We start from the raw sequence: 40,791 nt of genomic DNA on the forward strand, positions 1-40,791 counted from the left end.
GCAGCGCGGCTGGAGTTTCCTGCGCGGCGAGATGGGCGAGTTCATCGATCTGTGGCCGGCGCAACAGCGCGTGGAAGGCGCGCACTGGTATCGCGGCACCGCCGACGCGGTGTTCCAGAACCTCGACATCATCCGCTCGATCCGGCCGAAATATGTGGTGGTGCTGGCGGGCGACCATGTCTACAAGATGGACTACACGCGCATGATCGCCGATCACGCGGATAGCGGCGCGGATTGCACGGTCGGCTGCATCGAGGTGCCGCGCATGGACGCGGTCGCGTTCGGCGTGATGGCCGTGGATGAGAACCGCCGCGTGACCGGCTTCGTCGAAAAGCCCGCCGACCCGCCCGCGATGCCCGGGCGCCCGGATACGGCGCTCGCCAGCATGGGCATCTATGTGTTCAATGCCGACTATCTGTATTCGCTGCTCGAAGAGAACATCGCCGCCCTCGAAACCGATCACGACTTCGGCAAGGACATCCTGCCACGCGTGGTCACGCAAGGCTCGGCGATCGCGCACCCGTTCAGCATGTCGTGCGTGTCGTCGGACCCGAGCGTGGAGCCGTACTGGCGCGACGTCGGCACGATCGACGCCTACTGGGCCGCCAACCTCGACCTCGCGTCCACCATCCCGACCCTCGACCTGTACGACCGCAGCTGGCCGATCTGGACGTATCAGGAACAGTTGCCGCCCGCCAAGTTCGTGCGCGACCTGAAGGGCCTGCAGGGCACGGGCAACAACCTGATCGTGTGCGGCGGCTGCGTGATCTCGGGCTCGCAGATTTCGCGCTCGGTGCTTTCGTCGAACGTCAAGGTGAGTTCGTTCTGTAACATCAATGAGGCAGTCTTGTTGCCGCAGGTGACGGTCGGCGCGAGCTGCCGGCTGCAGAAGGTGGTGATCGACCGGGGCTGCGCGATACCGGACGGCACCGTGATCGGCGAAGACCCAGTGAAGGACGCCGAGCGCTTCTACCGGACCGAGGACGGCGTCGTGCTGGTCACGGCCGAAGCGTTGCGGCAGAAACAGACCATCGAGTGATCGAGTGATCAAGTGACGCAGGCACAGGCGGCCGGCTGGCGTCGGCTGCCCGCACATTGCCCGCGCCTTGCCCGCACATTGCACGCACCTGGCCCGGCTCAGGCCGGACAACCCACAGCAACGAGATCTGGCCTATGACGATTCGCGCGCTGCACGTCGCAAGCGAGCTGTATCCCCTCCTCAAAACGGGCGGTCTCGCCGACGTCGCGGGCGCGTTGCCACCTGCGCTGATCGAGCGCGGCGCCGATGTGCGGGTGCTGCTGCCCGGTTTCCCGGCGGTGCTCGCCGGCGTGAGCGAGCTGCGCACGGTCGCGCAGCTGGGGCGCCGTTTCGACACGCCCGGGGTCACGCTCGAACGGGGCACGCTGGAGTCGAATGGTCTGATCGTCTATGTGATCCGCGCCGCGTCGCTCTACGACCGGCCCGGCAATCCGTATCTGGACGACCAGCACGTGCCGTACGGCGATAACGCGCAGCGCTTTGCGCTGCTCGGCTGGGTCGCCGCGCAACTGGCGCAGCAGCTGGACCCGGCGTGGTTGCCGCAGATCGTCCACGCGCATGACTGGCATGCGGGGCTCGCGCCCGCCTACCTGAAGGCGGCCGAACGCCAGCATGGCCGGGCGCTGGCACGCAGCGTATTCACGGTGCACAACCTCGCGTATCAAGGCATCTTTCCGGCGCATCAGTTTGGCCAGCTCGCGCTGCCGGACGATTTTTTCAGCGTGCACGGCGTCGAGTTCTACGGTCAGCTGTCGTTTCTGAAGGCGGGCCTCTACTACAGCGACCGCATCACGACCGTCAGCCCGACCTACGCCCGCGAAATCCAGACGCTCGCCCAGGGCGGCGGGCTCGACGGGCTGTTGCGGCAGCGCGCGCACGATCTGAGCGGCATCCTGAACGGCGTCGACTATGCAATCTGGAATCCGGCCGCCGACCCGTTGCTCGCCACTCACTACACCGCCACCCGCCTCGCCGGCAAAGTCGCGTGCAAGGAGGCGCTGCAAAAGCGCTTCGGCCTCGCGCAGAAAAGCGACACCTTGCTGTTCGGCGTGGTGAGCCGCCTGACTGAACAGAAAGGCCTCGATCTGCTGCTCGGGGCGGTGCCGGAGATCGTCAAACGCGGCGGGCAACTGGTGGTGTTCGGCACCGGCGATCCGGCGCTGGAGAACGGCTTGAAACGCGTCGCGCACGCGCACCCGGAGTCGCTCGCGGTGGAGCTCGGCTTCGACGAAGCGCTTGCGCATACCATCGTCGCGGGCAGCGATGTGATCGCGGTGCCGTCGCGCTTCGAGCCATGCGGGCTCACCCAGCTGTATGCGTTGGCGTATGGATCGCTGCCGCTGGTGCACGGCGTGGGCGGCCTCGCGGACACGGTGCTGGACGCGTCGCTGGAGAATCTCGCCGACGATCTGGCCACCGGCTTCGTCTTTGAACGATTCGAACCCGCGGGCCTCGTTGCCGCGATTCGCCGCGCGTTCGCGCTGTACGGCCGCCGCACCGAATGGAAGGCGACGCAGCGGCGGGCAATGCGCCAGGACTTCGGCTGGGGAGCGTCGGCGGAGCGTTATCTGGCGTTGTATCGGGAGCTGGTCTGAGTGGCCCCGGGCGGTTGGATCTGCAACGGCTGAGCCTGGACGGCTGCAACGATCGAGCCGCCGGAGCTGCGCGAGTTGCCTGAACCGCCTGCCCCGACCCGCCTGCCCTTACCTGCCCGCCCTTTCCCGCCCGCCCTTACCGCGTCGATCTGCGCCAACCGCTCGCTCGCCGTTCCCTACGTCTGATGGTTCGACGCAACAACGCGGGGACGGATCGACTCGCACGCGGCAAACTCATGTATTGTTTGCTAAACATGCAAAGCGCGCATTTTTCTTGCACCATCTGAAGAACTCCTGCCGCACGCGTCGACTGGCCGACCTCTGATCGACAGCGCGGCGCACCATTCCGGCTCTCCTTGATCGCGCATCACCGGTTGCGCGGGCTACACCATGACGAAAAACGTTCTGAGCATCCAGTCACATGTCGTCTTCGGGCACGCCGGCAACAGTGCGGCCGTGTTTCCGATGCGCCGGCTCGGCGTCAATGTCTGGCCGCTCAATACCGTGCAGTTCTCGAACCACACGCAATACGGCCATTGGACCGGCAGCGCGATCAATGCGTCGCAACTGGAAGAACTCGTCGACGGCATCGGCGCGATCGGCATGCTGCCGCGCTGCGACGCCGTGCTCTCCGGTTACCTGGGCACGCCCGAGCAGGCGCAGGCGGTGCTGGAGATCGTCAAGGCGGTGAAGGCCGCCAATCCACGCGCCTGGTACTTCTGCGATCCCGTGATGGGCGCGGCGAGCGGCTGCAAGGTCGAACCGGGGATCCAGGAGTTCCTCGTGCGCACCATGCCGGAAGCGGCCGACGCAATGGCGCCGAACCATACCGAACTGCAGCGGCTGGTGGGCCGCGAGATCGAGACGCTCGAAGAAGCCGTGACGGCATGCCGCGAAGTCATCGCGCGTGGGCCGAAGCTCGTGCTGGTCAAGCATCTGCTCGATCGCGACAGTCCCGCCGACCGCTTCAACATGCTGGTCGTCACCGAACACGAGGCATGGATGGGGCAACGTCCGTTCTATCCATTCGCACGGCAGCCGGTGGGCGTCGGCGATCTGACGAGCGCGGTGTTCGTCGCGCGCACGCTGCTCGGCGATTCGATTCGCGCGGCATTCGAGCACACGCTGGCCGCCGTGAATGGCGTGGTCAGAACCACCTGGCAAGCCGGACGTTACGAACTCGAACTGGTGGCCGCGCAGAACGAAATCGCCCAGCCGCGCGAGTGGTTCGACGCGTGGGTGGCGGAGACCGCCTAAGGTCTGTTGACGTATGCAACGTGCATGCGTTGCCCCGGGAGCCTGTGCGCCGTTCGCCGCGACGCCCGCCGCGCCTGTCAGCGAGGCGTCCTATAATGCCTGCCGCGTGGACGAGGCCCGGCCCGTCCACAGTGCGTTTTTCAGGCATCCGGCATTCAGCAGACGAGGCATCGATGGACGGTTACATCCGCAGCGAGCAGGAAGAATATTTTGAGCAGTTGTGCATCAGCGTCGACGCCGACGAAGTGCACGAACAGGAAGCGATCGAGTACTTCGAGAACCAGTTCGACCAGGCCGACTTCGATCCTGCACAATGGCTCGACATCGCGCTTTACTACTCGCCGGCCGTGGCGCGCGGCATCATCGACATGGTGACGGCCGACGACAAGGCGCGCAGCAACATCGCCGAAGTGATCGCCGACAACCTCGACATCTCGTACGGCGAGGACGAATGCGAGCAGTTCGCGCAGACCATCGAATTCGCGCTGAACAACGGCGTGCCGGTGGACCTCGACCTGGTGCTCGACGGCTGCCAGCGCGCGATCGACGATCTCGACACCTGGGCCGACGAGGACACCAAGGCGCCGCTGCTGCGCCTGCGTGAGGAGTTGTCGCGCCAGCAGGGCGAGCGTTAAGGGCGCCGGGTCGACGCGTTGACTCGGCGCGCGTTGGTTCGGCGCGCCGCTTGCGATAGTTTTGCCACCCACTCGCATGGACTCGTGGCGCGACCGCGCCAACGGACCGTGCCACCAGACTGCCACCACAATCAGTTCACTCCCGTAGCCGGCGCGCTCGCGCCGGTTTCTTAAGCATGTGCCGCAATCGGCACCCCACCCGCCGCCACCAACGGCCCGCCCGTCCACGCGCCGCGCGAGCTGTGCCGAAATGCTCATCCAAAGCGCCTCGAATTACCAAGACGGCGGCAAATTGGCTTTCTATATTCGCGCCAGATTGACTCGCTTCTGAATCGCACGCGAACTCGACTGCGCGTATTCCAGCATTGTTAGTAGCGACCGATCATTCGTAATCTCTCATGCGCGCGCAGCGAAGCCGCGGCTCGCGAGTCGATCCAGCGTTAGTGCCTTGCCGTTTTCACACTTGAACTGTCGATGGAAGGAGAAACCATGAGTCTTCGCAACACGCTGAAACCGCTTGCCATCTTCATCGGCGCCGTCTGTGCAATCGCGCCGCTGACCAGTCGCGCCGACGATCTGCCAGTGAAGATCGGCTTTGCCGCGCCGCTCACGGGCGCCAACGCCGGTTACGGCAAGGATCTGGAAAACGGCGTCCGGCTCGCGATCGAAGAAGCCAATGCGCAGAAGATCAGGATCGGCGACAAGGTGGCGCAGTTCGAAATCGTCTCGCAGGACGACCAGGCAGACCCGCGCATCGGCGTGCAGGCCGCGCAGAAGCTGGTCGACTCGGGTGTGTCGGTGGTGGTGGGCCACTTCAATTCCGGCACGACGATTCCCGCGTCGCAGGTGTATGAGCACGCCGGCATTCCGGTGCTCGACCCGGCCGCCACCAATCCGGTCATCACCGGCCGCGGTTTTGCCAACACCTTCATGGTGATTTCCACCGATGCGCAGAACGCCGGCAACGCGGGCGCGTACGCGGTGGACGTGACCAAGGCCAAGCGCATTGCGATCATCGACGACCGCACCGCGTTCGGCCAGGGCGAGGCCGACGAGTTCGAGAAGGCGGTGAAGGCGCGCGGCGGCAACATCGTGGCGCGCGAGTACACCGACAATCACGCGGTGGACTTCAGCACGCAGATCACCAGGATCAAAGGCGCGAATGCGGATCTGATCTTCTTCGGCGGCCTGGACAACCAGGCGGCGGGCTTCGCGAGACGCATGAAGCAACTCGGGTTGAACGCGCAACTGGTGGGCGGCGGCGGCGTGATGGACCCGGATTTCATCAAGCTCGCGGGCGACGCGGCCGACGGCGTGATGGCATGGGAATACGGCCGTCCGCTCGCGCAGCTGCCAGGCGGCAAGGATTTCTCCGCGAAGTTCAAGAAGCGTTTCGGCGTCGACATCCTGTCGTATGCGCCGTTCGGCTATGACGGCGCATGGGTTGCGATCAAGGCGATGCAGCAGGCCAAGTCCACCTCGCCGGCGACGTATCGTCCCGTGTTGAAGGCGGTCGATTACGATGGCGTGACCGGCAAGATCTCGTTCGATAACACCGGCGCGTTGAAGAGCGGCGCATCCACGCTCTACCAGGTCAAGAACGGCGCCTGGGTGCCGATCGTAACGAAGAGCGGCACTTGAGCCGCGGGCAGCCCGGACCAGACGACGGGCCGGGCTGCAACGATCAGGCGGAGCGAACCGGTCGGATGATCTTCCGGCAGAACCCTCGCTACTTCGCGCTCGCCGCCTTGACCACCAGCTCGGCATCGAGATCGCGCTCGATGCGCACGAGGTCATCCTTCATGTCGGTGAACTCACTGGCAGAACACATCTGATGTGCGAAGGCGGCGCGCAGGTGCCGCCTGACCTGCAGCGTTCGCGTCGCGGGATCGAATACGTAGCGCGAATAAAACGCCAGCGAGCGGTCCTGCAGCGCCGTGTCGGACGGCAAGTCCGTCACGCGGACAAAGCGCGGCAGGGTCATCTCCAGCGTCTCGTCGAACTCGCCGCCGATGCAGGCCCACGGCTGGGTGCGGACCGGCTCGGCGAGCCATGTCCGCACCTGCGAACCCATCCCGCCGGACAGACTCGTCAGCGCCGGCACCGCCGTAGTGCCGTCCTGCCACACGAAGTGCGCGACGCTGCCTTGCATCGACGTAGCGAAGGGTCCATCGGTCGCGGCGACGTCGTCCGTGCGCATCTGCGCCGTGCCGTGCAAGCCCGTCAGCAGCAGACGGTTCGCCGCGATCTGCTGAGTGCGCTGCCGCGTCGCCCGGCGCAGCACATTGCGCTCCACCTCCGCGGTATAACCCGCATCCTCCACGCGGTACGCATAGTTCGCCGCGCCGTTTTCGGCGACGTCGATCTGCAGGCGCGCCGTGCGCTCGCGTGGCTGGATGGCCGGCGTGCGCGAGAACACGCCCTCGTCGACCAGCAGCACGGGCCGGTCCATCACGCCCAGCGGCAGATAGCCGAAGGCCGTGCCGCCCGCCGTGGTATCCGCGAACAATGACAATTCAGGAATCCATATAATTGCGTGATTGATCGTGCTCGCGCCGTAACCCGCCACGTCCGGCAAGCTATAGTACGGACCGGTATTGAGCAGCACCGCCTCGCTGCGAATGCCGACTGCGGCCAGCAGCGCGCTGAACAATGCGACGTGATCCTTGCAGTCGCCATAACGGTTGCGCAGGATGTCGATCGCCTTGTGCGGGATCGTCGCCGTCTCGCCGAGAAACAGCGCGACGTAGCGAATGTTGAAACGCATCCAGTCGTACAGTATCCGGGCCTTCGCACGCGGCTCGGCGACGCCGGCCGTCAGGCCTTGCGCGAGCGCCACGATGGCGGGGTCGCGCATCGTCGCGTCGACGGCGGCCTCGCGATAACGCGCGGCCAGGCTCGCGAAGTCCGGCAGCGTGGAGACCATCAGGCGGTCGCCCCAATTCGCGTAGCCGACCGCGCCCGCTTCGAGCGGCGCATAGGGACCGTGCCGGTAGTCGAATTCATAGCGGGTCCGGCCGTTCAGCGTGACCGGCGGCACGGCGACATAGCCACGCGCGTCGGTATGCAGCGGCACGTCGGCGGGCAAATCGAAGATCAGCCGTTGCAGTTCGACGGGCTCGCGCGTCGGCTCGACCAGGTACGCGAAGCTGCCCGTCCGCAACGGCTTCGTGCGGGTCTTGCGAAACGCCAGATGCACACGCGCGCCGGGCTCCACGCCCGGGAAGATCACCGTGCGCAGCACGCCGTCCTCGAAACTCGGCGCGCCGGCCGAACGCGGCTCCTGCACGTCGCGGATCGCCTCGGGACCGACCGGATGCGCGACGCCGTTCCGGTCGATCGTCTCCGCCGCCAGCAACTGCACCTGTTCGATGTCCTTGTTGAACCACACGTAGCGTTGCGCGATGTCGTCGACGCCGCTCGTCGTGTTGGCCCGCAACACGGTGTCGTCATGCTCCTCGAGCGAGCCGTCTTGCTGGATCGTGAAGAGGTGGACGTCGAGCTCGATCGTCGAAGGCGTGCGATCGTCGCTCGCGGTGGCGGACGCGTTGTCGTCGGCAGCGCAGGCGAAGGCGGCGTACGCGGCGAGCACTGCAGCAGCGGCCAGCCTCGCGAACATGCGACGCCGCGTCATGGGCGACGCGCGCTGCCCTGCGCGGGCCACGCACGCGGGCTCACGGCAAACTCGGCACGAAACGCGTGATTGAAATTCGACAGGTCGTTGAAGCCGCAATCGAACGCTATATCGACGATCTTCGCGCCACCGTCCTGAAGGCGCAGCGCCGCCGCCCGCAGACGCGTGCGCAACAGGTATTGATGCGGCGTCACGCCGGTCACGCGCTGGAAGGTACGCAGAAAGTAGAACTCGCTGAGGTTCGCGGCGGCGGCGAGGCTCGTCAACGTGTGCGGCTCGCCAGGGGTGTCGTCGATCAGCCGCACGATCTGCGCGACGCGCGCGTTGGCCGTGGCGCTGACAGGCGCTGCGGCGCGCGTCGCGACGCCGGCCGCGCGCAGCGTCGCGGCGGCCAGCTCGACGGCCAGTTCGTCCCACACCGCGTCGCACGCTGCGTCAGCATCGGTGCCTGGATTGACGCGTGCATCGGTGCCTGTGTTGACGCGCGCATCGATGCCTGCAATGACGCTAGCGTCTGCGCAAGCCCGCGCGATCAACGGCGAAAACGCACGCTGCGACGCTACGCGCGCCCGCGGGAAGTTCAACCGGCCGCTGCCGACGCCCGCATCCGCGGCAAGCCGCTCGAAGTAGCCCGGCGCATAGTGAAACGCAATGCAGCGATCGCCCACCCCATGCCGATGGCCGCACTCGAAACACTCGCCCGGATTGCCGAGCAGCAACGCGCCCGGCGTCAGCAACTCGCGGCCCGGCGCGGCGCGATAGTCGAACGAGCCGGCCACCACCATCGCGATGCACACGCCGGTGTGCTGTTCCTCGAATGGCTGGTCGCACGGACCGAGCGTGCAAAGCCGGTCCGAGACCTGCCAGCCCGCGCCCTGCGCCAGCACGCGCGAGGTCGTGCCGCGACGCGCGCCGTCCCGGTCGCGCCGCGCGAGCGCCTGCTGCAACGTGACGGCAATTTTCCCCAAGATGCACCTCGGCCAGGTCCGTATCGTGGTTTTAGCACATCGGCGGGCCACGCGGTTCATTGGGTTCCGGCGATGTCGATCCGACGACGAATCCACGGAGAACGTAGCATGAGCAGACTGGAAAACGGCCTCGAAGAAAGCTTTCACGCCGCGTTGAGCGCATCCGCACGCGCCGCCGATATCGACGCGGCAGACGATCTGTACGGCTGGCTGATCGGCAGTTGGGACATGAACGTGGTGCACTACCGCGTCGACTTGCGCGACGCGCCCCGGCGTGGTGAGATTCATTTTGGCTGGGTGCTGGAAGGACGCGCGGTGCAGGATGTGTGGATCATGCCGCCGCGAAGCGAGCGTGGCGAGCGTGACGACGGGCATGCCACCGGCAACGCCGGCCAACCGGGGGAAACCCGCAACGCCGCCGAGCCTGTCCTCGCCATGTATGGCACCACGCTGCGCATCTGGGACCCGGCGCGGCGCGTGTGGCGCGTGACTTACGTCAACCCGCAGACCGGCCAGCGCGACGAGTTGATCGGCCGGCGCATCGGCAACGATCTCGTGCAGATCGGCACGCACGCCGACGGCACGCCGATTCGCTGGAATTTCACCGACATCACCCGCGATTCGTTCCGTTGGACCGGCGTGGCGCTCGCACCGGACGGCGTGACGTGGACGCTCGAGGCCCAGTTTCACGCGCGGCGCCGGGGCGCGTGATCCGCGCCGATCGTGTCGATCGTGTCGATCGTGTCGATCGTGTCAGTCGTGTCAGTCGTGTCAGTCGGGTCAGTCGGGTCAGTCGGGTCAGTCGGGTCAGTCGGGTCAGTCGCGTCAATCGCATCAATCGCCGTCGCCGAGTTGTCCCAGTAAGGCCTGCAAGCGCTCCACATGCCGGAGCAGCAATTCGCGATGCTTCTCGATCTGCTCGAGCCGGCCAGCGAGGTCGGCCTGGATCGGGTCGTAGAGATCGGCGGCGGCGATCACCTCCTCCACCTTCGCGCGCATCGACGACAACTCCACCGGCGCGTGACTCAGATGCCGCTCGAAACGCCGCACGTCCTGAAGCGCCAGATCGCGGACCTTGCGAAAGTACGCGTGACGTCGATGCGCTTCGGCGTCGAGCGTTTCGTCCTCGACGCGTCTGGCCGGCGCCGGCTGACCGAAAATCGGCTCGGGCCGCAGCACTGTCTTCTTTCGCACCGGATGCGCGGTGCCGCGAAACCGCGCGAGCGGCTGTTCGTTGTCAATTGCCTCGCGGGCGTTGGGCGGTATGTCGTGTTCGGTGTGCGGCACGTTCATCCAGCGATTCGGCAAACCCGTGACCGCTTCGACGCCGCGCACGAATTCCTCGCTGAATTCGCGCTGACCGGACAACATCAATTTCAGGTAGCTCGCGGAGAAGGTCATCATGCGCGCGAGGCGGGTCGCCGCGCCGACCTCGCGGGTCAGCAGCACCAGGTTCGCTCGCCAGACCGGGAGCAGCAATTCGTCGGAATCTTCCATCGCTGGGTCTTCCATCTTTTGCCCGATGTCGTGACGACGCGCTCGCGCACGTCACCGTTTTGAAAGGGTAGCCGTTTCATCGCACGACGCGCAATCCCGTTGTGTCCGCTTGCGATCCTTTTGCAATCAGTTTGCGCGCTCGCGAGCGGTTGCAACGTGCCACGTGTTGCATTGACACACGCATTCGTGCCGCGTTCCTACGCTCGACGTGCGCAATGTGGCATGCTTGCAACCCGGCGCGGCACGTCCCGCGCTGCGCCGGCCGCTCCACCATATTGACCCAAAGGTTTTGTAATGAAGAAAATCGTTCTCGCCATGGCCGCGGCCGTCGTCGCCTTGAGCGCAATCGCCCCCGCGCAAGCGTATGAGCATCATCACGAGTGCCACAAGGTGCACATCCACCATCACTGGGAAAAGCGCTGCCATTAATGGTAGTGATGCCGCGGCCTGACGGACGCGGCACGCATCGCCAAGCCCCGCCTAGGCGGGGTTTTTTTGCACCGCGGTTTTCGCTCGACGGTTCAGGCGCGTCGGCGCCGACGCTTCATACGTACCGCGTGAACACGTCGGCACGCAATTACGGACACATGCTGTTACATCTTCGCTTGAGGCGGCTGATGGTTGGCCGACGCGGACAGGGTCGTGCGCGATCGCGCAGCACCGTGAACCGCGTGGTGAAGGGGTGAGTGGCTTGCGGCGATAATCGTGGCTTGGTGCCTTTGTGGCTTGCTGCCTTTGCTGCCTTCGGTGCTTTGCTGCTTTTTTGCTGCCCTTGCATACCTTCCCGCGACGTCCTCACGCCACCTCGACACGCTCCAACGCCGCCGTCACCAGCGCTTCCAGCAGAGGCTGAACCTGCGCGGCCAGCGTTTCATCATACGCATACGGCATCTGCTCCTGCATATACGTGACCTGCGATAGTTCGAGTTGCACCGCATGCACGCCCTGCGCGGGCTGTCCGTATTGCCGCGTGATATAGCCGCCCTTGAAGCGTCCATTGGCGACCGCCGTATATCCGCCGTGCCGCTCGACCATGGCGGTCAATTCATCGGCTATGCCCGCCACCGCGCTCGCGCCGTTCGACGTACCGAAGTTGAAATCCGGCAGACGTCCTGCGAAGAAACGCGGCACATGCGAGCGGATCGAATGCGCTTCCCACAGCAGCACATTGCCGTGCTTCGCCTTGAGCGCCGCCAGTTCGCCAGCCAGCGCCGCGTGATAGGGCTTCCAGTACGCTTCGCGGCGACGCGCGACTTCGGCCTCGCCGGGCAGATGCCCATCGAGATACAACGGCTCCTTGTCGAACGTATCGACCGGCAGCAGACCGGTCGTGTCCTGCCCGGGATAGAGGTTCGCACCGTCGGGCGGGCGGTTCAGATCGATCACGTAGCGTGCGTAGGTCGGCGCGAGAATCGACGCGCCGAGCCGTTTCGCGAAGCCATAGAGACGATCCAGATGCCAGTCGCAATCGTCGGTGCGTTGCGCGACCGGTGTCATCGTTGCGGCGATGTCAGCGGGGATTTGCGTGCCCAGATGAGGGATCGAGATCAGCAGCGGCAAGCTTCCCTGATGCAGCGAGAAAACCGGCGAAGTATTCAATGCGGTCATGTCAGTCCGGAATCGATGTAATCGAAGGATCGGTTCAGCAAGCAACGCGAGCAGCCCGATGTGCGGCACTCATTCGCGCAACGCATTTGCGCTACCCGCTCGATCAGCTCATCTGAAGCAAACTCATCTGAAGCAACTCATTTGACCAATTCAGCCAGCGCCGCGCGATAGCGCACATAAGCGCCCTCTTCGTCGCGATGCCGGCGGTTCTCGACGACCTTGTCGCCGCCCGCGTAGACGTCGCGAATCGGCGTCTCGCCGTGCTCGCAGAATACAACGCCCGACAACCACGCGTGCGGCGCGTGCTCGGCGATGCTCGCATGATCGGCGTCGAGCACGAGCCAGTCCGCGCGGTGGCCGGGCTGCAATGCGCCAACCGCGCGGCCCGTCGCGTGCGCGCCGCCGTCGAGCGCGGCGCTGAACAAACGGTCCGCGACATGCGTGGCCTGCGCCGACGCCAGCACATTGCGCTGCCGGCGCATCAGGCGCTGGCCATATTCGAGCAGACGCAATTCGGCGCGCCAGTCGACCGCGATATGGCTATCCGAGCCCACACCGATGCGCCCTTGCGCGTCGAGGTACGGCTGCGCCGGAAAGATGCCGTCACCGAGATTGGCTTCGGTGGTCAGGCACAGGCCGGCCACCGCCCCGCTTTTCGCGAGTGCAAGCGTTTCGTTCGCGTCGACATGGGTGGCATGCACGAGGCACCAGCGACTATCCACGTCAAAACGATCGAGCAGCCATTGCACCGGACGCGCGCCCTCCATTTCGACACACGCGTCGACCTCGGCGGTCTGTTCGGCGATATGGATATGGACAGGCGTATCGGCATCGATGCCGCCAAGCAGCGTACGCAACGATTCCTGCGAGACCGCGCGCAGCGAATGCGGCGCCACGCCATAACGCAGCGTGGCGTTTTCCGGACGCGCCGCGCGCAACGTGCCGAGCAGGTCGAGCAGGCCTTCCGGCGTGTTGATGAAACGCCGCTGATCGTCGCGCGGCGCACGCGCACCGAAGCCGCTGTACTGATACAGCACCGGCAGCATCGTCATGCCAATTCCGCTCGTCGACGCGGCCTCCACGACACGTTGCGCAAGCTCCGCCTGATTCGCGTACCGGCTGCCATCCGCTGTGTGATGCACGTAATGGAACTCGCACACCGACGTATAACCCGCCTTCAGCATTTCGATGTACAGCCAGTGCGCGATGCTCGCGAGACCTTCCGGCGTGATGCGCGCGGCGAACCGATACATCAGATCGCGCCAGCTCCAGAAGTTGTCGGTGGCGCCTGTGCCAGACGCGGCGCGATACTCGGTGAGACCGGCCATCGCGCGCTGGAACGCGTGCGAATGAAGGTTAGGCATGCCAGGTATAAGCGGGCCCGCCGCCTTCGGCACACCGGCAGGCGCGCCGGAATGATCCGCCGTAACGGCACTCAGCGTGCCGTTTGCGTCCCATTCCAGCAGCACGTTACGGCGCCAGCCATCCGGCAGGTACGCGTCAGCGGCGAACAGCGATTGATTGGATTGCGTCATCTCTCAGGTTCTAGTTCAGTTCACGCCGCATATAAACGGTTTCGCCCGCGCGCACCACTCGCGCGCACAGCGGACGCCCGATCCAGTAAGCCAGCTCGGCGAGCGAATCAACCGACCACACCGCGAAATCGGCCGCACGCCCCACCTGCAACGCGCCGTGCGTATCCGCCTTGCCGAGCGCGTGCGCCGCGTGCAGCGTCACGCCTTGCAGCACCTCGGGCACGGTCATGCGGAACAACGTACACGCCATGTTCATCATCAGCAGCAGCGACGTGGCGGGCGACGTGCCCGGGTTGCTGTCGGTCGAAATCGCGATCGGCACCTCGTAACGCCGCAACAGGTCCAGCGGCGGCAACTGCGTCTCGCGGATGAAGTAGTACGCGCCCGGCAGCAGCACCGCCACGGTGCCCGCCTCTTTCATCGCGGCGACGCCTGCTTCATCGAGGAATTCGAGGTGATCCGCGGACAGCGCGCGATGGCGCGCCGCAAGCGCTGCACCGCCGCCATTCGACAACTGCTCGGCATGCATCTTGACCGGCAGGCCGTGGCGCGCGGCCGCGTTGAACACGCGCTCGCTTTGCTCCAGCGAAAAACCGATGCGTTCGCAGAACACGTCGACCGCATCGACCAGGCCTTCGTCGGCCAGCGCGGGCAGCATCGTGTTGCAGACTTCGTCGATATACGCGTCAGCGCGGCCGGCAAATTCGGGCGGCAATGCGTGCGCGCCGAGAAAGGTCGTGTAGACCGTAACCGGATAGCGCTCGCCCAGTTGCCGCGCGACGCGCAGCATCTTGCGCTCGCTCGCGAGATCGAGCCCGTAGCCGGATTTGATTTCGACCGCCGTCACGCCTTCGGCCAGCAACGGTTCGAGTCGCGCGGCCGCTTGCCGCAACAGCATGGCTTCGTCCGCGGCACGCGTCGCGCGCACCGTCGACACGATACCGCCGCCCTGCCGTGCGATCTCCTCATAGCTGACGCCGGCAAGGCGCTGCGCGAATTCGTCCGCGCGCTGCCCGCCGTACACGAGGTGCGTATGACAGTCGATCAGGCCCGGCGTCACCCATGCGCCGCGCAGATCTTCGCGCGGCCACGCAGCGTATTGCGCGGGCAATTCGCAAGCCGCGCCGAGCCACGCGATACGCCCGTCTTCGACGGCGATCGCGGCATCGGCGAGCGTGTGGCGAGGATCGCCTTGCGAACACAGTTTCAGTTGATGCCAGACGGTTTGCTTCATCGCGTGCTCTTTGCAGCTCGTTGCAGTCTGTTGCGTGTCTGTGATGATCCGGATGCGTGCGCCGCCAAGCCGTTAGGCGTGCATGCAAGGCGGGGGTGGCGCAAGATCATCGTCGCGTGTAGCAGATGCTGATCGCAAGCAGCGCGCCCTCGCCTTCGAGCGCGCAACGCAGCGCGTTCGGCCCGTCGATGCGCAGCGTGTCGCCGGTGTCGAGCTGCAGTGCTTGCGCAGCGCCTGGCGTGAGCGTGACCGGACCGCTGGCGCAAAACAGCAGCACCACGTCGCCCGAAACGGTGCGCGGCGCGTCCGGTTGCGTGCCGGCGCGCCACACTTCCAGTTCGCCGCACGCCAGCTCGCGGCGCACCATCAGGTTGAAGTCGCGCGTCGCACCATCGACGAGCCGCGCGTCGATACGCGTCTCGCCGTTAAAGCGTGCGATGTCGAGCGTCTGCGTCAACGCATGCGACTTCACCACGGTCGCGCCATCCATCTCATCGAGCAGCATGCCCGCGCCGGACAACAGCACCAACGTGCGATCGACGCCGTCGAAACGCGAGAACGGGCCGGCCTGCGCGACATCGGCGACGCTCACGCGCCACACGAAGTCGCCGGGCGCCGCGCCTTGCTCGCGCTCGGGAAACGCAGCCACTTCGCGCGTCACGCCGCCGCCGTTTTTCCACGGCGTCGCCACTAGATCGACGCCGCGAATCAGCGTGAGGGCTGCCGTGTTGTCGGCTACCGCCACGATCAACGGCCCAGCATCGGCAGATTGAGGTCCGCTTCGCGTGCGGTCTGCTGCGCCAGTTCATAGCCCGCATCCGCATGACGCATCACGCCGGTGGCCGGATCGTTGAACAGCACGCGGCCGATGCGCTCGCGCGCCGCGTCCGTGCCGTCCGCGACGATCACGACGCCCGAATGCTGGCTGAAGCCCATGCCGACTCCGCCGCCGTGATGCAAGGACACCCACGACGCACCGCCCGCCGTATTCAGCAGCGCGTTGAGCAGCGGCCAGTCGCTGACCGCGTCCGAGCCATCCTTCATCGATTCGGTTTCGCGATTCGGGCTCGCCACCGAACCGGTGTCGAGGTGATCGCGGCCGATCACGATCGGCGCCTTCAGCTCGCCGTTCCTGACCATTTCGTTGAACGCCTGGCCGAGGCGATAGCGATCCTTCACGCCGACCCAGCAGATCCGCGCGGGCAGCCCCTGAAAAGCGATACGTTCGCGCGCCATGTCGAGCCAGTTGTGCAGATGTGGATCGTCGGGAATCAGTTCCTTGACCTTCGCATCGGTCTTGTAGATATCCTCAGGATCGCCCGACAGCGCGACCCAGCGGAACGGGCCCTTGCCTTCGCAGAACAGCGGACGGATATACGCGGGCACGAAGCCCGGGAAATCGAACGCGTTTTCCACGCCCATTTCCAGCGCCATCTGACGGATGTTGTTGCCGTAGTCGAGCGTGGCCGCGCCGCGCTCCTGCAGCGTCAGCATCGCCTGCACCTGCCGCGCCATCGACTGCTTGGCCGGCATAACGATGCTCTCCGGCGCGGTGTTCTGACGCTCACGCCAGTCCTCCACGGTCCAGCCTTGCGGCAGGTAGCCGTGAATCGGATCGTGCGCGCTGGTCTGGTCGGTCACGCAATCCGGCGTGATGCCGCGCGCCACGCAGTCGGCGAATACATCGGCGGCATTGCCCAGCAAGCCGATCGACACCGGTTTGCCGGACTGCTTCGCTGCGTCGAGCATCGCGAGCGCTTCGTCGAGCGTCTTCGCTTTCCTGTCGACGTAGCGCGTCTTCAGACGGAAGTCGATGCGCGTCTCGTCGCATTCCACCGCGATCATCGAGAAGCCGGCCATCGTCGCCGCGAGCGGTTGCGCGCCGCCCATGCCGCCGAGACCGCCGGTCAGAATCCAACGGCCCTTCGGGTCGCCGTTGAAATGCTGGTTCGCCACCGCGAAGAAGGTCTCGTAGGTGCCCTGCACGATGCCCTGGCTGCCGATGTAGATCCAGCTGCCTGCGGTCATCTGCCCGTACATCATCAGCCCCTTGCGATCGAGTTCGTGGAAGTGTTCCCACGTCGCCCAATGCGGCACCAGGTTCGAATTGGCGAGCAGCACGCGCGGTGCGTCCGCATGCGTGCGAAACACGCCGACCGGCTTGCCCGACTGGATCAGCAGCGTTTCGTCTTCGTTCAGGTTGCGCAGCGACGCGAGGATCTGATCGAAGCAATCCCAGTTGCGTGCGGCGCGGCCAATGCCGCCATATACGACGAGCGCATGCGGATGCTCAGCCACTTCGGGGTCCAGATTATTCTGGATCATCCGGTACGCGGCTTCCGCAATCCACGTCTTGCAGGTCTTTTCCGAGCCGCGCGGTGCGCGGATCGTGCGGGTGGGATCGAGTCGCGGATCGATGTGTTTCGGGTTGTTCATTGGGGCCCTCGGAATATCGGAAGATGCTCGGAAATCAGGCGAAAAAAATGCAATCAGAAATGACCGGTGAAGCGGTAGCGGTTACCGGGATGCCATAGATTCGCGATCGACGCGACCTGGCTTTGCGACCAGGTGCGCCGATGCAGCACGAGGCAAGGCTCGAGTTCGTCCATCGTCAGCAATTCGCGCGTATCGGCGTCCGCCGCCAGCGCTTCGATCCGGTACTCGACCCGCTGTAGCGGCGCCACGCGCACGAGATACTGGTTCGGCGTGGTGTTCGTGAAGTCCTGCAGCGCGTACTCCGGCGCGACCGCCGGATTGACCCAGCGCTCTTCGAGCTGCACCGGCTCGTCGTTTTCGAAATGCAGCACGCGCGAATGAAACACCGGACTGCCCTCGCTCACCTGCATCTCTTCGGCGAGCGCCTCGTCGGCGATGCTCGCGCCGATGTGCAGCACCTTCGCCTGATAGCGATGACCGCGTGCGACGATTTCGTCGGAGATGCTGCGGATCGCCACCAGCGTCGATTCGTACTTCGGACGCGCCACGAACGTGCCCGAGCCCTGCACCCGCGTGAGCACCTGCTCCGAGGTCAGTTCGCGCAGCGCGCGATTGACCGTCATGCGCGCCACGTTGAACTCGCGTGCGAGTTCGTTTTCGGATGGCACCTGGTCGCCTTCAGCCCAATCGCCCGCATGAATGCGCGCGAGGATGAAGTCCTTGATGCCCTGGTAGGCCGGAGCGTTCATTGGCGTGGTCCGCGTGATCGACGATTTACTGTTCGGAAGCGAACGAGAACGGGCTCAGCTTCGCGATCGCGCCGTTCTGCACGAGGCGCGTGACCGCCGCGATGTCCGGTGCGAAATAGTGATCGAGCTCGTAATGCGCGACGTCCTTGCGCACCACGTCCATCACCTTCTGCAGACTCGGGCTGGTCTTGTGCGGCGCGCGCAGATCGACGCCTTGCGCGGCGGCGAGCAGTTCGATCGACAGGATGTTCGCGGTGTTGTCCGCGATGTCGCCGAGCTTGCGCGCGGCGAACGTCGCCATCGACACGTGGTCTTCCTGGTTCGCGGACGTCGGCAGCGAATCGACCGACGCGGGATGTGCGAGCGTCTTGTTCTCCGACGCGAGCGCCGCGGCCGTCACGTGAGCGATCATGAAACCGGAATTCACCCCACCGTCCTTCACGAGGAACGGCGGCAGACCCGACAGCGTCGCGTCGATCAGCAGTGCGATGCGACGCTCGGCCAGCGCGCCGATTTCGGCGGCGGCCAGCGCGAGGTTGTCGGCGGCGAACGCGACCGGTTCGGCGTGGAAGTTACCGCCCGACAGCACTTCGCCGGTGTCCGGGAAAATCAGCGGATTGTCGGAGACCGCGTTCGCTTCCAGCAGCAGCAGGTCCGCGGCGTGCCGCATCTGGTCCAGACACGCGCCCATCACTTGCGGTTGGCAGCGCAGGCTGTACGGGTCCTGCACCTTGTCGCAATCGGCGTGCGAGACGTTGATGCCCGAGCCTTGCAACAGCGACCGGTAAGACGCCGCGGCATCCATCTGACCTTGATGGCCGCGCAGTTCGTGAATGCGCGCATCGAACGGCTTGACCGAACCCGCCGCCGCGTCCACCGACAACGCGCCCGCCACCAGCGCCGTACGGTACAGGTCTTCGATTGCGAACATGTTGTACAGCGCGAGCGCGGTCGATGCCTGGGTGCCGTTGAGCAGCGCGAGACCTTCCTTGGCTTGCAGCGTGAGCGGCTTGAGGCCGACCAGCGCGAGGCCTTCGGTGGCCGGCATGCGCTCGCCTTTGGCGAACACTTCGCCGACACCGAGCAGCACCGCCGACATATGCGCGAGCGGCGCGAGGTCGCCGGATGCGCCGACCGACCCTTTGACCGGGATCACCGGCAGCACGTCGGCGTTGTACAGCGTGATCAGCGCTTCCATCACTTCGCGGCGGATGCCGGAGTGGCCACGGCCGAGGCTCGACAGCTTCAGCGCGATCAACAGACGCACGACCGGCGGCGACATCGGCTCGCCCACGCCGACCGCATGCGAGAGCACCAGATTGCGTTGCAACAGTTCGAGCTGGTCGTGCGGGATATGCGTGCTGGCGAGCCGCCCGAAACCCGTATTGATGCCATAGGCGGGCTTGCCCTTCGCGGCGATGTCGGCGACGGTCCTGGCACACGCGTCGATGGCGGCGTGGCTGGCGGGATCGAGTTGCAACGTGACGTGTTCACGGGCGATCTGGCGCAGTTGCGGGAGGCTCAGGTAGCCGGGCTTCAGAATCATGGTGTCATCCTGTCTATACAAGTTGAGAGAAGTCTAGCTGCGCAGTCTTGTATATACAACTTGTTTTTCGCACTTCTGACCTAGGGATTTCCATTAGGTGAAAGCGAGACAGGCTTATTTTCCGTATTCAGCGAGGCGGCACGAGGCCACTTGGCCGGCGCGCCGTGCGATGCTTTACGCTCCCGATTTGTCTATACACATTGGCTCCGCGCGGCGCCGCGAGGACGAGAGCATTCCGCCCGCCGAGCTGGTCCGGGTCTCGTCGAGAACGGCGAAGCGTCGCCTTCAGGGCGCCCCCCAAGAGGACTTCCTCAGGTGTGCCCCCAAGGGGGGCTTCCTCCGGGGCGCCCCCCAAGAGGACTTCCTCCGGTGCGCCCCCCAAGAGGACTTCCTCCGGCGCGCCCCCAAGGGGGCTTCCTTCGGGGCGTAATCTGTGTAAGCGCTGGCGTTGCAAATCCGTAAGCTCATATCGATAAAATCGCCCGACCTGATCTTGCGATGCGACCCACCAGGTCGCACATGAGCCCGGATTTGAACAATGAACTTGGCGCTGAACTTCTACTGGCTGACCAACCTGCTGGCGATTCTGTTCGTCGTGGCGTGCCTGTACGACGCACGCTACGACGAATACGGCGTGTTGACGCTGAGCGCGGCCGCCATGGGCCTCATCGTGATGGCGATCGAGCTTTTCCTCAAGCCCGCTTTCGATATGGCGCTTTGAGGCGCGGCGCGCGTGACGCCGCGCGCCCCGCCACCGGCAGCGACGTCGCCGCGAACATAAGCGCCAACCTATGCGCCGTCATATGCCGACATATGCGCGTGAGACCACCCCGCGCGGCTCATGAACCACGAGCTGCTCAACCGCCCCGCGCCCCATCTTCATAGCGATCGTGATGCCTGACCCAATCGGTCAGATTGCTCGCCTCGTTGCGTCCTTTCGGCGTGACGTCCAGATGCGCGTACGTGTTGATGAAGCGTTCGTCGCCGCGTCCGTAGCAGGAATATGTGTGATACACATCGCCGTGCTCATCCTTATAGAACACGCTGTGGCCGTGCTGCTCGTCGATGCCGACGTCCTGCTCGGTGAAGTTGTAGAAAGCTTTTTTGCTGGCTAGCTGCTCGGGCGTGAACGACACGTGATAGTCGAAATTGAAATCGCTTCCGCTCGACGACACCCACGGAAAGGTCCATCCCATGCGCTTTTTGAAGGCCTCGATCTTCGCGAGCGGCGCGTGCGACACCGTCACGTACGATACATCGTGATGCTCCAGATGCGTGACGATGCCGGTCATGTGATCCGACAGGAACGAACAGCCGACACAGCCCTCGTTCCAGTCTGAGCCCAGCATGAAGTGATAAATGATCAGCTGGCTGCGGCCGTCGAACAGGTCGGCGAGCGTCTTGCGGCCTTGCGGCGTCTCGAACACATAGCTCTTGTCGACCTTGACCCACGGCAGCTCGCGGCGTTTGCGGGCGAGTTCGTCACCGGCGCGCATGTGTGCTTTCTCCTCGGCCAGCAGCGCCCTGCTCGCGGCCAGCCATTGCTCTCTAGTGCCAATGCGGTGTTGCGGTTCCATCTGCGTCTCCTTCCCTGCGTCATGCAGGCCAGTCAGGCACACTCAAACGAATCCCAGGCAGTTCGAACTATTTTCGGCCGCGCCGCGACTGGCATTGGCCGGTAACGCGTGCGCACGCGTGTGGGCGCTGTGCGCGGGCCAGGCCGACGCCGCCCGGGGGCATCCACGTCATGATTTGCGCCGCTTGCGTCCGCGTACAGCGGCTTTCGGCGAGCCAGGCGCCGAGACACCGACGGCCGATGACGTTCGGCCCGCCTCGCGCGAAGCAGGCTCCTCTTCGACGAACGCGGCAAGACGGTCGAGCGATTCGGACCAGAAGCGCTGATAACGGCTGAGCCATTCGATGGCTTCCTCCATCGGTCCGGCGCACAGACGGCACGCGACCGTACGGCCGGTCTTGCTGCGCGTGATCAGACCGGCGCCGGACAGCACGTCGAGGTGTTTCATCACGGCGGGCAAGGACATCGCAAACGGCTCGGCGAGTTCGCTGACCGACAGATCATGCTGCGACAGACGCGCGAGCAACGCGCGTCGCGTCGGGTCCGACAACGCGGCGAAGGTGCGATCGAGCACCGCTTCATTAAACTTAACCATGAGGTTAAGTTTAGGAGCGGGCATGCGAATGTCAAGGACAGATAGGCACGTTTTCGACAGTGCCGGAAAGAGCGCGCACGCGACGACGCATCGCATCGGCTAGAAAAGTTACGCGGCGCGCGGTGAACAAATCACTGTCACGCGCCACGTCGAGGTGGAAAACAACCGGCTGGCTATTCAGGCAAAACAAGGCGGCGGACTTCGTCCTGCCAGTGCATGATCGGCACCCGCCCGACACGCCCCATCAGATCGCCCAGCCGCCGAGATAGAACCCGACCAGCACCGCGGCGATCACGACCGTGCCCACGTTCAGCTTGCGATATTCGCCGCTCACCACGCGGCCGATCACGAGCGTCGCGAAACCGAGCATGATGCCCGTCACGATGTTGGCCGTCAGCACGATGAACACCGCGCACATCAACCCCGACATCGCGTCGACCATATCGTCCATATGCAGCTTGCTGACGTTCGACAGCATCAGCAGCCCCACGTACATCAGCGCCGGCGCCGTCGCGTACGACGGCACGAGACCGGCCAGCGGCGAGAAGAACATCACCACGAGGAACAGCAGACCGACCACCGCCGCCGCCATCCCGGTCTTCGCGCCGGCCGCCACGCCGACCGTCGATTCGATATACGCCGCCGCCGGCGCGCCACCGAAGAGGCCCGAGAAAACCGAGCTCAGCGAATCGGCCGTCAACGCACGGCCGCCGTTGATGATGCGGCCGTTTTCATCGAGCTGCCCCGCCTGCCCCGCGACCGCGCGGATCGTGCCGGTGGCGTCGAACACCGCGGTCATCACGAGCGCCAGCACGCTCGGCAGCACCGCCATCGACAGCGCGCCCTTGATGTCCATCGCGCCGATCAGCGACGCATGGCCCGGCGCGCTCAGCGACGGCACCGCGAACGCGCCGTGGAACGACACGGCCGGATCGATTGCGAGCGCGAGCGTCGAAATCGCCACGATCACGATCAGGATCGAGCCCGGCACGCGACGGCGCACCAGACCGAAGATCGCCGCCAATCCCGCCACCGACATCAGCGCCGGCAACGCGGTGATATGACCGAGCGACACCGGCAGGCCGGCGCCCGGATTCTTCACGACGAGCCCGACGTCGTTGGCGGCGATCAGCAGCAGGAACAGACCGATGCCGATGCCCGTGCCGTGCGCGATGCCGGTCGGCAGATTGCGCAGGATCCACGAGCGCACGCCCGTCACCGAGATCGCGGTGAACGCCACGCCCATCAGGAACACCGCGCCGAGCGCGACGCTCGGATGCAGGCCCTTGCCGAGCACGAGACCGAACGCGGTGAACGCGGTCAGCGAAATCGCGCAGCCGATGGCGATCGGCAGACGCGCCCACACGCCCATCAGCAGCGAACCGAACGCGGTGGTCAGGCACACGGCGACGAATACCGCGCTGGTGTCGAAGCCCGCCTTGCCGAACATGCCCGGCACGACGAAAACGGAGTAGACCATCGCAAGGAAGGTCGTGACGCCCGCGACGATTTCCTGGCGTTGCGAACTGCCGCGTGCGGAGATTTCGAAGTAGCGATCGAGCAGGCCGCGACCGTCGAATGATTCGGTCACGACTTCGGAAATCGCCTGGGCCTGGGGTTCCATCATGATGAGTGCCTCCTTTATCAGCGTGCTGAAACGGCCGTCGATGCGGCCGCCGTCAGGGTTGTCTCGTGGTTGGTTTAATGTGGGATGTCGGCGTTTTGCTGTCACGAAATGTAGGCCAACACGAATATGTCTCCAATCACATGCATGGCATGCCCGACATGTCGCGGCTCTTATATCGTTCTGGCGACGGCAAATCACGCCGACGCGCCGCGCGTATACACCTACGGCCTGCGATGAACCGGTGAAAGGGTTTTGACGGTTGCGTGGCATCGAAACAGACCGGGAGTCGTCACCCGCGCAACTCGCGGCGGGCTCATAGCCAGGCTCGCGGACCACGCGCGGCATGAAGCGTGCTTGGCGCCCTCCTTCCGGATTGCCGGCAAAACGGGAACCGCCCGGGCTCGCGGGTTACACTCTGGCCCGTACCCGTGTTAACCGCGACGGCCCACCGCGCCCGTCCGCATCGGCCCATGGAGTTTTTCCTGATGACTGGCGGTTTTTCGCGTCCTGCCTGGCGCGTGCTGATTCTCGCTGTGTTCGCGCTATGCGCGCTGTCCGGCTGCAGCAGTCTGCTGTGGGGTCCGCAGCAGGCGCCGATCGTCGAGGCGACGGTCATGCCGGTCGAACCCGCCAGCGCGCCGGTGGTGGCCTCCGCGCCCGAAGCGGTCGAAACCGGGGCGAACGAACCCGAGCAGCCGAAGGTGCCGAAGAAGCCCGTCGTCAAGCCGCACAAGGTCGAGCCGCCACCGCCGGTGGCCGCGCCCGCGCCACCGCCACCACCACCGCCACCGCCTCCGCTGATCGTGCTGCGCACCATCGAGCGCAGCGAGGCGCGTGCGCTGCTCGATAGCGAAGTGCAGAAGGCCGACGGCAAAGTGGTCGGACGCGCTATCGATATGACCGCCGATGCGGCCGGCAAGCCGCACGAGATGGTCGTCAATCTGCAGGGCTTCCTTGGGGTCGGCGACCGCAAGGTGAACTTCCCGTGGAGCGCGTTCCACTTCACGCCGAGCGCGAAGACCGCGCCGATCACGCTGAACGTCGCGGCCACGCCGGCGAGCGCGGCCAAATCCAGCGTCGTGCAGTTGCCATTGATCGACGCCACCGTCGAACGCTCGAACGGCGTCAAGGTGGGCCGCGTGATCGACGTGCTGATCGACGCCAATGCGCAGCCGCAGGCCGTGGTGCTCGACGTCAACGGCATGGTCAGCACCGAGCGGCGCACCATCGCCGCAAGCTGGTCGGCGCTGCGCTTCGTCACCAAAGACAAGGAGCTGCGCCCGCAACTCGATCTGAGCGACGCGCAGATCAACGCGACGCCGCCCTACGCGAGCGACAAACCGATCCGCGCGGTGTCGCCGGCGCCGCCACCCGCGCCAGCGCCGGCAGCTGCACCGGCCGCCTCGGCGCCTGCCGTGGCGTCGACTGCCGTCGCGGTTTCCAACGCACGGGCGGCCCGATGATCGGCCGCACTCTGGTTACGGCGCGCAGCCTGCGCGCGCTCGATTGGCTCAATTTTTTCGTCGCCAACGTGCAGACGGGCTTCGGGCCGTTCATCGCGTCGTACCTCGCGTCGCATAAGTGGACCCAGGGCGAGATCGGCATGGTGCTGTCGGTGGGGACCATCAGCGCGATGGTCAGCCAGGTGCCCGGCGGCGCCGCGGTCGACGCGTTGCGCAACAAGAAAGCCGCCGCGGCGTGGGCGATCTTCGCGATCATTTTCAGTGCGGTGCTACTGGCCGTCAGCCCGACCGTGCTGCCGGTGATCGCTGCCGAAGTGTTCCACGGCTTCGCCAGTTGCATGCTGACGCCCGCGCTTGCGGCGATCTCGTTCGCGCTGGTGGGACGCGCGAATCTCGGCGACCGGCTTGGGCGCAATGCGCGCTGGGCGTCGATCGGCAGCGCGGTGGCGGCTGGATTGATGGGCCTGTTCGGCGAGTACTATTCGCCGCGCGCCGTGTTCTGGCTAACCGCCGCGCTCGCCGTGCCCGCGCTGATCGCGCTGTCGATGATCCAGCGCACCGACACCATCGAACATGTGAGGGCCGTGCCAACACCGCAGCAGATCGAGCGGCGCGAGTCGCTGCGCGAATTGTTGCGCGACCGGCGGATGCTGCTGTTCGCCGCGTGCATCGTGCTGTTCCATCTGTCGAACGCGGCGATGCTGAATCTGGCCGCGGGTGAAGTGACGGCTGGCATGGGCGACAACGTTCAACTCGTGATCGCGGCGTGCATCATCGTGCCGCAAGCGATCGTCGCGATGATGTCGCCGTGGGTCGGACGCTCGGCCGAGCGCTGGGGACGCAGGCCGATTCTGCTGCTCGGGTTTTCGGCGTTGCCGGTCCGCGCGTTGCTGTTTGCCGGAATCAGCAGTCCTTATCTGCTGGTGCCGGTGCAGATGCTCGACGGCTTGAGCGCCGCCGTGTTCGGTGTGATGCTGCCGCTGATCGCCGCCGACGTAGCCGGCGACAAGGGTCGCTACAACCTGTGTATCGGGCTGTTCGGCTTGGCGGCCGGGATCGGGGCCACGTTGAGCACGACGGCCGCGGGCTTCGTCGCCGATCATTTCGGCAATGCGGTGAGCTTCTTCGGCCTGGCTGCGGCGGGTGCGCTGGCCGTGCTGCTGGTGTGGGCGGCAATGCCTGAGACGCGCGACACGGCGCCGGCCGACGATGGCGCGCCGGTGGCCGATGGCGGGAAGTCGGCGGTGCGGTGACGGGTGGTTCATCCGATGGCGGGCGAACGATGCGCCGCGCCCACCCGCCCCGGCTTCAATCAATCGCCCCGCCCGCTGTCTCGCGCATGAACCGCAACGGCAGCAACGACACCAAGGCACGTCAATCGAGAAACTCCGCCGCGCGTTTGCGCAACACCGCGCCGAAGTCGTCGAGCCAGCCGATCGACAGACGCCAGCTCTGCCAGTACAGATCGACGTCGATGGGCTTGCCGGGCGCCATCTCCACCAGTTCGCCGCTCGCCAGCTGCGCGGCGATCATCCGTTCGGGACACATGCCCCAGCCGAGGCCCATCACGCAGGCCCGCAAAAAACCGGCGACGTGTGGAATCCAGTGCAACGGCGGGTCGAGTTCCGCTCGCGTGATGCGGCGCATGAAGCGCTTTTGCAACTGATCCTTCGGATTGAAATCGATGCACGGCGTGTGCCGCAAACTCTCGCGCGTGACGCCGTCGGCAAAGTAGTGCGCGCGGAACGCCGGCGAGCAGACTGCCAGATAGCGCATGCGCCCGAGGCGGGTCGAGCGGCAGCCCTGCACCGGTTCGGCCTGCGTGGTCACTGCGCCTTGCACGCTGCCGTCGCGAATCCGTTCTGCGGTGTGGTCCTGATCGTCGATCACCAGATCGAGCAGCATTTCCCGCTCGACGCAGAACGGCGCCACCGCGTCGATGAACCACGTGCCGACGCTATCGTCGTTGACGGCCACGCGCAGTGCCGGCCACGGCTCGACCAACGCGCCGGGCTGCGCCGGCAGGCGGCCATTCAGCTCCGCTTCGAGCAATTGCACGCGTTCGGTGTGGCGGCACAGCAGCGCGCCCGAGGTGGTCGCGACGCACGGCTGGCCGCGCTTCACCAGCACGCTGCCCACCCGCTCCTCCAGCAGCTTGACCCGCTGCGATACCGCCGACGGCGTGACATTCAGTTCGCTCGCCGCACGGTCGAACGAGCCATGGCGCACCACGGCGGCCAGTGCGTCGAGCAGTGCATAGTCGAGCATTAGCGCTCCTTAATCGGCATTAAGTAAATTAGCTTCTCTTATGAGACACAAAACCGCAGACTAGCCCCGTTCGCTTCTCCCGTCTACTGGATCGTTTATGAACTGGCTGTCTTTTTCTCATGGCGCCGCGCTGTGCGCATCGCTGATCGTGACGATCGGCGCGCAAAACGCGTTCGTGCTGCGTCAAGGCATCATGCGCTCGCATGTCGGCAAGATCGTCGCGCTGTGCGCGCTGTCGGACTTCATTCTGATCGCGGCGGGTGTCGGCGGCGCGGCGGTGCTGGTGGAACGCTACCCGGTGTTCGTCCACGCGATGCTGTATGTCGGGCTCGCCTATCTCGCGTGGTTTGGGATCAATGCGCTGCGGCGCGCGGTGCGGCCGGGGCATGCGGTGCTGGACGCCGCTGCGAGCGGTACGCTACCCGTGCAACGCGCGATGCCGATCGTGCTGATGACGCTCGCCTTCACGTGGCTCAATCCGCACGTGTATCTCGACACGTTTCTGCTGATCGGCACGGCCGGTGCCCGCGAGCCCCAGGGCGCACGAGTCGCGTTCGCGCTCGGCGCGATGGCGGTCAGCGGAATCTGGTTCGTGGGTCTCGGTTACGGCGCGCGTGCATTGGCGCCGCTGTTTCGCCGGGCGAGCGCCTGGCGTGTGCTGGATGGCGCGATCGGCAGCATGGTGTTGCTGCTTGCGCTCACGCAGTTGCGCTGAACGCGGCGCCGCCTTCGTTACACAGCCGTCATTCGGCTTTCAGCGCCGGCGCCGGCTGAGGCGCGGCGGGCGCGTCGACTGGATTGCGCGGCACCAGGTTCATGAGCCGCGCGAGCAGCGGCCATCTGGTCAGCGACTGCTGATACGATTCCTTCGACTGTGCGTCGAAATAGCTGGCCGGGTCGAGTTCGGGCAGACGCCGCACGAGACCCGTGATGTCGTCCACCGGCCAGCCGCCAGCATTCGCGCCGAATTGCGCCGCGGACTTCATCGCCGGCTTCATAGCAGGCTTCACTGCGGACTTCACAGCAGTTTTCGCATCGCCCTTCACGCCCGCCTCCATCATTTGCCATCCACCCATACGCCGTCCGGCGTCTTGACCACGTAGCCGGACGCCGTCGTCATCGTCACCGTCCCTTCATTCTCGCCGATCATTTGCGTTTGCGGCAGATTCGCCGCGTACTGCGACAAGGTCACGCCCGGCTTGAACGGGCTGTTCGACACGAGGTTCGACAACAGCTGCGCAAGCGCGAGGAAGCTGCTCGGATTGTCGATCACCGTGGTCGGTCCATGATTGCCCTGGAAGCCGACGAGCCGCACACCCACCGGACCATGCACGACGCGCGGCGTCGGAATCTCGCGCAAGCCGGCCACCTGGTTCGCGTCGCCGCGCAGCGCCGCGCCATGTTCGGGCACGAACACGATCACCGCGCGGCGGCCCGACGCCGCAATCAGATCCGCGAAGCGGTCGAAGTCGCTCATCATCCTGTTTGCCCGCAGCGGGTATGAGTCGATGCTCGACAGGTTGCTGCCCGGCAGCTTGTTGCCGTCGTGCAGACTGATCGTGTTGTAGTACAGCGCGACCGGCCCCGGCGTGCTGGCGCGCTGCGCATACCAGTTGGCGAGCGTCGCGTAGTCGTCGCGAATCGGCGAGCCGTCGAAGGCATGCATCGCGACCGGCGCGCTGGTATTCGACATCAGCGGCACGTTCGGCACGCCCGCATTGTCGTGCACCAGTTGCAGGAAGTTATCGAAGTGGCCGTCGTGATTCAGCATCGTCTGCGGCGTGTAGCCCGCTTGCGCGAGATCGGCCAACAGGTGGCATTGCTGCGGCGCGTCCTTGTAGAGGTCGGCATGCGCCTGCTGACCGCAGCTCGCGCGCAGCACACGAATCGCGGCCGGTCCGCTATAGCTCGCCGCCGTGCTGAAGTTCGTGAACAGATAGTCGAAGTGGCTCAGCATCGGATGATTGCGCGCCTTCACCGCATCGAGGTCATCCCACGACAGCGAACAGATATGCAGCACGATCACATCGAACTGCGTGTTCGGATCGGTGCCGAGGTGGCCGAATGTCACCTGCCGCTGCGACTCCTGCGTGCGGAACGCGGTTAGCGCCGCGTTATGGTCGAGCGGCTGGGCCGCCAGCGCATTGCCGGATGCAGCCTCGGCCGGTCCGCTGCGCAGGTGCGCGAGCACCATACTGCCCCCCTGCCACAACGGAATCCCGATCAGCGCGAGCAGCACGAAAGTGGCGACGCGCACCCAGCGGTTCACGATCAGATAGCCGATCAACACACCGACGGCGGCCAGCAGCAGCGTCGGCGGCACAAAGCGCTGCCCGAGCTCGAGCCAGTAGCCGAAGCTGAATGTCGTGAGGTTGGCGAACTCCTCGGTCAGCCGCGAGAACGGCGGCACGTTCGCTTCGTGATACATCAGCGGCACGCCGAGCGCGAACCCGAGCAGATTGCGCAACACGCGCAGGCCGCGATGGCGCAACGTCGAACTGGCGACGAGCGCCAGCGCGAAGCCCAGGTTGGCGAGCCACAGCGGTTGCAGATGGCCGCCCGCGAACAGATACAGCTTGATGATGAAGTACAGGTTCCACAGAGTCATGAACAAGGCTCTCTCATTGGCTGGGCGCGCACGCCAGCGGCATTAGTAACGTGTACGGTCGAGCGCGAGCAGCGACTGGAACGCGCGCAGCGCGCCGGCCAGCAAGCGCGAATAGCCTTCGATGCCCATCGTCAGCACTTCCTTCAGGCCGCGCAGCGGCGCGTCCTCGACGGTCTGCTCGTGCCAGTCGAGCCACGCGTCGGCGCGGCCGAACGTGCATTGCACCAGCTGCCGTTCCTGTTCGAGCGTGAGATCGTCGAAGCGCACGCCGAGGTGGCGGCCGATAAAGCGGCTCACGTGCACCGGAAAATGAAATTGCCGGTCGCCGCGGCTCAGGCATACGCCCAGGCTGTCGCCGGGCGCGAGCTGCAGACCCGGTTCGACTTCGAGGCCGAGACCGCCGGTCGAATAATCGCTGGTGGTGCATGCGAGCGTCGTGCCGTCTGCGAGCAGCAACGTGGCGGCCGCGCGCATCGCGATGCGATGGGTGACGCGCACCTGCTTCGCCTCGCGCGCCACGCTCGCCGCCGCGCCGAGCATCACGAGGTTGTAGAGCGTCCAGAACACGTTCATCAGGATCGTCGCGGTCTCGTCGCCCTGCCCGGACATCAGCCGGTATGCGCCGGCAAAGAGCGCGCAGGCGTTCAATCCGAGCAGCACCAGATACGGCTTCGACACCGCCCAGTCGAAGTAGCCTTCGTCGACCCGTCCGCCCTTGTCGGTCACGTCGAACTTGCCGTGCTTCGGACTGAAAAAGGCGATGGTGGTCGGCAACGCGATATACCACGCGAGCACCGATTCATACACTTCGGCCCAGAACGAGTGGCGGAATTTGCCCTGCATCCGCGAGTTAGCGAGGTTCGCGAGCACGATGTACGGCAGCACGAACCCCGCGATGGTGGTCGCCGACGCGTTGATGAAGTACATCTGGAAGAACAGGTACGCCATCGGCATGGTCAGGAAAATGAGCCGCGGCACGCCATAGAAGAAATGCAGCATCGCGTTGCCGTAGCACAGCCGCTGGAAAAAGCTGAGGCCGCGGCCGAGAAACGGATTGTCGATGCGAAAGATCTGCGCCATCCCGCGCGCCCAGCGCGTGCGCTGCCTGATGTGGCTCGCGAGACTCTCGGTGGCGAGACCGGCGGCCTGCACGGTCGGCAGATAAGCGGTCGTATAGCCGCGCCGGTGCAGCTTGAGCGCGGTGTGCGCGTCTTCCGTGACCGTCTCCACCGCCACGCCGCCCACTTCGGCGAGCGCCGAGCGCTTGATCACCGCGCACGATCCACAGAAGAACGACGCGTTCCACAGATCGTTGCCGGACTGTACGAGTCCATAGAACAGGTTGCCTTCGTTCGGCACGCGGCGGAATGTGCCGAGATTGCGCTCGAACGGATCGGGCGAGAAGAAGTGATGCGGAGTCTGCACCATCGCGCAGCGCGCATCGTTCAGGAAGGTGCCCATCGTGGTTTGCAGGAACGAACGGGTCGGCACGTGATCGCAATCGAAGATCGCGATGTACTCGCCGTGCGTCTTCTCGAGCGCCCGGTTGATGTTGCCCGCCTTCGCGTGACGATTGTCGTCGCGGGTGATATAGCCGATGCCGCTCGCCTGCGCGAACGCTCTGAATTCTTCGCGATGGCCGTCGTCGAGCAGATATACGCGCAGCCGATCGGCCGGCCAGTCGACACCTTGCGCGGCGAACACGGTCGGCCGCACCACTGAAAGCGGCTCGTTATAGGTCGGAATGTAGATGTCGACGCTCGGCCAACGCGCGGTATCGGCGGGCAATCCGGCGACCGCGCGGTTCAGCGGCCACGCGGTCTGCACGAAGCCGAGCAGCAGGATGACCCATGTGTAGGCTTCCGCGCCGAACAGCAGATAGCCGAGCAGCGCCTCTCCCGGGCTCTGGAACGACAGCGTCTGCGTGACGCGCCACCAGACGTAGCGGGCCATCGCGAGCAGCGCGAGCGTCGTGAGGATCAGCACCGGCATGCGGCCGGGGAAGCGGCGCAGGATGAGCGCGACGATCACGAGTACTGCGAAGAATTCGAACTGGCCGTCCGCCGACAGCGGCGACGTGCCGATCACGGTCCACAAGCCCGCGCCCGCCAGCACGATGAGCGGCAGCAGCCAGCGAATGTGGCCGATGCGCTGCGTGCTGGCTTCGAGTCGCGCGCCCCAGCGTTGCCACGGCAGACTCGGCAGCAGCGCGTCGATGCGTCGGCTCAGGCGGCGCCAGTGCAACAACAGCGGCACCAGCCAGCGGTCGATCCAGTCGAGCACGGCGCGCGCTTGCGCCGCGCCGCTGCGCTCCGGCAATTGCGGTGCGCGGATGAACGCACGCCACAGCCACGCGCGCAGCCGATGCGGTTCGAGCACGCCCCATTGCAGCGCGAGATGCAGCAGCGCCGCGCGAATCCAGCGACGCGCGTAGTCGGCCTTGCCGGGCGCCGGCGCATGGAAGAACAGCCGCACGAACCAGTCGAGCGGCGTGGGCTCGGCGGGCATGCCGAGGCCGCTCGCGAGCCAGTCGAGCATGCGTCGGCGCAGCGTACGCTGAATGCGCGGGGTGTGCGGGGTGTGCGGGGTGTGCGGGATGCGCGGGATGCGCGGGATGCGCGGGATGCGCGGGATGCGCTGAATGCGCGGGATGCGCTGAATGCGCGGGATGCGCTGAATGCGCGGGGTATGCTCACCCGCCGCGCGCTTGCTCACGGGCTCGTCAGGCTGCCTGCTCATGTCGGCTCACCCTGTCGACGTGCGGCCGTCGCCGCTGCGTCGACCAGCCATGCGTCGAGCCAGTTGGCGAGACCCTGCAGATCGTGCGACGCCTGCGAATGCGGCGCGTCGTCGAACAGCCACGTCCCGCGTGCGAAGGACTCGGGCAACGCCACGTCGAGATGCACGCGCTGCGCGAGCGGCAGGCCGTCTCCGAGCGCCGCCGCGAGCATGGCCAGCACGTCGCGCTGCATGTCGCGCGCCGGATTCAGCCGGTTCACGATGATCCGCAGATTCGCGCAGCCGCGCCGCAACGCGCCAAGTTGCGCGACCAGTGTCGCGCACGCGGCCGGTTCGGGCGGGGTCACGCACAGCACCAGATCGGCGCAGCGCACCGCTTGATCGGCTTGCTGCGACGGATAACGGGCCGTGTCGATCAGCACGACGCCATCGCGCGGCAGATCGAGTTGCGCGAGCGCATGCGCGAGCCAGCGGGGCTCGGCGGCAAGCCGCGCATCGCAGTGCGCGCCTTGCGCGAGCGACACCGCGCCGTACGGCACGAACAGCACGCCCTCCGCATTGCGCCACGTATGTGCGTGCCACGCGCGGGCCTCGTCGAGCAGCGCTTGCGCGATGCCGGCCGCCGCGAGACCGTCGATGCCCAGATGCGCGCCGAGCATGTTCTGCGGATCGAGGTCGAGCGCGACCACCTGGCGGCCGCGCCGCGCAAGCAACACCGCGAGCGCGGCGCAGAGCGTCGTGCGGCCCGTGCCGCCCGCGGTGGAAACGACAGCAATCGTTTTCATCGCGCACCCTCGTCGTCGCGCTGCTGCGGATCGGGCAACAGCCGCGCACGCAATGCGACCGGTTCGATCCCGCACGGCACTGCGTCGCGCGGATCGAAGCCCCGCATCGCGGCGAGTCCGCGGCGTGCATCGGCGCGCTGCCAGACGATCCAGACCGGGACCGCGAGGATCAGACCGGCGGCGAAACACGTCAGCAGAAATTCCATCACTCGCTCTCCTTGTTGCGCACCGGCATCGCGTAGGGTTCGGCGCGGCGACGCGGCGCTGGCGTGGACGGGCCGGCCGGGTCGGGGTGTGGTGCCGGGGCTTTGGGCGCTGAATTGGGCGCTGAATTGGGCGCTGAATTGGGCGCTGCGCTGGGCGTTGCGTTGGGTGCTGCGTTGGGTGCTGCGTTGGGCGTTGCGTTGGGCGTTGCGTTGGGTGCTGCGTTGGGCACTGCCTTGGCCTTTGCGCTACGCCTGGTCGATTCGGTGAACTGAGCAATCTCGCCTGCTTCGGCGCGTGCGTGAGCCAGCGCCTCTTCGATCATCGCGAGCTGCTCGGCCGCCAGCAGCGCCGCCTGCTGTGCGGTCCCCGCTTCGACGCCTGCTGCCGATGCCTGCGCCACGGGCCGCCCGTCATGCACCGGCATCGCAAACAGATCACTGTAGTCGGCGATACGCGCACGCCGGTTCGCGGCATCCAGCGCATTCAGTTCGTCGCCGATGCTCTGTTCGGCCAGATGCACCAGCTCATCCGCAAGCCGTTCGACCGGCACGTCGAAGATGCGCGCGAGCGCGGCGTCCGCATCGGCCAGCCGGCACGCGAACAGGAACACATAGAGATGCGACGCGTCGGCGGTAAACACGTCGCCCGCGCGGCGCGGCACGCAGTGCCGCAGCGCGTCGACATGCGCGCATTGCGGCAGCAGCGTCAATTTCACCAGCACATGCGGCAGTTGCAGCACCGCGCTGCGCGCCAGCACGGTCCGCACCCGTTCGCAGAACGCGCTCGCCGGCAGATAGCCGAGCACAGCGTCGCTCAGCGCGGCGCTGAGCGCGCCCCGATAGTCCGCGGCGACCGGCCGCGCGTAAAGCTGTCCTTGCAGCGATTGCAGCAGCGACTGCATTCGCGAGAACGGCAGCTCGCGACCCAGCACGAGGTTCGCGCCGAGCGACAACACCAGCAGCTCGTATTGATGACGCAGCACTTCCCCACGTTCGACGATCACGATCTTCAGCGCGCGTCCCGCCTGACGACGCAGTGCGTGGACCGCCGCGCACAGCGCGTCGAGTTGCGCGCCGCCCGCATAGTCGAGCACGACGGTCGCCGCCTGTGCAGCGGCGCAGGCCGCCAGTACCGCCGTCTGATCGGCAAGCACTTCCCAATGGGACGGCACCCACGCTTCATGGCCGCGCACTACCGCGCGGCTGACCACGACCCGCTGTTCGTCGCGTGCGAGCAATCCTTCGCCGCGTGCAAGTGCGCCACCGGGTGCATCGGGCGCAACGCTCAGGCGGCCGTTTTCGGTGAAACGCAGCGAGCGGGCTTCACCGGTGACGAGCGTGCGGTCCGAGCGCCAGAAATCGACATGCCACAACAACTCGCCGTGCGTGCGCTCCATGCGCGCGACGCCCGCGCAGGCGGCGTGGAATTCATTGCGCCCCTGCTGCGCCGCTGCACTTGCCGATGCCGACGACCCGCCGGTGAGCCAGTCGGCGTCATCCGCTGCGAGCTCGTCCGATGCCGGGCCGAGCAGCAGCACCAGCGTGATCTTGCGCGCCGCGCACCAGTTCGCCAGCATGCGGCCTTCGCGGGCGAGCGCCGCAGCGTTGTCCCAACCGAACCAGCGCTCGGCCCCTTCGACGAAATACAGCGACCGCGAGCGCAAGCCGAAGCGCTTGAGCGCGCGCAGACCGCCGAACACTTTGCCGAGCACCACCGGCGCGGGCGCGGCTGCAGCATCAGCGACATCGGCCGCATCGCTCGCGGCGGGCGGCATCGCCAGCACATTCAGGTTGCGCGGCCAGCCCGAGGCCGGCGCCTGCATGCCGAAGCCGAGTTCGCGCAGACGTTGCGCGACGCTGGCGCGCTCACGCGCGAGCACGACCGTGACATCGCGCGTGCGTGCCTGGCGCGCGCTCTCCCAGATCAGCGCGTCGGTGCCCGGCGTGCGCGACGCCGTATAGATCGCGTAGAGCTTGCCGGTTTCGAGCGCGGCCCATTCGTCCGGCAACGCGTCGACGGCGAGACGGCCAAGCCGTCGTGCATCGTGACGCGGGCGCGTCGCAGCGAAGGCCTGCCACCAGCGGCGCACGAAGCTGCCGGCCGCCGCCGGCTCGAGTGGATTCGAAACGCTGCTCACGCGTGGATTTCCTGATCGGTCTCGTTGCATCGCCGTTCAATAGCTGGAGTAAAGGCGCACGGGGCGCGGCGACAGACTGCTGTCCTGCTTGCGCGCGTCGAACGTGTAGCGCATGTAGACCAGCGCCGAACTCGGTGCGTAGTCGTGCGAACGATCGATGCTCACTTGCGCGCCTGCTAGCAGGTACGGATTGAAACGGTATTGCACGATGCCCGCGAGCCCATACGAAAACGCGACGCCGCGCGTCGAGCTGCCCGTATTCACGAGCGCATCGAGCCCTGGCGCCCCGGCGAGCGCGGCGGGCAAGCCGTTCGGGTAGTACGGCGCACTCCTCTCGTACGAATTGGATACGCCGAGCGTCGCGGTCACATCCCAGTTCAGCGCATCGCGCCGGCCGGCCCACTCGATCGGCACGCCGAGCGACAGATAGCGCTGCGGGCTGTAGTAACCGCCCTGGCCGAACGAATAGAAGCGCTGATTGTTCGTGTAGTGCCACACGTTGCCCACCAGCCCCGTGCTCACGCGCGTGTCGACGCGTTGATAGACCGGCACCGTCACCCCAGTGCGCAGCGTGATCTCCTGGTTGCTCGCGACATTGCGGCCGGTCAGCATGCCCGCGCCGAGTTGCGCGAACAAACTCGTCCAGCCGACGTCGACCGACCCATGCAGGTCGATGCCGTCGCGGCGCACGCCGCCCCATACGGTGCCGGTCACCGGGTCGTGCATGCCGGCGTAGGAAAGCTGGCTGCTGGTCTCGGGACGGCGCGATCCGCTCACCGAGAAGCTTGCCGGCCCGGCATCGAACTGATAGCGCGCGCCGCCGACCAGATAGTGCACCGGGAAACCGAGCGGCGTCGTGCCGAGATCGAAGCGCCACGCGTCGGACACGTAGCCCGCGCCGAGCGCCACGCCGGTCGCCGGCTGATGCAGATACCGCGAGGTCGCGAACAGCGCGGCGATGGCCTGCGCCGAAGCGCCGAGCGAAGCCGCGAGATTATCGGCTGCGCCCAGCGTGCCGAACGTGTTGCGCGTGAACGAATTGCCTTCGCTGACGTCGAGCGTGCCGGCATCGAGATGCACGGTATCGACGTGCGCGAAAAAGTGGCCGTCGTAGCGGTACGGAACCTGCACGTACACCGGCACCTGCCACGCGTGAAACTGCGAGATGCCGGCATCGCCCGATTTATACGCGGGCAGCCAGCCGGTCTCGATCTCGGGATTGCGGCGCTGCTCGAGATCGGCCAGCGCCGCTTGCGCGGGTGTGCCATCCGGGCCCGCACTCACGCCCGCCGCGCGCTCCTGGCTCAACGACAGCCGGTACAGCGACGCGGCGTCCTCGTACTGCCCCAGGTCCTGCGCGACGCGGCCGCTTTGCACCGTCACGTCCGGCCGCGCCGGATACGCGACCCGCAACGCCGAGGTGACCTGTTGCGCTTCCTGCGCGTGACGCAACGCGGCGAGCCGGCGCGCCGCCGAAAGCCGGGTATCGACGTCGTCGGGCGCGGCGCCGTCGAGCACGCCATGCACCAGTTCGAGCGCCGCGCTGCGCTGGCCGCTCTGTTCCAGCACGCGTGCCAGCGCCAACTGCGCGTCGGGGTCGTCGGGATGCGCGACCAGCACCGGCTGGAGCGCCGCGCGTGCAGCCGCGTAGTGTCCCTGCAGTCGTTCGAAATCGGCGACTTCGAACGCATAGCGGCGGTCGCGCCGGCCTGCGGGGCTCGCCTCGGCTAGCAGTTGCCGCGCTCGTTCGTAATCCTGACGATCGAGCGCCTCGTCGGTCTGCCGCAGCACGCGTCGCAGCGCCTGATCTTCGAGACGCGCGCTTTGTGCGGGGCTCAGTGTGATCCGCGGATCGGCGCGCAGCTCGGCCAGCCACGCGGCGAGTTCGGCGTCGCGCTTCACGCTGCCGAGCAGGTCGCCATAACGCAGACGCACGTCGGCATCGGTCTGCTGCGCATGCGTGTCCATCCAGTTCTGCAGCAATGCGAGACCGCGCTCGGGCTCGCCCTGATCGATCCACAGCGCGCCAGCCGACGCGAGCAGATCCGGATCGTCGGCGGCCAGCGCGCAGGCCTCGTCGAGCGCCTGCGCGGCGCTCGCCCGAGCGTCGCTCGCGAACGCGGCACGCGCTTGCGCGAGCCACTGCTGCGCTTCGAGATTGCGCGCGAGCGCGCGCATGCCGTCGGTGCGGTCCTGCTGAGCAATCGGCGCGAGCACCTCGCGTGCGCCGCCGACGTCGTCGAGCGAGTTGCGGTACAGCGCGCTCGCGTAGCGCATTTCGGGCGACGCCGACAGCGCGAGGCCATCGTCCATCACGACGCGACCCAGTTGCGGCAGCCCGAGGTCGCGATACAAACGCGCGAGCGCGAAGCGCGTCCACGGCGCGTCGGGCGCGCTGCGCAATGCCGCTTCGTAGCGTTGCGCGGCGGGACCGCGCTGACCAGCGGCCAGCAACTTCTCGGCCTGTCCGGTGAGCAGATCGGCGCGCAATTGCGCGAGACTGTGACGGTCGTCGGCGGCGGTGAAGCGGCTCTGCAATGCGTCGAGCAACGGCTCGACCTCGGCCGTGCGGCCGGTGTGCTCGAACAGCATCTGCGTGCTGCGCAGCGCCGCGACGCTCGGCGCGGGTGCCACCAGCAATTCGCGCAGCAGCGGCTCCGCGCCGCTCCAGTCGTGCTGTGCGAGCAGCGCGTCGGCGAGCAGCAGCTTCGCGTCGGCGTTGCCGGGCTGCATCGCGAGCGCGGCGCGTGCGGCACGCTCGGCGTCCTGCGGCCGGCCGCTCGCGGCGGCTTCGCGGCCATTCGCGAGCGTGCCCCAGAACTGCGCGGTACGCGCGAGGCTCTCCCACTTCGCGCGATTGTCCGGCGCGAGCGCGGCTGCGCGCATGAACAGCGCGTGCGCTTCGTCGCGCCGCCCGGTGCGCATCCGTACCAGACCCAGCCCGCCGAGCGCCTCGGCATCGTCCGGGCGCGCCTGCGCGGCACGCGCGAGCAGCGGCTCGGCGGTCGTCAGATCGTTGCGCGCGAGCGCCTGCAAGCCGCGTTGCTGCGCGATGTAGTCGGGGTCGCGTTCGAGTCGACGCTGTGCGTCGAGTTGCGCGTCGAGGAGCGCGATGCGCTCCTTGAACTCGCTGTCGTCCGGCACGAGTTGCAGATACGCACGCAACGCGCCCGCATAGGCGGCATCGACACCCGCCGATTGCAGCACGTGCCGCCACGTGTCGAGCGATGCCGCGCGATCCGAATCGGGCCGCGTCGCCAGATTCCACGCGATGCGGTTGGCCTCGGCGCGCGTCTCGCCGCGCGTGTTCAGCAGGTTCGCCAGCACCAGCGCCGAATCGACATCGGATGGATCGGCGGCCACCCGCTGACGCAACACGCCGATCGCCTGCGCCCTGCCCGCAGGCGTGCCCGCGATGATCTGGTAGTACTCGGCGCCCAGCGAGCCGGACGGCGCGCCATGCGGAAACAGCGCCTGCAGCCGGCGCGTCGCTTCGGCGGACTGGCCGCTGCGCGCGAGCAGACGCACCGTCGCCAGTTCCTGGCGGCCATCCGTGGCGACGCGGAATTCATCGTCGATCTGCTGCGTCATCAGCGCGCCCGGCGCGCTCGAACGCAGCCGCGCCAGCGTGGCCTGCGCGGCTTGCGCCTCGCCGAGGCGCAACTGGATGCGCACCTGCTCGGCGAGCAACGCCGGATCGCCCGGCGCGACCAGCAACGCTTTCTGGATTGCCTGTGCCGCCAGATCGTCGCGATGCTTGGTCGACCACATGCGCGCTGTAGCGAACAGCCGTTGCGCGGCGGCGTCTTGCGAGGCCACCACGGGTGTCGTGGCCGGCGCGGCGGGCAGCGCCCATACGCTGGCGAGCGCACCGGCCCACGCGAGCACGAGGACGCGCGCCGCGCGGCTCACCGACTCGCGGCGCGACACGGCGAACTCCAGTGCGGTTCGAGGGTGCCGTCGGCGGCAAAACGATAGCGGCCGTCGCGCCAGCCGAGCGCGAACAGGCTCAGCACACTGCTGTAGTAGCCAGCGGGCGTGTCGCGATCGAGGCGTGCGGCGCGCTCGATCTGCGCATCGGCGAGCGCGTGCTGACCGCGTGCGTCGAGCAACGGCGCCGCCGCTGCGGAGAAACCGGCGTTGCCCATGTTCTCGCCGGCGCGGCCGTTCGTGGTATCGACTTTCTCGGGCGGCGCGCCGTGCGCCGCGATGAAGTCCGCGAACGGCGCGAAGCGTGCGAGCAGCGCAGGCGCCAGCGGATCGCGCGGATCGAGCAGGCCCGCCCACAGATAGACGCGGATCGCGTTATACGCGCTTTCGGCATGCGTCTGCGCATCCGGCGCGAAACCCTGGTTGGCGCGCACCAGTGCCCAGTCAGGCGCGAAGCCGAGCGGCGCGGTGTCGGTCAACACGCGGCCGGTGCTCGCGAGCAGACGTGCCCAGCGCGCGTCGTCCGGCAACCGCGTGGCGATGCCGCGCAGCACCTGCGGCGGCGAGTAGCTCGGATTGACGCGCCATACGTCCGCCGCCGGATGAAAGCCGACCGGACCCGGCAGCAGCGTCAGGCCAAGACCCGGCACATAGGCGGCTTCTTCGTCGAGCACGCGTTTGGCCAGCACCGCGCCGCGCGCCGTGTAGCTGCGCTCCTGCCACGCGTGACCGGCTTCGAGCAGCGCATACGCGATCCACAGATCGGCATCCGACGACGCGTTCGCATCGAGCACCGTCCACTGCCCGTCGTCCCGGCGGCCCCACAACCAGGCCGGCAGATGCGCAGTCAGGTCGCCTTGCGCGAGGTTGTGTTCGGTCCATTGCAAGATCGTGTCGAAGGCCGCGCGATCGTTCGCGACCAGCGCGAAAAAGAGCGCATACGACTGACCTTCGGAGACAGTGCGCGAATCGGCCGAGCCGACATCGATCACGCGGCCGTCGGCGGAAACGAAAGCGCGTTTGAACTGCTGCCATTGCGGCCATGCGGAGACCGCGCAGCTTGCGGCGGATGTGCCGGCCCTGGCTGCGTGGGCTGCGTCGGCTGCGTCGGCTGTGTCGGCTG

General features: G+C 66.5%; 33 protein-coding genes (1 of these 33 running past the window's edge). 11 read left to right on the forward strand and 22 right to left on the reverse strand.

Features of this window, described 5'->3' with window-relative positions:
- The 5 genes from glgC to BN2475_RS18615 all read left to right on the forward strand — a co-directional run.
- A protein-coding gene (glgC, locus tag BN2475_RS18595; protein WP_094780963.1) for a glucose-1-phosphate adenylyltransferase crosses the window boundary here: on the forward strand, positions 1-1,039 show its 3' portion. The gene continues 233 nt to the left of window position 1, outside the view; only the last 1,039 of its 1,272 coding nucleotides appear in the window; its start codon lies beyond the left edge, outside the window; the stop codon is at positions 1,037-1,039.
- Between the two features lie 134 nt (positions 1,040-1,173).
- Positions 1,174-2,634, forward strand: a complete 1,461-nt coding sequence (gene glgA, locus BN2475_RS18600; protein ID WP_094780964.1) for a glycogen synthase GlgA — start codon at positions 1,174-1,176, stop codon at positions 2,632-2,634.
- A 390-nt stretch (positions 2,635-3,024) separates the two neighbouring features.
- Entirely contained in the window at positions 3,025-3,891 is an 867-nt protein-coding gene (pdxY, locus tag BN2475_RS18605; protein WP_094780965.1) for a pyridoxal kinase PdxY, read from the forward strand.
- Positions 3,892-4,064: 173 nt separating this feature from the next.
- On the forward strand, positions 4,065-4,526 hold the full coding sequence (locus tag BN2475_RS18610) for a hypothetical protein (protein WP_094780966.1): 462 nt from the start codon (positions 4,065-4,067) through the stop codon (positions 4,524-4,526).
- A gap of 489 nt (positions 4,527-5,015) precedes the next feature.
- Entirely contained in the window at positions 5,016-6,167 is a 1,152-nt protein-coding gene (locus tag BN2475_RS18615; protein ID WP_094781001.1) for a branched-chain amino acid ABC transporter substrate-binding protein, read from the forward strand.
- A gap of 88 nt (positions 6,168-6,255) precedes the next feature.
- Here BN2475_RS18615 and BN2475_RS18620 read toward each other — a convergent pair whose 3' ends face one another.
- Together BN2475_RS18620 and BN2475_RS18625 are read right to left on the reverse strand one after the other, a co-directional pair.
- Positions 6,256-8,145 carry a DUF3857 domain-containing transglutaminase family protein gene (locus tag BN2475_RS18620; RefSeq protein WP_245841385.1) on the reverse strand — a complete coding sequence of 630 codons (1,890 nt, stop codon included), beginning with the start codon at positions 8,143-8,145 and terminating at the stop codon, positions 6,256-6,258.
- 11 nt (positions 8,146-8,156) lie between these two features.
- On the reverse strand, positions 8,157-9,128 hold the full coding sequence (locus BN2475_RS18625; RefSeq protein WP_094780967.1) for a helix-turn-helix transcriptional regulator: 972 nt from the start codon (positions 9,126-9,128) through the stop codon (positions 8,157-8,159).
- 108 nt (positions 9,129-9,236) lie between these two features.
- Between BN2475_RS18625 and BN2475_RS18630 the strand changes: the two genes are divergently transcribed.
- Complete coding sequence (locus BN2475_RS18630) at positions 9,237-9,839, forward strand: hypothetical protein (RefSeq protein WP_094780968.1); 603 nt, start codon at positions 9,237-9,239, stop codon at positions 9,837-9,839.
- 123 nt (positions 9,840-9,962) lie between these two features.
- On the opposite strand, the gene BN2475_RS18635 is transcribed toward BN2475_RS18630, so the two are convergent.
- A complete protein-coding gene (locus BN2475_RS18635) occupies positions 9,963-10,625 on the reverse strand; it encodes a hypothetical protein (protein WP_094780969.1) in 663 nt (220 codons plus the stop codon).
- A 294-nt stretch (positions 10,626-10,919) separates the two neighbouring features.
- Here BN2475_RS18635 and BN2475_RS36235 point away from each other — a divergent pair, with 294 nt between their 5' ends.
- Complete coding sequence (locus tag BN2475_RS36235; protein WP_281254234.1) at positions 10,920-11,054, forward strand: hypothetical protein; 135 nt, start codon at positions 10,920-10,922, stop codon at positions 11,052-11,054.
- A gap of 366 nt (positions 11,055-11,420) precedes the next feature.
- Here the strand turns inward: BN2475_RS36235 and hutG are convergent, their stop codons facing one another.
- The 7 genes from hutG to hutH form a co-directional block, all read right to left on the reverse strand.
- On the reverse strand, positions 11,421-12,233 hold the full coding sequence (gene hutG / locus BN2475_RS18640; protein ID WP_094780970.1) for an N-formylglutamate deformylase: 813 nt from the start codon (positions 12,231-12,233) through the stop codon (positions 11,421-11,423).
- A gap of 137 nt (positions 12,234-12,370) precedes the next feature.
- Entirely contained in the window at positions 12,371-13,768 is a 1,398-nt protein-coding gene (locus BN2475_RS18645; RefSeq protein WP_094780971.1) for a formimidoylglutamate deiminase, read from the reverse strand.
- Positions 13,769-13,778: 10 nt separating this feature from the next.
- On the reverse strand, positions 13,779-15,002 hold the full coding sequence (gene hutI / locus BN2475_RS18650) for an imidazolonepropionase (protein ID WP_094780972.1): 1,224 nt from the start codon (positions 15,000-15,002) through the stop codon (positions 13,779-13,781).
- A 106-nt stretch (positions 15,003-15,108) separates the two neighbouring features.
- The gene (locus tag BN2475_RS18655; protein ID WP_094781003.1) at positions 15,109-15,747 is read right to left on the reverse strand and encodes a HutD/Ves family protein; all 639 of its coding nucleotides are present in this window, start codon (positions 15,745-15,747) and stop codon (positions 15,109-15,111) included.
- A gap of 2 nt (positions 15,748-15,749) precedes the next feature.
- Positions 15,750-17,438, reverse strand: coding sequence for a urocanate hydratase (hutU, locus tag BN2475_RS18660; RefSeq protein WP_094780973.1), 1,689 nt, complete (start codon positions 17,436-17,438; stop codon positions 15,750-15,752).
- 53 nt (positions 17,439-17,491) lie between these two features.
- Positions 17,492-18,187 (reverse strand): histidine utilization transcriptional repressor HutC, encoded by a 696-nt coding sequence (gene hutC, locus BN2475_RS18665; RefSeq protein ID WP_094780974.1) that lies wholly within the window; start codon positions 18,185-18,187, stop codon positions 17,492-17,494.
- Positions 18,188-18,212: 25 nt separating this feature from the next.
- Entirely contained in the window at positions 18,213-19,733 is a 1,521-nt protein-coding gene (gene hutH / locus BN2475_RS18670) for a histidine ammonia-lyase (RefSeq protein WP_094780975.1), read from the reverse strand.
- 538 nt (positions 19,734-20,271) lie between these two features.
- Between hutH and BN2475_RS18680 the strand changes: the two genes are divergently transcribed.
- Complete coding sequence (locus BN2475_RS18680; RefSeq protein WP_094780977.1) at positions 20,272-20,454, forward strand: hypothetical protein; 183 nt, start codon at positions 20,272-20,274, stop codon at positions 20,452-20,454.
- Between the two features lie 136 nt (positions 20,455-20,590).
- Here the strand turns inward: BN2475_RS18680 and BN2475_RS18685 are convergent, their stop codons facing one another.
- From BN2475_RS18685 to BN2475_RS18695, 3 genes are all read right to left on the reverse strand, one after another.
- Positions 20,591-21,310 (reverse strand): DUF899 domain-containing protein, encoded by a 720-nt coding sequence (locus BN2475_RS18685; RefSeq protein WP_094780978.1) that lies wholly within the window; start codon positions 21,308-21,310, stop codon positions 20,591-20,593.
- 168 nt (positions 21,311-21,478) lie between these two features.
- A complete protein-coding gene (locus BN2475_RS18690) occupies positions 21,479-21,904 on the reverse strand; it encodes an ArsR/SmtB family transcription factor (protein WP_094780979.1) in 426 nt (141 codons plus the stop codon).
- Positions 21,905-22,148: 244 nt separating this feature from the next.
- Positions 22,149-23,531: an NCS2 family permease gene (locus BN2475_RS18695; RefSeq protein WP_094780980.1), complete on the reverse strand. Its 1,383-nt coding sequence runs from the start codon at positions 23,529-23,531 to the stop codon at positions 22,149-22,151.
- A 485-nt stretch (positions 23,532-24,016) separates the two neighbouring features.
- Here BN2475_RS18695 and BN2475_RS18700 point away from each other — a divergent pair, with 485 nt between their 5' ends.
- Positions 24,017-24,994: a PRC-barrel domain-containing protein gene (locus BN2475_RS18700; protein WP_094781004.1), complete on the forward strand. Its 978-nt coding sequence runs from the start codon at positions 24,017-24,019 to the stop codon at positions 24,992-24,994.
- Positions 24,991-26,247 (forward strand): MFS transporter, encoded by a 1,257-nt coding sequence (locus BN2475_RS18705; RefSeq protein ID WP_094780981.1) that lies wholly within the window; start codon positions 24,991-24,993, stop codon positions 26,245-26,247. The genes BN2475_RS18700 and BN2475_RS18705 overlap by 4 nt, the downstream gene beginning before the upstream one ends.
- 121 nt (positions 26,248-26,368) lie before the next feature.
- Here the strand turns inward: BN2475_RS18705 and BN2475_RS18710 are convergent, their stop codons facing one another.
- On the reverse strand, positions 26,369-27,262 hold the full coding sequence (locus BN2475_RS18710) for a LysR family transcriptional regulator ArgP (RefSeq protein ID WP_094780982.1): 894 nt from the start codon (positions 27,260-27,262) through the stop codon (positions 26,369-26,371).
- Positions 27,263-27,359: 97 nt separating this feature from the next.
- Here BN2475_RS18710 and BN2475_RS18715 point away from each other — a divergent pair, with 97 nt between their 5' ends.
- Positions 27,360-27,977 carry a LysE/ArgO family amino acid transporter gene (locus BN2475_RS18715; protein ID WP_094780983.1) on the forward strand — a complete coding sequence of 206 codons (618 nt, stop codon included), beginning with the start codon at positions 27,360-27,362 and terminating at the stop codon, positions 27,975-27,977.
- A 28-nt stretch (positions 27,978-28,005) separates the two neighbouring features.
- Here BN2475_RS18715 and BN2475_RS18720 read toward each other — a convergent pair whose 3' ends face one another.
- The 8 genes from BN2475_RS18720 to bcsZ all read right to left on the reverse strand — a co-directional run.
- Complete coding sequence (locus BN2475_RS18720) at positions 28,006-28,338, reverse strand: hypothetical protein (protein ID WP_425435546.1); 333 nt, start codon at positions 28,336-28,338, stop codon at positions 28,006-28,008.
- Entirely contained in the window at positions 28,320-29,870 is a 1,551-nt protein-coding gene (gene bcsG / locus BN2475_RS18725) for a cellulose biosynthesis protein BcsG (RefSeq protein ID WP_094780984.1), read from the reverse strand. Before bcsG ends, BN2475_RS18720 begins: the two co-directional genes overlap by 19 nt.
- A gap of 42 nt (positions 29,871-29,912) precedes the next feature.
- The gene (gene bcsA, locus BN2475_RS18730) at positions 29,913-32,408 is read right to left on the reverse strand and encodes a UDP-forming cellulose synthase catalytic subunit (protein ID WP_094781006.1); all 2,496 of its coding nucleotides are present in this window, start codon (positions 32,406-32,408) and stop codon (positions 29,913-29,915) included.
- A gap of 197 nt (positions 32,409-32,605) precedes the next feature.
- Positions 32,606-33,394, reverse strand: coding sequence for a cellulose biosynthesis protein BcsQ (bcsQ, locus tag BN2475_RS18735; RefSeq protein ID WP_094780985.1), 789 nt, complete (start codon positions 33,392-33,394; stop codon positions 32,606-32,608).
- Positions 33,391-33,600: a hypothetical protein gene (locus tag BN2475_RS18740; RefSeq protein WP_174641983.1), complete on the reverse strand. Its 210-nt coding sequence runs from the start codon at positions 33,598-33,600 to the stop codon at positions 33,391-33,393. The genes bcsQ and BN2475_RS18740 overlap by 4 nt, the downstream gene beginning before the upstream one ends.
- Positions 33,600-35,768 carry a cellulose biosynthesis protein BcsE gene (gene bcsE, locus BN2475_RS18750; RefSeq protein ID WP_425435547.1) on the reverse strand — a complete coding sequence of 723 codons (2,169 nt, stop codon included), beginning with the start codon at positions 35,766-35,768 and terminating at the stop codon, positions 33,600-33,602. Before bcsE ends, BN2475_RS18740 begins: the two co-directional genes overlap by 1 nt.
- Before the next feature lie 6 nt (positions 35,769-35,774).
- A complete protein-coding gene (locus tag BN2475_RS18755) occupies positions 35,775-39,668 on the reverse strand; it encodes a cellulose synthase subunit BcsC-related outer membrane protein (protein ID WP_425435548.1) in 3,894 nt (1,297 codons plus the stop codon).
- A partial coding sequence (bcsZ, locus tag BN2475_RS18760; RefSeq protein ID WP_094780987.1) for a cellulose synthase complex periplasmic endoglucanase BcsZ occupies positions 39,647-40,791 on the reverse strand: 1,145 nt, incomplete at its 5' end. The genes BN2475_RS18755 and bcsZ, both read right to left, overlap by 22 nt.

This window comes from Paraburkholderia ribeironis (assembly GCF_900019265.1).
Taxonomy (GTDB): Bacteria; Pseudomonadota; Gammaproteobacteria; order Burkholderiales; family Burkholderiaceae; genus Paraburkholderia; species Paraburkholderia ribeironis.

Bases quoted from the DNA above. Each gene is read 5' to 3' on its own strand.
- glgA (WP_094780964.1), top strand. From the start codon at position 1,174: ATGACGATTCGCGCGCTGCACGTCGCAAGCGAGCTGTATCCCCTCCTC.
- pdxY (WP_094780965.1), top strand. From the start codon at position 3,025: ATGACGAAAAACGTTCTGAGCATCCAGTCACATGTCGTCTTCGGGCAC.
- BN2475_RS18610 (WP_094780966.1), top strand. From the start codon at position 4,065: ATGGACGGTTACATCCGCAGCGAGCAGGAAGAATATTTTGAGCAGTTG.
- BN2475_RS18615 (WP_094781001.1), top strand. From the start codon at position 5,016: ATGAGTCTTCGCAACACGCTGAAACCGCTTGCCATCTTCATCGGCGCC.
- BN2475_RS18620 (WP_245841385.1), bottom strand. From the start codon at position 8,145: ATGTTCGCGAGGCTGGCCGCTGCTGCAGTGCTCGCCGCGTACGCCGCC.
- BN2475_RS18630 (WP_094780968.1), top strand. From the start codon at position 9,237: ATGAGCAGACTGGAAAACGGCCTCGAAGAAAGCTTTCACGCCGCGTTG.
- BN2475_RS18635 (WP_094780969.1), bottom strand. From the start codon at position 10,625: ATGGAAGATTCCGACGAATTGCTGCTCCCGGTCTGGCGAGCGAACCTG.
- BN2475_RS36235 (WP_281254234.1), top strand. From the start codon at position 10,920: ATGAAGAAAATCGTTCTCGCCATGGCCGCGGCCGTCGTCGCCTTGAGC.
- hutG (WP_094780970.1), bottom strand. From the start codon at position 12,233: ATGACCGCATTGAATACTTCGCCGGTTTTCTCGCTGCATCAGGGAAGC.
- BN2475_RS18645 (WP_094780971.1), bottom strand. From the start codon at position 13,768: ATGACGCAATCCAATCAATCGCTGTTCGCCGCTGACGCGTACCTGCCG.
- hutI (WP_094780972.1), bottom strand. From the start codon at position 15,002: ATGAAGCAAACCGTCTGGCATCAACTGAAACTGTGTTCGCAAGGCGAT.
- hutU (WP_094780973.1), bottom strand. From the start codon at position 17,438: ATGAACAACCCGAAACACATCGATCCGCGACTCGATCCCACCCGCACG.
- hutC (WP_094780974.1), bottom strand. From the start codon at position 18,187: ATGAACGCTCCGGCCTACCAGGGCATCAAGGACTTCATCCTCGCGCGC.
- hutH (WP_094780975.1), bottom strand. From the start codon at position 19,733: ATGATTCTGAAGCCCGGCTACCTGAGCCTCCCGCAACTGCGCCAGATC.
- BN2475_RS18680 (WP_094780977.1), top strand. From the start codon at position 20,272: ATGAACTTGGCGCTGAACTTCTACTGGCTGACCAACCTGCTGGCGATT.
- BN2475_RS18685 (WP_094780978.1), bottom strand. From the start codon at position 21,310: ATGGAACCGCAACACCGCATTGGCACTAGAGAGCAATGGCTGGCCGCG.
- BN2475_RS18690 (WP_094780979.1), bottom strand. From the start codon at position 21,904: ATGGTTAAGTTTAATGAAGCGGTGCTCGATCGCACCTTCGCCGCGTTG.
- BN2475_RS18695 (WP_094780980.1), bottom strand. From the start codon at position 23,531: ATGATGGAACCCCAGGCCCAGGCGATTTCCGAAGTCGTGACCGAATCA.
- BN2475_RS18700 (WP_094781004.1), top strand. From the start codon at position 24,017: ATGACTGGCGGTTTTTCGCGTCCTGCCTGGCGCGTGCTGATTCTCGCT.
- BN2475_RS18705 (WP_094780981.1), top strand. From the start codon at position 24,991: ATGATCGGCCGCACTCTGGTTACGGCGCGCAGCCTGCGCGCGCTCGAT.
- BN2475_RS18710 (WP_094780982.1), bottom strand. From the start codon at position 27,262: ATGCTCGACTATGCACTGCTCGACGCACTGGCCGCCGTGGTGCGCCAT.
- BN2475_RS18715 (WP_094780983.1), top strand. From the start codon at position 27,360: ATGAACTGGCTGTCTTTTTCTCATGGCGCCGCGCTGTGCGCATCGCTG.
- BN2475_RS18720 (WP_425435546.1), bottom strand. From the start codon at position 28,338: ATGGGTGGATGGCAAATGATGGAGGCGGGCGTGAAGGGCGATGCGAAA.
- bcsG (WP_094780984.1), bottom strand. From the start codon at position 29,870: ATGACTCTGTGGAACCTGTACTTCATCATCAAGCTGTATCTGTTCGCG.
- bcsA (WP_094781006.1), bottom strand. From the start codon at position 32,408: ATGCTCGACTGGCTCGCGAGCGGCCTCGGCATGCCCGCCGAGCCCACG.
- bcsQ (WP_094780985.1), bottom strand. From the start codon at position 33,394: ATGAAAACGATTGCTGTCGTTTCCACCGCGGGCGGCACGGGCCGCACG.
- BN2475_RS18740 (WP_174641983.1), bottom strand. From the start codon at position 33,600: ATGGAATTTCTGCTGACGTGTTTCGCCGCCGGTCTGATCCTCGCGGTC.
- bcsE (WP_425435547.1), bottom strand. From the start codon at position 35,768: ATGCAACGAGACCGATCAGGAAATCCACGCGTGAGCAGCGTTTCGAAT.